Origin of the sequence: Microvirga alba (assembly GCF_015694465.1) — a bacterium.
GTDB lineage: Bacteria > Pseudomonadota > Alphaproteobacteria > Rhizobiales > Beijerinckiaceae > Microvirga > Microvirga alba.
The window spans coordinates 519,045-576,715 of sequence record NZ_JADQDO010000001.1 but is presented as its reverse complement, the minus strand read 5'-3'; the positions used below and the strand labels follow the sequence as shown (position 1 = coordinate 576,715).

At 62.5% G+C, this 57,671-nt stretch carries 49 protein-coding genes and 1 riboswitch (2 of these 50 cut by a window edge); of the genes, 29 read left to right on the top strand and 20 right to left on the bottom strand.

All coding sequences use genetic code 11. From position 1 onward, the window contains the following. Together I2H38_RS02625 and I2H38_RS02620 are read right to left on the bottom strand one after the other, a co-directional pair. On the bottom strand, positions 1 to 321 hold the 5' portion of the coding sequence (locus tag I2H38_RS02625; protein ID WP_196270230.1) for a DNA polymerase III subunit chi. The gene continues 132 nt to the left of window position 1, outside the view; only the first 321 of its 453 coding nucleotides appear in the window; its start codon is at positions 319 to 321; its stop codon lies beyond the left edge, outside the window. 59 nt (positions 322 to 380) lie between these two features. Further along, positions 381 to 1,874, bottom strand: a complete 1,494-nt coding sequence (locus I2H38_RS02620) for a leucyl aminopeptidase (protein WP_196270229.1) — start codon at positions 1,872 to 1,874, stop codon at positions 381 to 383. A 203-nt stretch (positions 1,875 to 2,077) separates the two neighbouring features. On the opposite strand from I2H38_RS02620, the gene lptF reads away from it, so the two are divergent. From lptF to rsmA, 5 genes are read left to right on the top strand one after another with little or no spacing between them, the layout of a single operon-like run. Beyond that, on the top strand, positions 2,078 to 3,238 hold the full coding sequence (gene lptF / locus I2H38_RS02615) for an LPS export ABC transporter permease LptF (RefSeq protein WP_196270228.1): 1,161 nt from the start codon (positions 2,078 to 2,080) through the stop codon (positions 3,236 to 3,238). Positions 3,239 to 3,240: 2 nt separating this feature from the next. Beyond that, positions 3,241 to 4,323: an LPS export ABC transporter permease LptG gene (lptG, locus tag I2H38_RS02610; RefSeq protein ID WP_196270227.1), complete on the top strand. Its 1,083-nt coding sequence runs from the start codon at positions 3,241 to 3,243 to the stop codon at positions 4,321 to 4,323. A gap of 36 nt (positions 4,324 to 4,359) precedes the next feature. Beyond that, positions 4,360 to 6,906, top strand: a complete 2,547-nt coding sequence (locus I2H38_RS02605; RefSeq protein ID WP_196270226.1) for an LPS-assembly protein LptD — start codon at positions 4,360 to 4,362, stop codon at positions 6,904 to 6,906. After that, positions 6,903 to 7,922 (top strand): 4-hydroxythreonine-4-phosphate dehydrogenase PdxA, encoded by a 1,020-nt coding sequence (gene pdxA / locus I2H38_RS02600; RefSeq protein WP_196270225.1) that lies wholly within the window; start codon positions 6,903 to 6,905, stop codon positions 7,920 to 7,922. The genes I2H38_RS02605 and pdxA overlap by 4 nt, the downstream gene beginning before the upstream one ends. After that, entirely contained in the window at positions 7,919 to 8,779 is an 861-nt protein-coding gene (rsmA, locus tag I2H38_RS02595) for a 16S rRNA (adenine(1518)-N(6)/adenine(1519)-N(6))-dimethyltransferase RsmA (RefSeq protein WP_196270224.1), read from the top strand. The genes pdxA and rsmA overlap by 4 nt, the downstream gene beginning before the upstream one ends. A gap of 6 nt (positions 8,780 to 8,785) precedes the next feature. Here rsmA and gmk read toward each other — a convergent pair whose 3' ends face one another. The 7 genes from gmk to fabD all read right to left on the bottom strand — a co-directional run bounded on the left by gmk (position 8,786) and on the right by fabD (position 15,387). Next, positions 8,786 to 9,427, bottom strand: coding sequence for a guanylate kinase (gene gmk / locus I2H38_RS02590; protein ID WP_196270223.1), 642 nt, complete (start codon positions 9,425 to 9,427; stop codon positions 8,786 to 8,788). A gap of 10 nt (positions 9,428 to 9,437) precedes the next feature. Continuing rightward, a complete protein-coding gene (locus I2H38_RS02585; protein WP_196270222.1) occupies positions 9,438 to 10,325 on the bottom strand; it encodes a YicC/YloC family endoribonuclease in 888 nt (295 codons plus the stop codon). A gap of 92 nt (positions 10,326 to 10,417) precedes the next feature. Continuing rightward, entirely contained in the window at positions 10,418 to 11,794 is a 1,377-nt protein-coding gene (gene mltG / locus I2H38_RS02580; RefSeq protein ID WP_196270221.1) for an endolytic transglycosylase MltG, read from the bottom strand. Positions 11,795 to 11,889: 95 nt separating this feature from the next. Beyond that, the gene (fabF, locus tag I2H38_RS02575) at positions 11,890 to 13,152 is read right to left on the bottom strand and encodes a beta-ketoacyl-ACP synthase II (protein WP_196270220.1); all 1,263 of its coding nucleotides are present in this window, start codon (positions 13,150 to 13,152) and stop codon (positions 11,890 to 11,892) included. A gap of 65 nt (positions 13,153 to 13,217) precedes the next feature. After that, the gene (locus tag I2H38_RS02570) at positions 13,218 to 13,454 is read right to left on the bottom strand and encodes an acyl carrier protein (RefSeq protein WP_196270219.1); all 237 of its coding nucleotides are present in this window, start codon (positions 13,452 to 13,454) and stop codon (positions 13,218 to 13,220) included. A 235-nt stretch (positions 13,455 to 13,689) separates the two neighbouring features. Further along, positions 13,690 to 14,427 carry a 3-oxoacyl-[acyl-carrier-protein] reductase gene (gene fabG / locus I2H38_RS02565; RefSeq protein WP_196270218.1) on the bottom strand — a complete coding sequence of 246 codons (738 nt, stop codon included), beginning with the start codon at positions 14,425 to 14,427 and terminating at the stop codon, positions 13,690 to 13,692. Positions 14,428 to 14,439: 12 nt separating this feature from the next. Then, on the bottom strand, positions 14,440 to 15,387 hold the full coding sequence (gene fabD / locus I2H38_RS02560; RefSeq protein WP_196270217.1) for an ACP S-malonyltransferase: 948 nt from the start codon (positions 15,385 to 15,387) through the stop codon (positions 14,440 to 14,442). A gap of 182 nt (positions 15,388 to 15,569) precedes the next feature. On the opposite strand from fabD, the gene rpoZ reads away from it, so the two are divergent. The 9 genes from rpoZ (at position 15,570) to I2H38_RS02515 (ending at position 24,412) form a co-directional block, all read left to right on the top strand. Continuing rightward, positions 15,570 to 15,977: a DNA-directed RNA polymerase subunit omega gene (gene rpoZ, locus I2H38_RS02555; protein WP_196270216.1), complete on the top strand. Its 408-nt coding sequence runs from the start codon at positions 15,570 to 15,572 to the stop codon at positions 15,975 to 15,977. 162 nt (positions 15,978 to 16,139) lie between these two features. After that, on the top strand, positions 16,140 to 18,299 hold the full coding sequence (locus I2H38_RS02550) for a RelA/SpoT family protein (RefSeq protein WP_196270215.1): 2,160 nt from the start codon (positions 16,140 to 16,142) through the stop codon (positions 18,297 to 18,299). 8 nt (positions 18,300 to 18,307) lie between these two features. Further along, the gene (locus I2H38_RS02545) at positions 18,308 to 19,006 is read left to right on the top strand and encodes a gamma-glutamyl-gamma-aminobutyrate hydrolase family protein (RefSeq protein WP_196270214.1); all 699 of its coding nucleotides are present in this window, start codon (positions 18,308 to 18,310) and stop codon (positions 19,004 to 19,006) included. Positions 19,007 to 19,081: 75 nt separating this feature from the next. Further along, positions 19,082 to 19,193, top strand: a riboswitch (TPP riboswitch). Next, positions 19,184 to 19,792 (top strand): YkoF family thiamine/hydroxymethylpyrimidine-binding protein, encoded by a 609-nt coding sequence (locus I2H38_RS02540; protein WP_196270213.1) that lies wholly within the window; start codon positions 19,184 to 19,186, stop codon positions 19,790 to 19,792. It overlaps the preceding riboswitch by 10 nt. A 40-nt stretch (positions 19,793 to 19,832) precedes the next feature. Then, positions 19,833 to 20,417, top strand: coding sequence for an ECF transporter S component (locus tag I2H38_RS02535; protein WP_196270212.1), 585 nt, complete (start codon positions 19,833 to 19,835; stop codon positions 20,415 to 20,417). Then, positions 20,392 to 22,080, top strand: coding sequence for an ABC transporter ATP-binding protein (locus tag I2H38_RS02530; protein WP_196270211.1), 1,689 nt, complete (start codon positions 20,392 to 20,394; stop codon positions 22,078 to 22,080). Before I2H38_RS02535 ends, I2H38_RS02530 begins: the two co-directional genes overlap by 26 nt. After that, on the top strand, positions 22,074 to 22,817 hold the full coding sequence (locus tag I2H38_RS02525) for an energy-coupling factor transporter transmembrane component T family protein (protein ID WP_196270210.1): 744 nt from the start codon (positions 22,074 to 22,076) through the stop codon (positions 22,815 to 22,817). The genes I2H38_RS02530 and I2H38_RS02525 overlap by 7 nt, the downstream gene beginning before the upstream one ends. A gap of 104 nt (positions 22,818 to 22,921) precedes the next feature. Continuing rightward, positions 22,922 to 23,506 (top strand): orotate phosphoribosyltransferase, encoded by a 585-nt coding sequence (gene pyrE, locus I2H38_RS02520; protein WP_196270209.1) that lies wholly within the window; start codon positions 22,922 to 22,924, stop codon positions 23,504 to 23,506. Positions 23,507 to 23,749: 243 nt separating this feature from the next. Then, a complete protein-coding gene (locus I2H38_RS02515; protein WP_196270208.1) occupies positions 23,750 to 24,412 on the top strand; it encodes a LabA-like NYN domain-containing protein in 663 nt (220 codons plus the stop codon). Between the two features lie 145 nt (positions 24,413 to 24,557). Here I2H38_RS02515 and smpB read toward each other — a convergent pair whose 3' ends face one another. Next, entirely contained in the window at positions 24,558 to 25,031 is a 474-nt protein-coding gene (gene smpB, locus I2H38_RS02510) for an SsrA-binding protein SmpB (RefSeq protein WP_196270207.1), read from the bottom strand. Between the two features lie 5 nt (positions 25,032 to 25,036). Beyond that, positions 25,037 to 25,921: a 4-hydroxy-tetrahydrodipicolinate synthase gene (gene dapA / locus I2H38_RS02505; RefSeq protein ID WP_196270206.1), complete on the bottom strand. Its 885-nt coding sequence runs from the start codon at positions 25,919 to 25,921 to the stop codon at positions 25,037 to 25,039. Between the two features lie 164 nt (positions 25,922 to 26,085). Between dapA and I2H38_RS02500 the strand changes: the two genes are divergently transcribed. Both I2H38_RS02500 and I2H38_RS02495 read left to right on the top strand, forming a co-directional pair. Next, positions 26,086 to 28,161 carry a lytic transglycosylase domain-containing protein gene (locus tag I2H38_RS02500; protein ID WP_196270205.1) on the top strand — a complete coding sequence of 692 codons (2,076 nt, stop codon included), beginning with the start codon at positions 26,086 to 26,088 and terminating at the stop codon, positions 28,159 to 28,161. A gap of 216 nt (positions 28,162 to 28,377) precedes the next feature. After that, positions 28,378 to 29,259, top strand: coding sequence for an alpha/beta fold hydrolase (locus I2H38_RS02495; RefSeq protein WP_196270204.1), 882 nt, complete (start codon positions 28,378 to 28,380; stop codon positions 29,257 to 29,259). Positions 29,260 to 29,546: 287 nt separating this feature from the next. Here the strand turns inward: I2H38_RS02495 and I2H38_RS02490 are convergent, their stop codons facing one another. From I2H38_RS02490 to I2H38_RS02475, 4 genes are all read right to left on the bottom strand, one after another. Continuing rightward, the gene (locus I2H38_RS02490) at positions 29,547 to 30,851 is read right to left on the bottom strand and encodes a porin (RefSeq protein WP_196270203.1); all 1,305 of its coding nucleotides are present in this window, start codon (positions 30,849 to 30,851) and stop codon (positions 29,547 to 29,549) included. A 491-nt stretch (positions 30,852 to 31,342) separates the two neighbouring features. Then, a complete protein-coding gene (gene hppD, locus I2H38_RS02485; protein ID WP_196270202.1) occupies positions 31,343 to 32,458 on the bottom strand; it encodes a 4-hydroxyphenylpyruvate dioxygenase in 1,116 nt (371 codons plus the stop codon). Between the two features lie 83 nt (positions 32,459 to 32,541). Beyond that, a complete protein-coding gene (gene maiA, locus I2H38_RS02480; RefSeq protein ID WP_196270201.1) occupies positions 32,542 to 33,168 on the bottom strand; it encodes a maleylacetoacetate isomerase in 627 nt (208 codons plus the stop codon). Continuing rightward, positions 33,165 to 33,662, bottom strand: a complete 498-nt coding sequence (locus I2H38_RS02475; protein WP_196270200.1) for a MarR family winged helix-turn-helix transcriptional regulator — start codon at positions 33,660 to 33,662, stop codon at positions 33,165 to 33,167. Before I2H38_RS02475 ends, maiA begins: the two co-directional genes overlap by 4 nt. Positions 33,663 to 33,780: 118 nt before the next feature. Between I2H38_RS02475 and hmgA the strand changes: the two genes are divergently transcribed. Beyond that, entirely contained in the window at positions 33,781 to 35,154 is a 1,374-nt protein-coding gene (gene hmgA / locus I2H38_RS02470) for a homogentisate 1,2-dioxygenase (RefSeq protein WP_407663999.1), read from the top strand. Between the two features lie 65 nt (positions 35,155 to 35,219). On the opposite strand, the gene I2H38_RS02465 is transcribed toward hmgA, so the two are convergent. Further along, complete coding sequence (locus tag I2H38_RS02465; protein ID WP_196270596.1) at positions 35,220 to 36,308, bottom strand: TRAP transporter substrate-binding protein; 1,089 nt, start codon at positions 36,306 to 36,308, stop codon at positions 35,220 to 35,222. Between the two features lie 80 nt (positions 36,309 to 36,388). On the opposite strand from I2H38_RS02465, the gene I2H38_RS02460 reads away from it, so the two are divergent. The 4 genes from I2H38_RS02460 (at position 36,389) to I2H38_RS02445 (ending at position 40,111) form a co-directional block, all read left to right on the top strand. Then, entirely contained in the window at positions 36,389 to 37,408 is a 1,020-nt protein-coding gene (locus I2H38_RS02460; protein WP_196270199.1) for a fumarylacetoacetate hydrolase family protein, read from the top strand. Beyond that, entirely contained in the window at positions 37,408 to 37,818 is a 411-nt protein-coding gene (locus I2H38_RS02455) for a VOC family protein (protein WP_210324646.1), read from the top strand. Before I2H38_RS02460 ends, I2H38_RS02455 begins: the two co-directional genes overlap by 1 nt. A 15-nt stretch (positions 37,819 to 37,833) precedes the next feature. Further along, on the top strand, positions 37,834 to 39,180 hold the full coding sequence (locus I2H38_RS02450) for an esterase-like activity of phytase family protein (RefSeq protein WP_196270198.1): 1,347 nt from the start codon (positions 37,834 to 37,836) through the stop codon (positions 39,178 to 39,180). 175 nt (positions 39,181 to 39,355) lie between these two features. Beyond that, on the top strand, positions 39,356 to 40,111 hold the full coding sequence (locus I2H38_RS02445; RefSeq protein WP_196270197.1) for a tellurite resistance TerB family protein: 756 nt from the start codon (positions 39,356 to 39,358) through the stop codon (positions 40,109 to 40,111). 51 nt (positions 40,112 to 40,162) lie between these two features. Here I2H38_RS02445 and I2H38_RS02440 read toward each other — a convergent pair whose 3' ends face one another. Further along, complete coding sequence (locus I2H38_RS02440; protein ID WP_196270196.1) at positions 40,163 to 41,977, bottom strand: ABC-F family ATP-binding cassette domain-containing protein; 1,815 nt, start codon at positions 41,975 to 41,977, stop codon at positions 40,163 to 40,165. Positions 41,978 to 42,109: 132 nt separating this feature from the next. Here I2H38_RS02440 and I2H38_RS02435 point away from each other — a divergent pair, with 132 nt between their 5' ends. The 7 genes from I2H38_RS02435 (at position 42,110) to I2H38_RS02405 (ending at position 51,792) form a co-directional block, all read left to right on the top strand. Beyond that, positions 42,110 to 44,152 (top strand): sensor histidine kinase, encoded by a 2,043-nt coding sequence (locus I2H38_RS02435; RefSeq protein ID WP_196270195.1) that lies wholly within the window; start codon positions 42,110 to 42,112, stop codon positions 44,150 to 44,152. A gap of 143 nt (positions 44,153 to 44,295) precedes the next feature. Then, positions 44,296 to 45,906: an ABC transporter ATP-binding protein gene (locus I2H38_RS02430; RefSeq protein ID WP_196270194.1), complete on the top strand. Its 1,611-nt coding sequence runs from the start codon at positions 44,296 to 44,298 to the stop codon at positions 45,904 to 45,906. A gap of 14 nt (positions 45,907 to 45,920) precedes the next feature. Further along, positions 45,921 to 47,384, top strand: coding sequence for an aldehyde dehydrogenase family protein (locus I2H38_RS02425; RefSeq protein WP_324617332.1), 1,464 nt, complete (start codon positions 45,921 to 45,923; stop codon positions 47,382 to 47,384). A 32-nt stretch (positions 47,385 to 47,416) separates the two neighbouring features. Then, entirely contained in the window at positions 47,417 to 48,166 is a 750-nt protein-coding gene (locus I2H38_RS02420; RefSeq protein WP_196270193.1) for an SDR family oxidoreductase, read from the top strand. 176 nt (positions 48,167 to 48,342) lie between these two features. Next, a complete protein-coding gene (locus I2H38_RS02415) occupies positions 48,343 to 49,821 on the top strand; it encodes an ABC transporter substrate-binding protein (RefSeq protein ID WP_196270192.1) in 1,479 nt (492 codons plus the stop codon). 184 nt (positions 49,822 to 50,005) lie between these two features. Further along, on the top strand, positions 50,006 to 50,953 hold the full coding sequence (locus tag I2H38_RS02410) for an ABC transporter permease (protein ID WP_196270593.1): 948 nt from the start codon (positions 50,006 to 50,008) through the stop codon (positions 50,951 to 50,953). Then, a complete protein-coding gene (locus I2H38_RS02405; RefSeq protein WP_196270191.1) occupies positions 50,950 to 51,792 on the top strand; it encodes an ABC transporter permease in 843 nt (280 codons plus the stop codon). Before I2H38_RS02410 ends, I2H38_RS02405 begins: the two co-directional genes overlap by 4 nt. 70 nt (positions 51,793 to 51,862) lie before the next feature. On the opposite strand, the gene I2H38_RS02400 is transcribed toward I2H38_RS02405, so the two are convergent. Then, positions 51,863 to 53,107 carry a carboxylate-amine ligase gene (locus I2H38_RS02400; RefSeq protein WP_196270190.1) on the bottom strand — a complete coding sequence of 415 codons (1,245 nt, stop codon included), beginning with the start codon at positions 53,105 to 53,107 and terminating at the stop codon, positions 51,863 to 51,865. 294 nt (positions 53,108 to 53,401) lie between these two features. Here I2H38_RS02400 and I2H38_RS02395 point away from each other — a divergent pair, with 294 nt between their 5' ends. Further along, entirely contained in the window at positions 53,402 to 54,151 is a 750-nt protein-coding gene (locus I2H38_RS02395) for a hypothetical protein (protein WP_196270189.1), read from the top strand. Positions 54,152 to 54,236: 85 nt separating this feature from the next. Here the strand turns inward: I2H38_RS02395 and I2H38_RS02390 are convergent, their stop codons facing one another. Together I2H38_RS02390 and I2H38_RS02385 are read right to left on the bottom strand one after the other, a co-directional pair. Beyond that, positions 54,237 to 55,622, bottom strand: a complete 1,386-nt coding sequence (locus tag I2H38_RS02390) for an amidase (protein WP_324617343.1) — start codon at positions 55,620 to 55,622, stop codon at positions 54,237 to 54,239. 189 nt (positions 55,623 to 55,811) lie between these two features. Continuing rightward, positions 55,812 to 57,671 carry the 3' portion of an autotransporter outer membrane beta-barrel domain-containing protein gene (locus I2H38_RS02385; protein WP_210324645.1) on the bottom strand. Its footprint extends 981 nt past the window's final position, so only the last 1,860 of its 2,841 coding nucleotides appear in the window; its start codon lies off the right edge, out of view; it ends in the stop codon at positions 55,812 to 55,814.

Below are 57,671 nucleotides of genomic sequence, written 5' to 3'. Positions count from 1 at the left end.
CGCGATCCGCTGATAGGCCGGAATATCCCCCGGCAAATCGGCCCCCTCGGCCAGAAAGCGGATCGAGGCTCCGTTGGGGTTGCTATCGGCCAGCGTGATCAGGATCGGCTGGCTCGCCGCCTGGGCCTCGCGGTCGGTGCCGTGCGGCAGAAAGCTTTCATCGGCATAGGTCCATAAGTGATCGTCGAGGGCGGCCATGCGCTCCTCGGTCGTCACCTGAACCACCGCGCGCCAACCACGCTCCAGCGTTTTCTGCAGGAGCGTGGGCAACACGGCCTCGAGAGGCTGTCGTTGAAGATGATAGAAAAGGACCTCGGCCATCGGCGCTCACAAACCGTCGGCGCAGGCGACGATGGCAAGCCCTTTTTTGGATGTCATCCTCAACCCTCGTAGTGATCGCGCACGAGGCGATCGAGCAGACGCACGCCCCAGCCGGAACTCCAGCCCTTGTTGATCTCGTTCTGCGGCGACCCCATGGCGGTGCCTGCGATGTCGAGATGGGCCCAGGGCACGTCGTTGACGAAGCGCTGAAGCAGCGCCGCGGCCGTGCTCGATCCGCCGTGACGGCCCGAGGAGTTCTTCATGTCGGCGAACTTCGAATCGATCATCTTGTCGAATTCCGGCCCGAGCGGCATGCGCCACACGCGCTCGCCGGTCTCCTGACCGGCCGCCGTGATGCGCTGAGCCAATTCGTCGTTGTTCGAGAACAGGCCCGCATATTCCTGCGCCAACGCCACGAGGATCGCGCCAGTCAGGGTGGCGAGGTCGATCATGAATTTCGGCTTGAACCGATCCTGCACGTACCAGAGCACATCGGCCAGAACGAGGCGGCCTTCGGCGTCGGTGTTGATGATCTCGATGGTCTGGCCCGACATGGTGGTGACGATATCACCGGGGCGCTGGGCGCTGCCGTCCGGCATGTTCTCGACGAGGCCGATCGCGCCGACCACATTCGCCTTCGCCTTGCGGCTGGCGAGCGCATGCATGAGACCGACGACGCAGGCCGCGCCCGCCATGTCGCCCTTCATGTCCTCCATGCCCTGGCCGGGCTTGAGCGAAATGCCGCCCGAATCGAAAACGACGCCCTTGCCGATGAAGGCGATGGGCTTCTGCGTCGCCTTTCCGCCGTTCCAGCGCATGATGGCGACGCGGCTGCCGCGCGTGGAGCCCTGGCCAACGCCCAACAGCGCACGCATGCCGAGCTTCTGCATGGCCTTCTCGTCGAGAATCTCGACCTCGACGCCGAGCTTGCTCAGGGCTTCCGCCTTGGCCGCGAACTCACGGGGACCGAGAACGTTCGGCGGTTCGTTGACGAGATCGCGGGCGATGGTGATTCCGCCGGCAACGCCTTCGCGCGCCTTGTAAGCCTTCTTCACCGCGGTCGGATCGGCGACGCTCAACGACAGTTTTCCGCCGGCGCCGTTTGTTTTGGCCTCGTCCTTCTTGGTCTTGTAGCGGTCGAAGCTGTAGCGGCGCAGCTGAGCGCCAAGCGCTACATCGGCGGCGTCATCCGGCGTGATCTCAACGCCCGGCAGGTCCAGCACGGCGACAGCGCTCTTGCCGTTCACCTTGCTCGCGACGAGGCCGCCCAGTTGGGCCCAGTCGACATTCGCCCGGTCTTTTTCTCCCCCGGCGCCGATCACGACGAGCCGGTCGACAGCGACCGCTGACGGCGCGACGATGACCATGGCCGACTTGGCCTTACCCTTGAAATTCTCGGCCGCAGCGGCTCTCGCAATCAACTCGACGGCCTTGGGGCCGATCAGCTTCGCAACCGCAGGTGTCGGCTTGAGGTTCTCTCCGACGAAAACGATGAGATCGCCGGTCCCTATCGAACCGTGAGCTTGAAAATCAATCTTGAAGCTGTCGGCCATGAAATCCTCGCATCCAGTTGTGAAGGGCCGGCCAGAGAGAGAGGCCAGCTGCGGCTTTTGGTGACATACATCAATTCGCGACTCGGATCACGCGGGCTTTGCCGCGAAAGCGACGCAATCTCAAGCTGTTGAAAACGCGCGGCCTTGCCTAGGGGCATGTGACAAGGTACCCAAGGCCTGGACGCCGACCGGCGAAGGGCTTCATGACACTACTTGAACGTTATATCCTGAAAATCGCGTTTACGGCCTTCGCCGCATGCCTCATCGCCCTCACCGGGGTCATTTGGATCACCCAGGCCTTGCGCGAGCTCGACCTCCTGACCGGCAAGGGTCAGACGCTCTTCATCTTCTTGACTGTTACGGGCCTGTCCCTGCCCGCCCTCATCAGCGTCATTTCGCCGGTCGCTCTGTTTCTGGCAACGATCTACGCGCTCAATAAGCTCAATGGCGACTCCGAGCTGATCGTCATGAGCGCAGCCGGCATGCGCCCCCTGAAGCTGCTGCGGCCCTTCCTCGTCCTGGCCGCTTTCGTCTGCTTCATCGTGGGGATGATCACGATCTACATCATGCCTGCGAGCTTCCAGGAGCTGCGCAACCTTTTCACGAAAATTCGCGCGGATTTCGTGGCTACCATGGCGAAAGAGGGCCAGTTCATCACCCTCGAGAACGGCATCACCTTCCATTACCGCGAACGCTCCGGCGAGGCGCTGCTCGGCATTTTCATGGAAGACCAGCGGGTGAAGGACAAGGTCGTCGTCTATCTCGCGGAGCGCGGCCAAACGGTCGAAGCCAATGGGCAGGCCTATCTCGTCCTCGAAAAAGGCAGCGTTCAGCGGAAGGAACCGAACAGCCGCGACTCGTCCATCGTCGCTTTCGAGCGTTACGCGGTCGATCTTGCCGCCTTCAACCAGGACGGCGGCGACATCATCTACAAACCGCGCGAGCGCGGCACGATCCAGTTGCTGTTCCCGGACAAGACCGAGCTTCTGTATCAATACCAGGAAGGGCGCTTCCGCGCCGAGCTGCACGACAGGCTCTCTTCCTGGCTCTACCCGTTGGCCATGATGGTCATTGCATTCGCCGCGCTGGGCGATGCGCGCACCACCCGTCAGGGGCGCGGACTCGCCATCGCATCTGCCGTTCTGGGCGTTGTCGTGCTGCGGATCGCGGGCTTTGCCGCATCAAGCGCTGTTGTTCGGACACCCGTGGCCGTGATCGGCGTCTATGGGGTTCCGATTTTGGCGGTTACGATCTCCCTGATGCTGATCTTGCAGGGTTCGTCGATTCGAACGATTCGCGCCAAGGCCAGAGTGTTGGGACGGGCGCTGATCCCCTCTCGAAACTCCCAAACTCAAAAGGCTTGAGCATGCTGATCGGTGCAACGCTCGGGCGTTATTTCTCGTGGCAATTCCTGAAGACCATCTTCTTGGTCTTCGCCACCGTCTTTACCCTCGTCTACACGCTCGATCTCGTGGAGCTGATGCGCCGCGCCGGCGATGCCGAGGGCGCAACGGCGGGAATGATGGCGCGGCTCGCCCTCTTCCGGACCCCCGCCATCGCCGAGCAGGTGATGCCCTTCGCCGTCTTGTTCGGCAGCATGGCGGCCCTGCTGCAACTCAGCCGCAAGCTCGAGCTCGTCATCGCCCGCGCTGCCGGCATCTCCGCCTGGCAGTTCCTTCAGCCCGGCCTGTTCGTCGCGCTGACGATCGGCATCGTTTCGGTCACGATCTACAACCCGATCTCGGCCTCCCTGAAGCAGCATGCCTCGGCCCTTGAGACCAAAATTTTCTCGCGCTACGTGCTGAACGGCAAGGCGATCTGGCTGCGTCAGAAGAGCATCGATGGGCAGGCCATTTTTCGGGCCAGCGGGTCTCTGGCCGATGAGGCGACCCTGACAGGCGTCACGGTCTACACTTTCGACAACTCCGGGGCTTTCAGCCAGCGAATCGAAGCCAAGGAGGCGACCCTCCACGAAGGTTTCTGGGAGTTGAGCGAAACACGAGTTCTAACTGCGGTAGAAGAACCGCAATCATACGACCGTTACGTTATCGCCTCCAGCCTGCAGCCGTCCCAGGTTCGCCAGAGCTTCATCGCCCCCGACTCCGTGCCTTTCTGGAAGCTCAAAGAGACCATCGAACGCCTTGAAAAAGCAGAGCTGAACACGACCACCTACCGCCTCCATTACGACATCCTTTTGGCCCGCCCGCTTCTGTTCATCGCCATGGTTTTCGTAGCGGCATCTGTGTCGTTAAGATTCTTTCGATTTGGTGGTGTAGCGATGATGGTTCTGGGTGGCGTCGCGGCTGGCTTCATGCTTTATGTCGCGACGGAACTCATGGCGGAACTCGGCGCCGCCGGCATCATCAGCTCGGTCGTCGCCGCTTGGTTTCCCGCTGTCGTCGGCAGTCTCTTAGGGACTCTCGCCTTGTTGTACCAAGAGGACGGTTAGCCGTTCTCGGAAGTAGAGGCTCGGTAAGGAGTGGGAATGGAACGGTTCAAGGCAACGATCGCAACGTCTGCGGTCGCGATGGTGCTTCTTTGTGCCGTCGGGTCTGTTCCTGCGCTCGCCCAGAAATCCCTTAACGACACCCTCGGGTCCAAGCTTCAATCCGGCTCGGGTACGGACCGGCTGTTCGTTGACGCTAAGGAAATCGTCTACAACAACGACAAGAACACGATCGCCGCCGCAGGCGACGTGCAGATGAACTACCAGGGAAAGACGCTTCAAGCCGATCGCGTCACCTATGATCGGAATACGGGCCGGGTTTACGCCGAAGGCAACGCGAAACTCACGGATGCGAGCGGCGCCGTTGTGACCGGCGACCGGTTCGAACTGACCGACGATTTCAAGAACGGCTTCATCAATTCGCTGCGGGTCGTGCAGAGCACCACCGAAAACGGCAGGCCCCTCACGACGCGATTCTCGGCGCCCCGCGCCGAGCGCGCTGAAGGCGAGACGACCGTTTTCGAGCGCGGCACCTACACCGCTTGCGAGCCTTGTAAGGATAATCCGGAAAAGCCGCCGCTGTGGCAGGTCAGGGCGGCCAAGATCATCCACAACAACAGCGAACAGACGATCTACTATGAGGACGCGACCCTCGAGATCCTCGGCCTTCCCGTCGCGTATATGCCCTATTTCTGGACGCCGGATCCGACGGTCAAACGCAAGACCGGCTTCCTGTCACCGCGCTATGTCTATTCCAGCTCGCTCGGTGTCGGCCTGTCGGTTCCGTTTTTCTGGGCTATCGCGCCGAACTACGATTTGACAGTCACGCCGACCTACCTGAGCCGGCAGGGCCTGCTCGGTCAGGCCGAGTGGCGTCATCGTCTCGATACGGGCTCCTACACCATCCGCGCAGCCGGCATCAGCCAACAAGATCCGACCGCGTTTCTCGTCAGCCCCTTTGGGCCGGGCGACCGCGACAACCGCGGATCGCTCGAATCGACCGGCCAGTTCTACCTCAACGATCGCTGGAAGTGGGGCTGGGACGTCGCCCTGTTGTCGGACAAATGGTTCCTGCAGAACTACCGGATCCGCAGCGAGAGCCTGAGCGCGCTCTATCTGAAGGAATCGATCTCGACCTTGTACCTGCAAGGCCAGGGTGACCGGTCCTTCTTCGATCTGCGGGGCTATTATTTCCAGGGTCTGTCGAGCACGGACTGGCAGAAGCAGCAGCCTGTCGTCGCGCCGGTCCTCGATTACAACAAGCGCATTACACCCGCCGGCATCGGCGGTGAGTTCTCGCTTGACGTCAACGTGACCAGCCTGTCGCGAGAGGCCGCCCAGTTCGAGCAAGCCGGCAAGCCGGCACTTCTCTTCGGGCTCTATCAGACCTGTGCCGTTTTCCAGCGCGGCGTCTGCCTGGTTCGCGGCATCAGCGGCTCGGATTCGCGCGCCTCGGTCTCAGCGTCCTGGCGGCGCGAGTTCATTGACCCGGTTGGCCAGGTTTGGACCCCGTTCGCCTATGTTCGGGCAGACAATTTCTGGACCGCACCGGACTTCAGCGGCTTCCAGAACTTCGAACTTTCGAACTTCATCAGCGGCAATGACGAATATGCCTTCCGCGGCATGCCGGGAATCGGCCTTGAATACCGCTTCCCGTTCGTTGCCAGCCTCGGAACGTCGGGCACTCAAACGCTCGAACCGATCGCTCAGATCGTCGCTCGCCCCAGTGAAACCAGGATCGGCCGCCTTCCAAACGAAGATGCGCAGAGCCTGATCTTTGACGACACGTCCCTCTTCAATTGGGACAAGTTCACCGGCTATGACCGGGCGGAAGGCGGCGTGCGCGCCAATGTCGGCCTGCAATATTCCGTCACCGGCGCGGATGGCTTCTACGCAAACGTGTTGTTTGGTCAATCCTATCAACTCGCCGGGCGCAATTCGTTTAAAACCCTCGATCTGGTGAATACAGGTCTTGAATCCGGACTGGATTCCGCCGCGTCGGACTATGTTGGCCGTTTCCAGCTCTCCCCGAACAAGAACATCTCGTTCGTGACGCGCGGCCGATTCGACCAAAACGATTTCGGGCTTAATCGGCTCGAAGCCGGCGTGACGGCAAGCTTCAGCCCCTATCTGCCATTCTCGACTTCACTGACCTATGCCCGCTATGCAGCGCAACCGGCGATCGGCTTCGACCAGCGCCGCGAGGGTCTTCTCGCCTCGGCCACGTGGAACGTGACGCCGAAATGGTATGTCACGGGGTCGCTGTTGCTCGATCTCGATCGCTATCTGTTGGCGCGTGACACGTTTGCCGCCAACTTCATCGCCAACCCGTCGACAGCCGTCTACAATCGCCTGAATGCCGCCTATGTGGGCTCCATGTCGCTTGGCGTCGGTTATATGGACGAGTGCACGACCTTCACTCTGAATTACTCCATGGCTCCGCGAAATCTCGCCGTCACTTCCGGTGAGAAAGATCGCAGCCACACGGTGATGTTCCGGCTTGAGCTGCGCACCCTCGGCGAAGTCTCGTTCAGCCAGAACATCAATGGGGCGGCCTCATCCCAAGACGGTGTCGCGGCTAAGTGACGGGCCATCGACGCCCCCTTCTTCTGACGCAAGGTGACCCAGCCGGAATCGGGCCTGAACTGACGCTCAAGGCCTGGCTCCAGCGGACGGAGGCCTCCCTTCCGCCCTTCGCCGTGATCGCTGATCCGGCTCACCTTGAACAAGCTGCCCGTTCATTCGGCTGGGATGTCCCCATCGCTCCTGCCGAGCCTGCGGACATCGAATCTGTTTTCCCGCAGGCCCTGCCGGTAATTCCGCTGACGCGGTCAGTCGTCGCCCATGCGGGCAAGCCCGATGCAGCCAATGCCCCTTCGGTCACCGAATCCATCGAGACGGCCGTGCGGCTGGTTCAAGGTGGCAGCGCCGCTGCTCTCGTTACCAACCCCATCGCAAAGCATGTGCTTTACGACGCCGGTTTCCGGCATCCGGGGCATACGGAGTTCCTGGCGGCGCTCGCATCGGGCAGGGAGGGCAAAGCCTATCACCCGGTGATGATGCTCTGGAGCGAGCAGTTGGCGGTCGTGCCGGTCACCGTGCACATCCCCCTCTCCTCTGTTCCGTCGGCGCTGACGACCGATCTGATCGTGCTGACAGGGCGGATCGTGGCGCGGGAGTTGAGAGAGCGGTTCGGCCTCCCGCACCCGCGCCTCGCGCTCGCCGGTCTCAATCCGCATGCGGGTGAGAACGGCGCGATGGGGGCGGAAGATCAAGACATTATCGCTCCAGCCGTCGCTATCTTGCGGACTGACGGCATCGAGGTCGCGGGACCGCTTCCCGCCGACACCATGTTCCACGCCCGCGCGCGTCAGCGTTACGATGCGGCACTCGCCATGTATCACGATCAGGCGTTGATCCCGATCAAGACCATCGCCTTCGATGAGGCCGTCAACGTGACGCTCGGTCTTCCCTTCGTTCGGACATCGCCGGATCACGGCACCGCGTTTGACATCGCGGGCCAGGGCATCGCCCGGCCCGACAGCCTGATGGCGGCGATCCGGCTCGCCGCCCGCCTCGGCAACAGGTCCGAAGCCCCATGAGCCAGATCGACGATCTGCCGCCGCTTCGCGAGGTGGTGCGGATTCATGGGCTGATGGCCAAGAAGTCGCTCGGCCAGAACTTCCTGTTCGACCTCAATCTGACGAGCCGGATCGCGCGGTCGGCGGGTCCCCTTGAGGACAGCACCGTGGTCGAGGTCGGCCCCGGTCCCGGCGGGCTCACCCGGGCTATTCTCGCTGCTGGCGCGAAGAAGGTGATCGCCATCGAGCGCGACTCCCGGTGTCTGCCCGCTCTCGCCGAAATCGCCGCGCACTATCCGGGTCGTCTGGAGGTGATCGAGGCCGATGCTCTTGCTTTCGATCCTCGTCCGCTGATCGGGGAGGGTCCTGTCCGCATCATCGCCAATCTGCCTTACAACGTGGGCACGGCCCTGTTGACCGGCTGGCTCACCGGTGAGGCATGGCCGCCCTGGTGGTCCTCCCTGACGCTGATGTTCCAGCGCGAGGTGGCCGAGCGCATCGTGGCGAACGAGGACGACCCGAAGGATTACGGCCGGCTTGGCGTGCTCTGCGGCTGGCGCACAGAGGCGCGCATTCTCTTCGACGTGCCGCCTTCCGCCTTCGTGCCACCGCCCAAGATTACGTCGAGCATCGTGCATCTGACGCCGCGCCAGGAGCCCCTGCCCTGCCGCGTCGGAGCGCTGGAGGCGGTGACCCGCGCCGCTTTCGGACAACGCCGCAAGATGCTGCGTCAGAGCCTGAAATCCATGACGCCCGATCCTTCGGCCCTGATCGCGGAAGCGGGGCTTGAGGAAACGGCCCGCGCCGAGAACGTGCCCGTTTCAGGCTACGTTGCCCTGGCCAACGCGTTCGATCGAACGAAACGGCGATCGGACTAAGCCGACCTATTTCACCGACGCGGCCAGCAGGCCGTCGATAAAGCCTCCAAGCTCAACCTGACGCTCGCGGCGCAGACGCTCGGCAGCGAGGATGGCTTTCAGGTCGCCATAGGTACGATCAAGATCGTCATTGATGAGCACGTAGTCGTAAGACGCCCATTGGGCGATCTCCTCGCGGGCATTGCGCAGGCGACGGGCGATGACTTCCGGCGTGTCCTCGGCGCGGCGTTCGAGCCGTGCCTTCAGCTCTTCCATCGAAGGCGGCAGGATGAAAACGCTCACCACATCGGAACGCATCTTCTCGACGATCTGCTTCGTGCCCTGCCAGTCGATGTCGAACATCATGTCCTCGCCGCGAGTGAGGGCATGCTCCACGGGCTTGCGCGGCGTTCCGTAATAGTTCTCGTGGACATGCGCCCATTCGAGCAACTCGCCGCGATCCCGCATCTCCTCGAAATCGGCGACGTTTTCCATGAAGTTGTAATGCACGCCGTTGATCTCAGACGGGCGCTTGTGGCGGGTGGTGACCGAGATCGACAGGCGAATCCCGCGATCCTCGCGCACGAGGTTACGCGTCAGGGTCGATTTGCCAGCACCCGAGGGCGAGGACAGGATCAGGAGAAGGCCACGCCGCTTCAATTCAATCACTTCCCGCCCCTTACTCGACGTTTTGAACCTGCTCGCGGAATTGCTCGATAACGGCCTTCAATTCAAGCCCGATCCGCGAAAGGGATACATCATTTGCCTTCGCGCACAGGGTATTGGCCTCGCGGCCGAATTCCTGCGCCAGAAAATCGAGCCGTCGTCCGACGGACCCACCTTCGTCGAGCAGGCCACGCGCGGCATCCACATGGGCGCGCAAGCGGTCGAGTTCCTCGCGGATATCGGCCCGGGCGGCGATCAGCACGGCTTCCTGGTGTAACCGCGCCGGATCGAGCGCGGCCTTGCCTTCGAGCAACTGGTCGATCAGCGCCTCCAGCCGAACCCGGACGGCCTCCGGGCGGCGGGCGGGCGAGGAATCCGCCTCGTCGACAAGACCGGAGATGAGATCGAGATGCTGCCGCAGAACGGAAGCCAGTGCCTTGCCCTCCCGCAAACGCGCGGCCTTGAGAGCGTCGATCAGCACTACGATAGCCGCCTTGAGTGCTTGTGCGAGGGCTTCATCCTGCCCGGGCTCGGTCGCATCTTCGTCCAGTTCGACAACGCCGCGTACGGAAAGCAAGCCGTCGAGGGATGCGGGCTTGACCGTTTCGGGAAGTTTCAGATCACCGATCACCGACAGGAGCGATTGCAGCACGTCCTGGTTCACCCGCAGCTTCGGCGTGGAAGAAGCCTTGGTGATCGAGAGGTTCAACTGCCCCTGCCCGCGGGTGAAGGCTTTGAGGATCTGGCTACGCGCCTCCTCGCCGACCGCGTCGAGGCCTGAGGGCGCCCGCACGCGGACTTCGAGCCCGCGTCCATTCACGGTTTTGATCTCCCAGGCCCATTGATAGGGGCCTGTGCTGCCGGCTTCGCGGGCAAAGCCGGTCATGCTCGCAATGGACATGCGTTGAACCTCGGGCGTGAGTGAAAAGTCGGCGCGACCATAATGCGCGCCGCCTCGCGTCACAAGCAGTCAGGCTGCAAGGGCCGCCGGCCTTAGGGCTGTTTCAGAACGGGGACGTTCTTGGGACTGTTCAGATCGTAGGTCTTGTTCTTGAGGGGATCTTTGTCGGTCCCCTCGCTGGCATCGAACCCACGCGCCTTCATCCCCGGCTTCAGAGGGGTCTTCGCCCCCGCCGGGGCGGTGGGATCGGCAAGCCCACGCGGGTCCTGGGTCAGGTCGCCAGTCGCTCCCCCATCCGGGTCGGCCCTGTCGACGCTGTTGGCAGCATCGGTCGCGGCGCGGGTCTTCTCGACCTGCCGCCAGCGCGTCACATTGCGCTGATGCTGCTCGTAGCTCTCGGAGAAAGCGTGACCGCCCGATCCATCGGCGACGAAGTAGAGATCCTTGGTCCGCGAGGGATTGGCCACAGCCTCCAGCGCCGCCCGGCCGGGATTGGCGATGGGCCCCGGCGGCAAGCCTTCGATCACATAGGTGTTGTAGGGCGTCGCCGCTTCGATCTCGTTCTTCATGATGCCCCGGCCGAGCGTCCCCTTGCCGCCTACGAGGCCGTAGACGATGGTCGGGTCTGACTGGAGCTTCATGCGGCGCATGAGGCGGTTGATGAACACGGCAGCGACGCGCGTGCGCTCGTCGGCGCGGGCCGTCTCCTTCTCCACGATGGAGGCAAGGATAACGAGTTCCTGAGCGGTTTTAACGGGAAGCTCCGGCGAGCGGCGCTGCCAGATCTGGGCCAGGGCCTGCCGCTGCGCCATCTGCATGCTGTTGACGATCTGCTGGCGGGTGGTGCCGCGCTCGAACTTGTAGGTATCGGGGAGCAGCATTCCCTCACGCGGGGTCTCGACAATATCGCCAGACAGAATTTCGTTCTCGTAAAGCCGGGCCACGATCTGATCGCTGGTCAGCCCTTCGGGGATCGTGATCGAATGCAGGATGGCCTTGCCCTGCGCGAGCGTTTCAATGGCGTCCTGGATGCTAGCCCCGGCCTTGAACTGGAATTCGCCGGCCTTGAGTTGACCCCGTTGCCGGTTGACGAGGGCATAGGCCTCGAACAGCAAAGGCTGATTGATCACGCCTTCCTGCTTCAGGATTTCGGCGATCTCGCTCGTGCCGGTATTGCGCGGAATGAGAACGACCTTGTCGCTCTGGAGGGGCCCCTTGGCCGTAACCTCCCGCTCGAGGACACTAAACCCGAAGACGAGGCCGATCGCGAGCGCGATCAGGAGAGTGAGGAGCCCGCTGACAACGGACAAAAGCCCGCCTCGTTCACGGCGCATGCGCGGCGGAGGCGGGGGAGCCGCCATCGGCTTGATGGCCTCGCTTGGCGATTTGGGCGCGAGGCGCGGCTGTTGCTCGTCCTGATGCGGCATCTCGTTGGAAGACATCAGGGTTTGTTTTTTTCTGCCGAACATCACGATGCTTTTCTGGGGCCGATCGGCGGCCTTGCCGTTCGTTCGACACCCTACTGGGGATTATGGCGAAAAGCCGTAACGTAGTGGGTTTATCCTCAGGAGACGCGACGGAAAACGAGGGAAGCGTTGGTGCCGCCGAACCCGAAGGAGTTCGAAAGCGCCACATTGACTTCCTTGCGCTTCGCCTTGTGGGGCACGAGGTCGATCGCGGTCTCGACGGACGGATTGTCGAGATTGAGGGTCGGCGGAACGATTCCGTCGCGCATGGCCAAAATCGAGAAGATCGCTTCGACAGCGCCGGCAGCACCCAGCAAGTGGCCGATGGCCGACTTGGTCGAGGACATGGAAAGCTTGCCCGCCGCGTTGCCGACGATGCGCTCGACGGCTTTCAACTCAAGCTCGTCTCCGAGCGGTGTCGAGGTGCCGTGGGCGTTAATGTAGTCGATCTCGGAGGCAGAGATGCCCGCGCGCTTGATGGCGGCGGCCATGCAGCGATAGGCCCCGTCGCCGTCCTCGGAGGGCGAGGTAATGTGGTAGGCGTCGCCCGACAGGCCGTAGCCGATGACCTCGGCATAAATCTTGGCGCCGCGCGCCTTGGCGTGTTCGTATTCTTCGAGAACCACCACGCCCGCGCCCTCGCCCATGACGAAACCGTCACGGTCCTTGTCGTAAGGGCGAGATCCCCTGGTCGGATCGTCGTTAAAATTCGTGGACAGAGCGCGGCAGGCCGCAAAGCCAGCAAGGGAAAGCCGGTTGATCGGCGATTCCGTGCCGCCCGCCACCATCACGTCCGCATCGCCGAGCGCGATCAGACGGGCCGCGTCGCCGATGGCGTGCGAGCCGGTGGAGCAAGCGGTCACGACCGAGTGATTGGGCCCCTTGAGGCCGTGCTCGATCGAAACATAGCCACTCGCCAGATTGATGAGGCGGCCAGGAATGAAGAACGGGGAAATGCGGCGCGGGCCACGCTCGATCAGGGTCAACGAGGCATCGTAGATGCCGCCGATGCCGCCGATGCCGGAGCCGATCAGCACGCCGGAGGCGCATTGGTCCTCGTAAGTCGTCGGCTTCCATCCTGCGTCGTTGAGGGCTTGGGTCGCCGCCGACATGGCATAGACGATGAAGGGATCGACCTTGCGCTGCTCTTTCGGCTCCATCCATTGATCGGCATTGAAGGTGCCGTTGGAACCGTCGCCGAGCGGGATCTGCGCAGCAATCCGACAGGCCAGATCGTCGGTCTCGAAACCTTCGACCTTGTTGGCGCCGCTCTTGCTATCGAGGATTTGCGACCATGTCTCCTCCACCCCGCAAGCGAGGGGGGTGACCATGCCTAGACCCGTGACGACAACACGACGCATGTTATATCCTGTCTTATTAATAAAAATTGGGCGTCGGATGACTTGATCCGACGCCCCATGGCTTTTTAGGCCGCGTTCTTCTCGAGGAACTTGACCGCGTCGCCGACCGTGACGATCGTCTCGGCCGCGTCGTCCGGGATCTCGACGTTGAACTCTTCCTCGAACGCCATGACGAGCTCGACGGTATCAAGGCTGTCGGCGCCCAGGTCGTCGATGAAGTTGGCATTGTCGACCACCTTCTCGGCGTCGACGCCCAGGTGCTCGACAACGATCTTCTTCACGCGATCAGCGACGTCACTCATCGTATTTTCCTCAGTGGCTGCCGCCTCAGGAATTGGGCGGATCAAGAATTGAAATTAGATCAGCTGCTCGGCAGACAACGCTGGAACCGCTACCTTGCGCCGTGCAAAGCCGCATTTTTCCGCGCCGGTCAACCCCTCCGACCTGAATCGAGCAAATGCTTAACACAAGCTTATCGCCTCTGGCGAGAGGTGTCCGGCATTCGCGAACAGATTCCATCAGAGGCGCTAAGCCCTTCTAGAACATGGCCATTCCGCCGTTTACGTGCAGGGTGTGACCTGTCACGTATGCAGCTTCTGTGGACGCAAGATAAACCACGGACGATGCAATTTCACCACCCTGACCGAGCCGCCCCATGGGGATCGTACCCAGAATTCCCTCGCGCTGCTTCTCGTTGAGCACGTCCGTCATGGGCGACTCGATGAAGCCAGGAGCCACGCAGTTGACTGTGATATTGCGGCTCGCGACCTCCGCGGCAAGGGCCTTGGTCATACCGATCAGGCCGGCTTTCGAGGCGGCGTAATTGCCCTGCCCCGGATTGCCTGTGGAACCGACGATCGAGCCGATATTGATGATGCGGCCATAGCGGCGGCGCATCATGCCTTTCACGGCGGCGCGGGACAGGCGGAAGGCGGCGGTGAGGTTGACGGCGATGACCGTGTCCCACTCCTCGTCCTTCATGCGCATGAACAGGTTGTCCCGCGTCACGCCCGCGTTGTTGACCAGAATATCGAGCCCTTCCATCGCGGTTTCCGCTGCCGGAACAAGAGCTTCGACGGAATCCTTGTCGGACAGATTGGCCTCGACGATATGAACCCGCTCGCCCAGCGACGCCGCAAGCTCCTCGAGAGCGCTGCGACGGGTTCCGGACAGGGTGACGATAGCCCCCTGCTCGTGGAGAGCGCGGGCGATGGCCCCGCCGATGCCGCCGGTCGCGCCGGTGACGAGAGCCTTGCGGCCGTTGAGATCGAACATGAGAGGCTCTCCTTACCCTTGCAGGGATGCTTTGAAGGCGGCGACATCCTCGGGTGTGCCGATAGCGGCGGACGACGCCCCCGCTGCGATGCGTTTCACGAGTCCGGTCAGGACCTTGCCGGACCCGACCTCATAAAATGAATCAACGCCTTGAGACGCCATGTAAGCGACACACTCGCGCCAGCGCACGGTGCCGGTAACCTGGCGCACGAGCGCATCGCGGATCGCTGCCGGATCGGTGATGGCGGCGGCTTCCACATTCGCGACAACTGGCACGACAGGCGCGTTCACGGTCACCTTGGCCAGAGCCTCGCGCATTGCATCGGCCGCCGGGGCCATGAGGGCGCAATGGAAGGGGGCGGACACGGAGAGCATCACGGCGCGCTTCGCGCCCTTCTCCTGAGCGATGACAACAGCCCGCTCGACCGCCGACTTATGACCCGACACCACGACTTGCGCGCCGCCATTGTCGTTGGCCGCATCGCAGACCTCGCCCTGAGCCGCCTCCCGGGCGACCTCGAGGGCCGCGTCGAATTCGAGCCCGAGCAGGGCCGCCATCGCGCCCTGCCCCACCGGCACGGCGCTCTGCATGGCATTGCCGCGAATACGCAGCAGGCGGGCTGTGTCGCCGATCGAAAGGCTGCCAGCGGCGGCGAGGGCCGAATATTCACCGAGCGAATGACCGGCGACGTAAGCCGCGTGCTTTTTCAGGTCGAGACCGGCCTCGGCCTCCAGAACCCGGATCGCGGCCAGGCTCACAGCCATCAGCGCCGGCTGGGTGTTGGCGGTCAGCGTCAGGTCCTCCGCCGGGCCTTCCCACATGATGGTGGAAAGCTTCTGCGAGAGGGCGTCATCTACCTCGTCGAACACGGCCTTGGCCTGTGGAAAGGCATCGGCGAGGGCCTTACCCATTCCGACCGACTGGCTTCCCTGACCCGGGAAAATGAATGCGCGCGTCATGTTGAGCCGCCCTTTTGCGTTGAAAAGTCGCGCGGGACTCGCATCGTCGCGGAGTTTAGTCAAGCTCGGCACCTGGATAACGTGCGGGGGAAGAGCGTCGTCGCTTCCCCTTGTTTTCTTGCGCCGCCGGGTGTACTTAGCCCGTCTTCCGATATTTTCGTACAGCTAGAAGGAGCCTCTTCATGGCTCGTGTGACCGTCGAAGATTGCATCGACAAGGTCGACAACCGGTTTGAGCTCGTGCTGCTGGCCAGCCATCGCGCTCGCCTGATTTCCTCGGGCTCGCCGCTGACCATCGATCGCGACCGCGACAAAAACCCCGTCGTGGCTCTGCGCGAAATCGCGGACGAGACCATTGCTCCCGACGATCTGAAGGAGCAGCTCATCCACTCGATGCAGAAATATGTCGAGGTGGACGAGCCGGAGGCGGAAACTGTTCCTCTGCTCGGCAACACCGCAGCGGCTGCATCTGCCGGCAGCGACAATGATGCCGATGTTCAGTTCGACCGTATGAGCGAAGATGACCTGCTCCGCGGCCTCGAGGGCCTCGTGCCCCCGAGCAGCAGCGCGGACGACGACGAGCGCGAATAAGCCTCGCGGAAGAACCTTTTCTTAAAAGCCCGGCCCTGCGCCGGGCTTTTTTTGTTGTCCGGCGACCATGAGGCAATCAGAAATCTTGCGGATCTGCCCCGTCCCACAATATCCTTTTAACTTCAGTCGACTACACGGAACTGAAAAGGAGATGGCCGCCGGATGATGCGCCAGTACGAACTTGTCGAGCGGGTGAAGCGCTACAACCCCTCGACCGACGAGGCGCTTCTCAACCGGGCCTACGTGTACGCCATGATGGCGCATGGCAACCAGAAGCGGGCCTCGGGCGACCTGTTTTTCGGCCATCCGCTTGAAGTCGCTGCCATTCTGACGGACCTCAAGCTCGACGATGCCACCATCGCGGCGGCCGTTCTCCACGATACGGTCGAGGACACCCAGGCGACGCTGGAAGAGATCACCAAGTCCTTCGGCCCCCAGATCGGGGCACTGGTCGACGGCCTGACGAAGATCAAGCGACTCGACCTCGTGTCCAAACGGGCCGCGCAAGGCGAGAACTTCCGGAAACTGCTTCTGGCCGTCGCTGACGATGTGCGGGTGCTTCTGGTCAAGCTCGCCGACCGTCTGCACAACATGCGCACGCTCGGATTCATGCCGCCGGAGAAACGCAAGCGCATCGCCGAGGAGACCCTCGACATCTACGCGCCGCTCGCCGGGCGCATGGGTATACAAGAGATGCGCGAGGAACTGGAGGATCTTGCCTTCCAGAATCTCGACCCGGAGGCTTATGAGGCGATCAGCCGTCACCTTCGCGAGGTCACCGCCAAAGCCGAGAAGCTGGTAGAGGAAATCGAGCACGACCTGACGGCCAAGCTGAAGGCGCAAGGGATCGAGGCCGAGGTGACGGGCCGCCAGAAGCGGCCCTATTCGATCTGGCGCAAGATGGAGCGCAAATCGGTCTCCTTCGAGCAGCTCTCCGACATTTTCGGCTTCCGCGTGATCGTCGGCACCATCGACGAATGTTATCGCGCGCTCGGCGTGGTCCACACCACCTGGCCCATGGTGCCGGGGCGCTACAAGGACTACATCTCGACCCCGAAGCAGAACGATTACCGCTCGATCCACACCACCGTGATAGGCCCCGGCCGTCAGCGCGTGGAGCTGCAAATCCGCACCCGCGACATGGATGAGATCGCGGAATACGGCATCGCCGCGCACGCGCTGTATAAAGAAGGCGTCAACGACAATTCCCGCCTCGCCAAGGAGAGCCGCGCCTATCAATGGCTGCGGCGCACCATCGACCTCCTGGCCGAGGGCGACAATCCGGAAGAATTTCTGGAGCATACGAAGCTCGAACTCTTCCACGATCAGGTTTTCTGCTTCACACCGAAGGGGCGCCTCATCGCGCTGCCGCGCGGCGCAACCCCCATCGATTTCGCCTACGCGGTCCACACGGACGTCGGCAACACCGCCGTCGGCTGCAAGATCAATGGGCGGATGTCACCCCTTCTGACGGAATTGCAGAACGGCGACGAGGTCGAAATCGTCCGCTCCGAGGGCCAGACGCCTCCGGCCGCGTGGGAATCCCTGGTCGTCACCGGCAAGGCACGCGCTTCGATCCGGCGCGCCACCCGCGCCGCGGTGCGACGACAATATACCGGCCTCGGCCATCAGATCCTCGAACGCGCCTTCGAGCGCGCGGGCCGCCTCTTCTCCGACGAGAAGCTGAAAGGGTCCCTCCCCCGTTTGGCCCGGGCCTCCATCGAGGACGTGCTCGCGGCGGTGGGTCGGGGTGAGATGTTCTCCGGCGACGTGGTTCGCGCCGTCTATCCCGATTACAAGGACGAGCGGCGCGCAATCTCAGCCGAGGCCGCCGGTCAGGCCGACGGCAAGAGCCCCGAGCAGATGCAACGCGGCATTCCGATTCGCGGGCTCAATTCCGACATGCCGATCCGCTTCGCACCGGAGGGCGGCGCGGTGCCGGGCGACCGCATCGTGGGGATTTTGACGCCGGGCGAAGGCGTGACGATCTACCCGATCCAGTCCGCGTCGCTTGCCGCCTTCGACAACGAGCCGGATCGCTGGATCGACGTGCGTTGGGACTTCGAGGTCCATGACCGCCAGCGCTTCCCGGCGCGCATCAAGCTGCAATCGATCAACGAACCGGGCTCGCTCGCGCAGATCACCCAGGTCATTGCCGACCATGACGGCAATATCGACAATGTGTCGATGAAACGCCGCACGCAGGACTTCACGGACCTGACCATCGATCTGGCCGTCTGGGACCTGAAACACCTCAACGCCATCATCGCGGAACTGCGCGCCAAGCGCGTGGTCAGCCGCGTCGACCGGGTCAACGGATAAGAAAAGCTATGAGCGCGAAGCCTCGCATTGCCGTCATCATGGACGAGAACACCAGCGTCGGCGGCACCGGATATGAGATGCCCAAGACCTATTTCACCGCGGTTCATCGCGCGGGCGGCATGCCCTTCGGCATTCCCTATCTCGCCGAGATGGTCGAAACGGTCGTCGCGGAGTTTGACGGGTTCATCAGCGTGGGCGGGCGCATCCAGTTCCCGCGCGAATGGTATGTGGGGGACGAGTCGCGCTATCCGGCGTCAGAACGCCTCGCCGTCGAGCAGGCGCTCATGCGCGGGTTCCTTGATCGCGACAAGCCGGTCCTCGGGATCTGCAACGGCATGCAGATGCTGGCGTGTCTCCACGGCGGCCGGATGGTGCATAAGGTGCGTGAAACCGGTGCGCATATTCTCGACCACGACAACCGCACTGCCTCCCATGCCGTCTCCATCATGCCCGGCACGATGCTCTCGCGCATCGTCGGCGCCGCGCGCATGGAGGTGAACAGCCGCCATCAAGAAGCGGTCGTCGAGGTCTCCGACCGGGCGGTTGTGGCCGCCCAAGCGGATGACGGCGTGATCGAAGCCATCGAAATTCCGTCCCACCGCTTCGCCATCGGCCTCCAATGGCACCAGGAAGCTTTCACGCTCACCGAGCATCCGGGCAACAAGCTGTTTGACGCTTTCGTGCAGGCGGCGGGTGAGCGCCGCTAAAGATCAGGGGCTTTCAAGGAACAAAGGCGCGTCGATCGCGATTGCGCTTCCGTAGCGAAAGATGATAAGCGTTCCTCAATTCGACAGGGGTGCTCCGTATCGCCGGGGCTGAGATGGTGGCGCGAAGCCGTCGGACCCTCAAGCTGATCTGGGTAATACCAGCGGAGCGAGGCGACCATGTTTTCCGGCGCACAGATTTCCCTTTATCCGATGACGGACGATTTCGTCCGCGTCATCCTCGACGCCATCGGCGCGTTGGAACCATATCGGCCCGCATTCCGGATCGAGACCGACGATATTTCCACCCTGCTCGTCGGGCCGCCGGACCAGCTCTTTCCCGCCATGCGCGATCTCTTCGTCGCGGCGGCGGGCAGCGGCACGCATTGCGTCCTCGCCGCCACCGTCTCGCGTGGCTGTCCAGGTGAGCCCGACGATCCGATCTGCACGCCTATCGGGCGGAGCGAGCACGACCTTCCTCTCGAGGACCGGATCGCTTCGGCTATCGCGCATGCCGCGGCGGCCCCCATGACCGGCCAGATCGTGGCTGCTCAATTCTCGCTCTATCCGCTCGGCAGCGGCCACCACATGGACGAGATCTATGGCTGCATCGATTTCCTGAAGCAGTCCGGGGTCTTCGATCGGTCGAAGAACTTCTGCACCAAGCTGCGTGGGGATGCGGGCCAGGTCTTTGCGACTCTGAGCGAAGCCTTTCTGCGCTTTGGCGCGCCGGAAGGCCATGTTGCGCTCGACATCAAGGTCTCGGCCAACAGCCCGACCGCCGCGTAAGCGTACTCGTCATCCGCCTTTTAAAATTTGGAGGAACCGCATGTCTGCTCGTCGAGGCTGGACTCTGAAGGAAACCCTTATCGTCACCGTGCTCGGAGCGGTGTTCGCCGTGCTGTATCTGGCTTGGGTGCAGGTTTGGCTGATCGCGCAAGCCATCTTCGGCTCGTTGACCATGGACGTGGTGATGGGCTTCTGGTTCGTCGCCTCCATCGTTGCCGCCGCCATCATCCGCAAGCCGGGTGTCGCCCTCACCGCGGAGCTTCTGGCAGCAGCCGTGCAGATCCTGCTCGGCAGCCCTGCCGGACTGTTGCTCCTGGTGACAGGCGCGGTCCAGGGGGCAGGCGCGGAACTTGTCTTCGCGGCCACCCGGTGGCGGAACTATTCGCTCCCGGTCCTGATGGCAGCAGGCGTCGGCGCGGCGATCTTCTCGTTCGCCTATACCTGGATCCGCTTCGATTACGGCGCGCTGCAACCGACCGTGCTGATCGCCATGTTCGTGCTTCGTTGCTTGAGCGGCGCGCTACTGGGCGGTTGGCTCGGCCATGTGATCGTTGAAGCACTCTACAAAACCGGGGCGCTTGGGGGCTTGGTCATCGACCATGACAAGCGAGCCGCGATTGCCTGAAAACCCGCCCGCGGCGGAATGGCGAGGCGTCCGGGTTCGCTATCCCTTCGCCAAGCGCGATGCGGTGGGGCCGGTCGCTCTTGAGATCCGACGCGGAGAACGGGTTCTGCTTCTCGGGCCCTCGGGCTCCGGCAAGTCGACGCTTCTGCTGACCCTGACCGGGCTGATCCCGCAGAGCATCCCCGCCGAGGTCGATGGTTCCGTCCGCCTCTTCGGGAGCGATGCGCATGCGCGCAAGCCCTGGGCCTGGGCCGCTGATGTCGCGCAATACTTCCAGGATGCCGACCAAACCCTCTGCGGCATGCGCGTCGAGGACGAAATTGCCTTCGCCCTCGAAAACCGCGCGATGCAGCCGGCACTCATCGAGGAAGCCGTGGCGAGCGCGATGGAGCGCGTTGGTCTGCCGGAAGACTGGCGCAAACGGCGTTCATCGACCCTCTCGGGCGGGGAACGTCAGTTGGCGGCCCTTGCGGCGACGCTCGTACAGAATGCGCCCCTGTTCGTGGCCGACGAACCGACGGCGCATCTCGCGCCGGAAGCGGCAGGCCGCCTTCATGCGCTGCTGACAAAGGCCGAGCCCGACCACAGCATCCTGATCGTGGACCACCGGCTCGACGGGCTGATCCAGGCGATCGACCGCATGGTTGTTTTGGGCAAGGACGGCACGCTCATCGCCGAGGGGTATCCGCGCGCGATCTTTCGCGAGAAGCGCGAATTGCTGATGTCGCTCGGCATATGGTGTCCCGCTTCGACCGCGCTCGACGCCGCGCTGGCGCAAGCGGGCATTGCTCCGCCCATCGCGCCTCTCTCCGTTGAGGAGGCGCTGGCGCATCTCGACCCCGCCTCGACATCCTTGGATAGGATCGAAAGGGCTCGCCCCGCCGTAGAGACATTCGTCGCGGAGCGGTCGGCCCGACCTGTCGTGACTACGACCAATCCAAGCTTAATGGCGCGTCTTACGGGCGCCGATTGCGCGCCATTCCTGGGGCCCACAATCCTGCGCAACATCAACCTCGCCATTCACGAGGGGGAAATCCTCGGCATCCTGGGTGCGAACGGCGCGGGCAAGTCGACGCTCGGAGCCTGCCTGTCCGGTGTTCTGGCTCTGAAAGGCGGCACAAGGAGCGGCGCGCCCGGCGGCCTCGCCTTCCAGCGCTCCGAAAACCAGTTCGTCGCAGACACGGTGCGCGAGGAAATGTTGACCGCGCTGCCGAAGCGGATGGCTGAGGACGAAAAGCGTCGCCGCGTGGCGGATGCCTTCGCGAGATGGGGGCTGACAGACTTTGAGGGTCACCACCCGTTCGAACTCTCGCAGGGGCAGAAACGGCGCTTGGCCCTTGCGGCGCTCACCATTGGCGAAAACTGGCCGCTGCTGGTTCTGGACGAACCGATGGCGGGCCTTGACGCTCACGGAGCATCAACCCTGACGGCGGAGATCCTGGCTCTCCGCGAGAAGGGCCGTGCCATCGCCATCATCTCGCACGATATGGACCTCGCACTGAAGCTGTGCACCCGCTGCATCATCGTCGGCGAGGGACGCCTTCTGGCCGACGGGCCAACGGAAACTCTCCTCAGCGATCCGCAACTCCTCAAGCGAGCCGGATTGGCGGAACCATCCTGCGCGCCGGCACGGCGATGGTTGCAGCAGGTGGCGGCATGCTGAAAGCGCTCAATCCGATCACCAAGCTGTTCGTTTGCATCATCTGGCTCACGGCGGCCGTCCTGGTTTTCGATGCGCGTTTCCAGGTCGCGTGCATCGTCATCCCGGCGCTCGCATTGATCGTTTTCAACCGCACCTCACCGCTACTTCTTCTCGCCCTGATGGTGCCGTTCGCGCTGTTCGGGCTAGGCTTCCTCACGACCTCGCTGCTCTTTCGCCAGGAGAGCGACTTCGCCTTGCGCATGGCGGGGGAATCCCTGTTCGCCACGCCCGCCTTTTCAGCCGGCATCACGCTGTTCCTGCGCGCCATCGCCTGCGGCACGATCTCCGTCTTCTTCGCACTCACGACTGATCCGGGCGCGGCGGTTCGGGCCTTCATGGTCTATTGCAGGTTGCCGGCGCGGATCGGTTATTCGCTGTTCGCTGCGATGCAGCTCGTGCCCGATCTCGCCTCGGAAGCGCAGCAGATGCGCCTCGCCCGCGCCATGAAATCCGGCCGTCCGCCTCGACGGTTTCCCGGACCCGTCGAGCTCTTCAGCCTCGTGATCCCGCTCCTTGCCTTTGCGATCCGCCGCGCTGGCCGCACCGCGATTGCCATGGAAGCGCGCGGCCTCTCACCGGACGCGCCTCGTACGGTCCTGAACGCACCGCGCTTTGGGCGCGGCGACCTGATCTTCGCTCTCGTCGCAATCGTTGTCTGCGGTCTCTCCATCGGCGCTGGGTCAAGCATCCTCCGCTGAGCGACGGTCGTCTCCAGATTTTATTCCGCCGAATTGGAGATTCGTTTGCCCTTGCCTCTCGCAAAGGCACCTGCCAAACAGCGCTCGTGCAGGAGAGACAGGCCATGACCCCCACCGAAGTCCTTGATGAATTCCGTTCCGCCGGTGCGTTGCTGGAAGGACATTTCGTTCTCTCGTCGGGCCTGCACAGCCCGGTTTTCCTGCAGAAGATGTTCGTGTTCCAGGACCCCGCCCGCACGGAGCGGGTCTGCCGGGCGCTCGCGGGGAAGATTAGGGAAGCCTACGGCGAGGTCGATTACGTGGTCTCGCCTGCCGTCGGCGGCATCGTACCGGGTTATGAGACTGCGCGGCATCTAGGCTGCAAGGCAATCTTCGTCGAGCGCGAGAACGGTGTCTTCGTGCTCCGCCGCGGCTTTGCGATTCCCGAAGGCGCGAGGGTCGTCATGGTGGAGGACATCGTGACCACGGGTCTTTCCTCCCGCGAATGCCTCGCGGCCCTGCGCGAGCATCCGGGCACGATCCTGGGAGCGGCGTGCCTCATCGACCGCTCCGGCGGCAAGGCGGATCTCGGCGCACCCCTCGTGTCCCTGGTGCAGCTCGACATCCCGGCCTACGCGCCGGATCAGCTTCCCCCGGAACTGGCGGCCCTGCCCGCCGTGAAGCCGGGAAGCCGCAATCTGAAAGCCTAGAAAGATGTTTATCCTTCCGCCAAGTGATTGATATTTCAGGTGTCATGAACTTGACACCTAGAACCTGGACCGCTTTACTACCGGCGTTATCATTTTTACTCGTCTGATGGGTTTATAGCAGCCTGTTAACAGGCACGTCGCAAATCAGTCGCGCAATTATATTTCAGGCGCGAATAATTTTGATGTCGCTTTGTTAAACATGGCTGTTGTCAGCACCTTGGCCGATCCACAAAGAGAACGTTTATGTCAGGTCAGCAACGGATCGCGCTCTTCATCGATGGAGCCAACCTTTACGCTACGACAAAGACTCTTGGTTTCGACATAGACTACAAGCGTTTGCTTAAAGAATTTCAAAGTCGCGGCACTTTGGTCCGCGCTTTTTACTATACCGCTCTGGTGGAAGACCAAGAATACTCCTCCATCCGCCCGCTGATCGACTGGCTCGATTACAACGGCTACCGGGTCGTGACGAAGCCCACGAAGGAGTTCGTGGACTCCGCGGGTCGCCGCAAGGTGAAGGGCAATATGGATATCGAGCTCGCCATCGACGCGCTCGAACTTGCTCCTTACATCGATCACATGGTGCTCTTCTCCGGCGACGGTGATTTCCGGTCGCTGGTGGAAGCCCTGCAGCGCCGGGGCGTCCGGGTTTCCGTCGTCTCGACCGTGACCACGCAGCCGCCCATGGTGGCAGATGAGTTGCGCCGTCAGGCGGATGAGTTCCTCGATCTGTCGCAATTGGCCTCGCGCATCGGACGAGATCCGTCAGAGCGTCCTCAGCGCGCCCCCGGCGAGAATGGCGACCGCCCCGAGCGGCCGCGCCCGCCCCAAGCGCAAGTGCCCAGCGCGGGCCTGGAGCGCCGCTACGGCATCCGCCAAGGCCAGGACGACGAATTCGAGGTCTGAGAGCCCTTCGGCGAAGCGCAGCCGTTTCGCCGAATACGCGCCCCTTACAAAAGCTAAGAGCGCGCCCAGGTTCTGCTGAAACCAAGGCGCGCTCCCCAAAAATGTCGCTCGATCTGAAGGCCGCCGCGCAAGCGCCGGCCTGATGTCAGCCCTTGTCGCGCATCAGGCGCGCTTTTTCCCGGTTCCAGGTGCGTTCCTTCTCCGTCTCACGCTTGTCGTGCAATTTCTTGCCGCGCCCGAGACCGAGCTCCACCTTTGCCCGCCCGCGATCGTTGAAATAGATCTTGAGCGGGATCACCGTAAAACCCTCGCGCTGGGTCGCGCCGATCAGCTTGTCGATCTGACGCTTGTGCAAAAGCAGCCGCCGGGGCCGCTTCGGCTCGTGGTTGAAGCGGTTCGCCTGAAGGTATTCCGGAATATAGGCGTTGAAGAGGAAGAACTCCTCTCCGGAGGGGCCGGCATAAGCTTCGCCGATGGTCGACTTGCCCTGACGGAGGGATTTCACCTCCGTCCCTGTCAGCGCAATGCCGGCCTCATAGGTATCGATGATCTCGTAGTTGAACCTCGCCTTGCGATTGTCGGCGACAACGCGATGACCAGTTTTGGGATCGTTCTTCATAGCCGTCAGGTATTGATCAGGCCCGCATGGACCATTGCCGAGCGCACAGCCTGTTTCGTGCTGTCCGAGACGGTCAGCATGGGCAGGCGCACGGTGTCATCCATGAGGCCGAGGACGGAAGCCGCGTATTTCACGGGCGATGGATTGGTCTCGATAAACAAGGCGTTGTGCAAGGGCATCAAGCGATCCTGGATCTTCAGGGCCGTCGCGTAATCGCCCTTCAGGCTGGCTTCCTGCATGTCGGCGCAAAGCCGCGGCGCGACATTCGCGGTGACCGAGATGCAGCCGTGGCCGCCATGGGCATTAAAGCCCAGAGCCGTCGCGTCCTCGCCGGAGAGCTGGATGAAATCCGGCCCCATGGCCTGCCGCTGCTGGCTGGCGCGCGCCATGTTGGCGGTCGCATCCTTCACGCCGACGATGTTCTTCAGCTCGAAGAGCCGCGCCATGGTCTCGACCGACATGTCGACGATCGAGCGCGCGGGGATGTTGTAGATGAAGATCGGAATACCGATAGCGTCGTTGATGGCCTTGAAATGCTGGTAGAGGCCCTCTTGCGTCGGCTTGTTGTAGTAGGGCGTCACGATCAGCACAGCATCGGCGCCGACCTTTTCCGCGTGCTTGGAGAAGCCGATCGCCTCCGCCGTGCTGTTGGAGCCGGCGCCGGCGATGACGGGCACCCTGCCCTTCGCATGCTCGACGCAGATCTCGATGACCCGGTCATGCTCCTTGTGGCTGAGCGTCGGGCTCTCGCCGGTGGTGCCGACGGGAACCAGCCCGTGCGTGCCGTTCTCGATCTGCCAATCGATGAAGGCCCGGAAGGCCGCCTCATCCACGGCTCCGTCTTTGAAGGGGGTCACCAGAGCCGTGATGGAGCCTTTGAATTGGGTCATGGATCATCCTCAAGAAAGAAGCAGCGGGTCTTAACCCCTGGGGGACTTAACACATAAGAGCTGCGGCGCATCGGCGCAAACCGCCCTTTAGGCTGTTGTCCTAGCCCGGCGCTTGGTGTTTCCTCAAGGGGAACGTCACTTGATCGAGACATTCGCGGGATTCCATGAGCCTCAAAACGCGCCTTGTCCTGCGCCTTATGGTGTCCGCGGCCCTGGTTCAGGTTTCGGCCTTCGTCGCGACGGTCGGCCCCGCCCTCGCCTTTCCGCCTCTCAACCCGGTCGAAACCGTTCCGGATGCGGCGGTCACGGGTTCCCTCGATGGCGATGTGCCTCCGACCCAAGCCTTGAGCGACGCCGATTATCTGCCGCTGATCTTCAAGGCCTATCGCGGTGACGATCTGGCTGAGGCCCACATCCTGAAATCGAAATTGTCCCAACCGGCGGCGATGGCACTGTCCGATTGGTTCGCCATTCGCAGCGGAATCCCTGTCGGCTTCGACCGCATCATGGCGTTCCAGCGGGATTACGGGAGCTGGCCCACGACGCCTCTGATCCGGCGTCGGGCCGAGGAAGCCTTGCTGGCGGAGCGCCGACCGTCATCCCAGGTCCGCGCGTTCTTTGCCCGGCAGCCACCGGCGACGAGTGCGGGTCGCATCGCCCTCGCTTTCGCCCTCAAGACCGACGGCCTTGACGGGAAAGCGGCAGCGGCCGTCAAATATGCCTGGCGGGAGGACACGTTCGGCAACGACATCGAAAGCCGTATCCTCGACCGGTTTCCCGGCGTGCTGACAACGGCTGATCACCGCTTCCGCATGGAGCGCCTTCTCTTGAAGGAAAACTGGGGCGCAGCCTCGCGCGCGGCAGGCTACGCCGGAGGCGATTACGCCACCCTCGTGAAGGCCCGGATCGGACTGTATCAGGGCAAGCGCAAAGCCGAGAAGGCCTTCGCCGCAGTCCCCACGGCCTTGCGGAGCGATGCGTCCTATCTGTTCTCGCGCGCGCTTTTCCTCCGTCGCAGCAATCAGCTGGCGGAGGCGGCGAAGGTCGTCATGCAGGCCCCGCGCGATCCTGACCTTCGCGTCGATGGGGATGAATGGTGGACGCAACAGCGCCTGATCGCTCGCGCGCTTCTGGACAAGGGCGACCCGCAGACAGCCTACAACGTGGCAAGCCACCACGCCGCCGAGAGTCCGTCACAGCAGATCGAGGCTGAATTCCACGCAGGGTGGATCGCCTTGCGGTTCCTAAAGGACCCGGCGACCGCCGCGCGGCATTTCGCGACAGCGGCGAAATCCGCATCGACTCCGATTTCCGTCTCTCGCGTCGCCTATTGGCAGGCCCGCGCGGCGGAGGCGGCCGGGGCAGAGGCGGACGCCAACCTGTTCTTCGCCCGCGCGGCCGACATGCCGACGACCTATTACGGCCAACTCGCCAAGAAAAAACTCGGCCAGACGGTTTCCTTGAGGACGGTCGACCCGCTGAACGTGGACGAGCGCAAGGCTTTCGACGCTCTCATTCCCGTTCAAGCCTTCAGGCTGTTGCAGCAGATCGGAGAAAACGAGCTCGCCCTTCTTCTCTCCATCGATCTGGCGCAAACGCTCGACACTCCGGGCTCACTCGACGCCTTGGCCGCGCTCGCCGCATCCCAGCAGAACCCGCGCGCGGTGCTCGCCGTCGGCAAAATTGCAGTGCAACGGGGCTTTCCTCTCGACCTTCACGCTTACCCCCTCGCTGGCATCCCGGATTTCGAACCGGTCGGCGAGGCGGTGGAACCTGCGATGGTCTATGCCATTGCCCGGCAAGAGAGCGCCTTCAATCCGCGGGCCATCTCCACCGCCGGTGCGCGCGGGCTGATGCAGCTCATGCCGGCGACAGCGAAACAAACAGCCCAGCGCTATGGCCTCGGTTTCGACGTCACTCAGCTCATTGAGGACCCCTCCTACAATGCAAGGCTCGGATCGGCGCATCTTGGAGAGCTGATGGGAGCCTGGAATGGTTCCCAGGTGCTTGCCTTCGCCGCGTACAACGCAGGCGGCGGTAACGTAAAAAAGTGGATCGAGACCTATGGCGACCCACGCCAACCTCAGGTCGACCTGATCGATTGGGTAGAGCGCATTCCCTTCTCCGAAACCCGTAATTACGTTCAAAGGGTCATGGAAAACCTTCAGGTTTATCGACAGCGGCTGCGAGGGGTCGAGGCGCCGCAACGGGCCACGCTAGGAGCCGTCCGATCCAATTGAATCGCAAAGGGCTCTAAAAACGTTGCCTCGCGCAGAACCGGCTCCCGCGTCTGTGGAAGATACCCTGACTCACAATGGCTTTGGCTCGAATTGCTCCAAAGCCGTTAGCCGATCGTTTCCAATAAGTTAGGGCGCCGGAGACCCCGACGGTGACGGAAGCGACACGGCCTGCGGATTGAGGCAGGATGGCCCCTTGAAACAATGTCAGGATTCGAGATGAATGCCCGCTTTCGCGATCTCTTCGTATCGGCAGCCGATGGCTTGCAGCTCTATGCGCGCGATTACGGGCCGGAACTCGGCGGAGCATTGCCGGTCGTGTGCTTGCCCGGCCTCGCACGGACATCCGAGGACTTTCATGACCTCGCCGAGGCGCTGAGCAACGACTCGGCTCGCCCGCGTCGCGTCCTCGCCCTGGATTACCGTGGCCGGGGGCGTTCGGAATGGGACAAGGACTGGCGCAACTATGACGTCCGCATCGAGCTCGACGATACGCTGCAGGTCCTGACCGTCGCCGGAATCGAGAAGGCGGTGTTCGTCGGCACCTCACGCGGCGGGTTGATCACCATGGCGCTCAGCGCGGTGCGCCCGACGCTGCTAGGCGGAGCAGTCCTCAACGATGTCGGGCCGGTTCTTGAAGGCCAAGGCTTGATCCGCATCAGGAGCTATGTGGGTAAGCTTCCCGTGCCAGGGACCATGAGCGAAGCCGGACAGGTTCTCAAGCAGATGTCAGACGCGCAGTTTCCGAACTTCACGGATGCGCAATGGGAAAAGATGGCACGCGGAACCTGGCGCGAAGAGAGCGGTCGTCTGGTGCTGATGTATGACCCGAAACTTATGAAGACGCTCGAGACACTCGATCTCGAAGTGCCGCTTCCCGTTCTGTGGCCTCTTTTCGGGGGCCTGTCGCCATATCCAGTGCTTGCCATCCGAGGCGGCAACTCGGACTTGCTGACCTCTGAAACCCTGCGCGGCATGCAAGAAAGCCATCCGCGCCTGACGGCCGTCACGGTGCCGGACCAGGGTCACGCCCCCATCATCGAGGGCGCCTTGCTCGGCACGATCAAGCATTGGATCGACCAAGCGGAAATCCAGCCTTAGGGCATTTTCCACGGACGTGAGAACCGGCTCTGCGCGAGACAAATGTGACAAAATGAGGTTCTGAAACCCTCTGCGAGCTGTCGGATCGAGCAAGCTCCGGAGAACACTCGGCGCCACAAGCAATTCTGTTCAGCGCGGATCGAACCCCGGTTCGGTCTATCGGCTCCCGATTTTGATGGCAACGAGGTCCGTTCGAGCGTCACCCAGTCGTTGCAGCATGCCCGCAGGACAAAAGAAAAACCCCGGTGTTGCCACCGGGGTTTCCCTAACCAATCGGGTTGAACCGATTAGAAGTCGCGCTGAACGCGGAGACGGCCTTCCCAGGCGCTGTCCGAACCAGCGGAGACGTTGCCCGGAAGAGCGACGCGGCCGCGGGGGTCGATGCGAGCGTAGAGAACTTCGACGCCGATATCGAGACCGGAAACCGGCTGCCAGAACACGTTCGTGCCGACGCGCCATTCGTTGAAGTCGTTCAGACCGGTGACGAAGCCAGCAGGCGTGATCGCCGAAGCGCCAGCGCCGTACTCGACGCGAGCGTACGAACCGAACACGTTCTGACGGATTTGCGGGGTCCAGTAGTGACGCAGACCACCAGCAACCGACCAGCCACGGCCACGGACGATGTTACCCGTGATCGGGTTGACATAACCGTCGACGAAGTTGCCGCTGAGGCTACCATCGGTGATCGAGTTGGTCGAACCACCGGTGATGTAGCCGAGAGCGCCGTTCGCGTAGACCGCGTTCAGCCACAGGGCGTCACCCGGAGCAAGCATCGGCAGGTTGATGCCGACGTTACCCTGAACGGCAAAGCCGTACTCGGTGTCCGGGGTGTCAGTGAAGCCAGCAATCGTGACCAGGTTGGCAGCGCGGAGCTGGTGACCAGCGCCGGAGAGCTGAGCCGTACCCCAGGTGCCGGTGTACTTCACGTTAGCGACGACGTCCGGAACGCGCTGACCAGCGTACACGAGAGCGGTAGCAGCCGGGCCACCGGCGACGAAGCCGTTGTCACGACGCTCGAGGCCGTCTTCCAGCGAGATGCTGGCCGAGAAGCCGTTGCCGAACGTGAAGGTGTAGGCCAACAGGTCAACGTCGGGCGAGTCCGAGAAGCGGAGCGTGCCCATGTGGCCGGTCGGGAGATCGCCGTTGTCGAAGAAGGTCGTCACGCGACCGGCGGTCAGGCCACCGAACTGGACGAAAGCTTCAGCAACCTGCGGGCTGGTGCCGATGCCGCCGGTGTTGCCGAACGGCGTGCCGGACGAACGGGTGATCTCGAAGCGAACGAACGTGCGGAGAAGGCCATAAGCCGTCGCCGTACGAGCGTCTGCCTGGATACGGCCGCGAGCACGGAAGCCGATGGCATCGTTGGCGCGGTCGAGCGGCTCACCGTACAGGTAGTCAGCGCGAACGCGGCCACCGACGCGGAGGCAGGTTTCCGTGCCCGGGATGTAGAAGAAGCCTGCGCCGTAGGTGGAGCAGACGCGAACGTACTCAACAGGAGCAGCCTTCTTCGCGGGAAGATCGGCAGCTTGAGCTCCGGCAACGGCGGCGAGACCCGCGACCGTTCCGAGAAGAAGGCTCTTAACGAGCTTCATGGTTGACCTCCAAAGTTTTGAGACCCTGGGGGGCCGGGTTTTGTGCCTCGACAGCTTCTACGAAGCGTAAAACACGTCCCATTTCCCCTAGTGACCTGGCGGCCCAGTCCGAATAACTGAACCCACCAAATGACGACTGGGGTGCCCCCGTCGCTGGAGCCACATTAGCCAGCACGATCCCGCAAGCAACCGAATGAAGGCGCAAAAGGGGCGACATGGGGGGCTTTTCGAGAGAATGTTGCACAAAGGTCACGTTTCGACGTCCGAAATTTACCTTTCGGCAAGGCTTGGGACAATGGCCTAACAAGCCGTTAATAATAAAGGGCTTTTTCGTTCCGTCCTTCGTGTTTCATCCGCGAAAATTGGCCCTGACGAACCATGCCGCACTGTGAATAACCAGAGGCGTCCTGCGGTTAAGATCTCGCCCCAGCCCTCCAAAATGATGAGGCCGGGACAAGCCCGGCCTCATCGAATCGTGATTTGGAATCGCTTCAGGCGACCTTCGGCTTCAGCACACCCCGGCGAATTTGATCCTCCTCGATCGACTCGAAGAGTGCCTTGAAGTTGCCTTCGCCGAATCCCTCGTCGCCCTTGCGCTGGATGAACTCGAAGAAGATCGGCCCGATCGCGGTCTTGCCGAAGCGCTGGAGCAGGACCTTGGTGAAACCGCCCTCGACCACGCCCTCACCGTCGATGAGGATGCCGTTCTTGCGAAGCCGCTCGATGGGCTCGCCGTGGCTCGGCAGGCGCTTGTCGACCCTGGAATAGTAGATCTCGTTCGGCGCCGGCATGAATTCGAGACCGACGCCAATGAGCTTTTCGATCGAGTCATAGAGATCGAGTGCGCCGAGAGCGATGTGTTGGATACCCTCGCCCTTATACTCCTGCAGATATTCCTCGATCTGCCCTGTCTCGCCGGCATCTTCGTTGATCGGGATGCGGATTTTGCCGTCAGGGCTCGTCATGGCGCGGGAATGAAGGCCCGTGAGTTTTCCTTCGATGTCGAAGTACCGAATCTGGCGGAAATTGAAGAGCCGCTCATAGAAGCCCGCCCATTCGGTCAACCGCCCGCGATAGACGTTGTGGGTCAGGTGGTCGATGTAGTGAAGGCCGACGCCCTGCGGCTTGGGGTCGGGCTCGCCGATCCATTCGAAATCGACGTCATAAATGGAGCCTTTCGCGCCATAGCGGTCGACCAGGTAGATCTGCAGGCCGCCGATGCCCTCGATGGCAGGGATTTCGAGCTCATTGGGGCCAGCATGTGTCTGGACCGGTTTCGCTCCCAGGGACAAAGCTCTGTCATAGGCATGTTTCGCATCGACGACCCGGAACGCCATGGCCGGCGCGGACGGTCCATGCTGGCTGGCGAATTTCTCGGCAAACGAACCCGGCTGCGCGTTCACGATGAAATTGATGTCGCCCTGCCGGTAGAGCAGGACGTTCTTCGAGCGGTGCTTCGCCACGAGGCTGAAGCCCATCGTCTTGAACAGGCGATCAAGCTGCTGCGGATCGGGGTGGCAGAATTCGACGAACTCGAAACCGTCCGTCCCCATCGGGTTCTCTTCGGAAATGGCGGGCGGCGGCGCATCGTGCGGGAACGGTCCCATGGCTTTCCTCCTGGTATGCCTGCGGCTCAACGAGCCAGCTTGTCGAAACAACGCACCGCCGGGCCGGCGGATGCGCGATTTTGTCAGGCGGCGTCGGGCTGGAGAGCCGGGGCCGCGTCTTGAAAGGCTTTTTGTGCGGCGCAGGCCGCTTCCACCGCGACGATCTTCGGGTAGGCATCGAGCGGGATGTTGAAGCGCCGGGCATTGAAGACCTGCGGCACCAGATAGATATCGGCGAGCGTCACGCGGGAGCCGAAGGCGAACGGGCCCGGCTCAATCAGGGTCTCGATGGCGTCGAAGCCCTGGCGCACCCAATGGGCATACCATTCGTCGATGGCTGCTTGGTCGTGCCCGAGCTTGTGCTTGAGATAGGAGAGCGTGCCGGAATTGTTGAGCGGATGAATGTCGCAGCCGATGATGCTCGCCACCGCCCGAACCTTGGCGCGGTTCGCCGCGCCAACCGGAAGGAGAGGCGGCTCGGGATGGGTCTCGTCGAGATATTCGAGAATAGCGGGCGACTGGATCAGCACCTCGCCGCCGACCTCGAGCGAAGGGATCCGCCGTTGCGGATTGACCGCACCATAAGCCTCGTCCTGCTGCTCGCCCTTGAGGAGGTTCACCGGCACGGAATCGTAAGCGAGGCCCTTGAGATTGAGAGCGATCCTGACCCGGAAGGCCGCGGAAGAACGAAAATAGGTATAGAGCTTCACGCCTCGCCCTCCCCTTCGCGCGTCAACGACCGGGCGTGGCGGCTGAGTTTGTCGATGAGGGACACCAGCAACTCCTGCTCCTGCGGCTTGAGAACGGAAACGAGATGTTCCTCAAAGGCCAAGGCCTGTGGGGCCAGGGATTCGTAGATGGCGCTTCCCTCGGGCGTGAGGGCCAGCAACTCTTCGCGCCGGTCATCCTCATTCGGGCGACGAACGATCAGGCCCCGCTGTTCGAGGGACGACACAGCGCGCGAGACCGTCGATTTGTGCATGACCCCGTGGGTCGCGATGTCCCTTGCGGTGCGGACATCATATTGGCCGAGCGTGGCGATGACCCGCCAGGCCGGGATCGAGAGACCGAAGCGCTCCGCATAGATTTGCGCCAGCGCGTTCGAGGTCAAACTCGCCAGGACATTGAGCCGATAAGGCAGGAAACGCTCAAGAACCAAAAGGGTTTTGAGGGCTTCCTTCTTCGCTGTGGAACGTGATGCCATCGTTGACAGAAACCGTTGCTCATGCAACCAATAAGTCAATTCCGTTGCGCAAGCAACCACATTTGTGAGCCGAGATGGCAGGTCCTTTCGGGCCCAAGCAATCGGTTTTTCGAGGGAGATGATGATGAACGTGCAGAACGTCTCGGGTCTTCGATCCTCTGAGCAACGCAAAAGCGCCATCGCGCCCGGCTATATGTCGGGCTTCGGCAACTCGTTCGAGACGGAAGCCCTGGAGGGCGCGCTGCCCCTCGGGCGCAACTCGCCCCAGAAGCTGAACTACGGCCTCTATGCCGAGCAGCTTTCCGGTTCCCCCTTTACGGCTCCACAGGCCACCAATCAGCGCTCCTGGCTCTATCGCATCCGCCCGACGGTCAAGCATTCGGGCCGTTATGTGAAAATAGACAAGGGGTTGATGCGCACCGCCCCGGCCGCGCGCGAGGAAAGCGACCTGCCGCTGGGCCAATTGCGCTGGGACCCGACGCCGTTTCCTGGCCATGACGTGACCTTCGTCACGGGCCTGCACACGATCACGACGGCTGGCGATTCCGACACCCAGGTCGGCATGGCGGCCCACGTCCTCCTCGTTACCAGCTCCATGGAGAACGAGTATTTCTTCAACGCCGATGGGGAATATCTCATTGTCGCGCAAGAGAACTCCTTACGCTTTCGTACCGAGTTCGGCATCATTGAGATCGAGCCCGGCGAGATCTGCATTATTCCGCGTGGGGTGATCTTCAAGGTCGAGTTGATCGACGGACCGGCACGGGCCTACATATGCGAGAATTATGGCGGGGCGTTCACCCTGCCGGATCGTGGTCCGATCGGGGCGAACTGCCTCGCCAACCCGCGCGACTTCCTCACCCCCGTTGCGGCCTTTGAGGATAAGGAGGAGCCCTCGCTCCTGTATGTGAAATGGGGCGGCGAACTCTATCGCACCGAGATCGACCAATCGCCGCTCGATGTGGTGGCGTGGCACGGCAATTACGCGCCCTACAAATACGACCTGCGCCATTTCTCCCCGGTCGGGGCGATCCTGTTCGACCATCCTGATCCATCGATCTTCACGGTGCTGACCGCGCCCTCCGAGACGCCCGGTACAGCGAACGTGGATTTCGTGATCTTTCCGGAACGATGGTCGGTGGCTGAAAACACATTCCGCCCGCCCTGGTATCACCGCAACCTGATGTCGGAATTCATGGGGCTGGTTTACGGCGTCTACGACGCAAAGCCCGAAGGCTTCGTGCCGGGCGGCATGTCCCTGCACAATCAGATGCTGCCGCATGGGCCGGATGCCTCGGCCTTCGATCATGCAAGCAATGTCGAATTGAAGCCCGTGAAGCTCACCGGCACCATGGCGTTCATGTTCGAAACGCGTTTTCCGCAGCGCGTGACCAAATACGCCGCCGAACTGCCGACTCTGCAGAAGGACTACATCGATTGCTGGCGGGATCTGAAGAAGCACTTCAATCCCGACCAACGCGAGCCGTCGTGAAGGTTGCGGCCTGTCCGCGATAAAAAAGGCCGGCGCGCCAGGGCACCGGCCTGTCTTGGCATGCTTCAGCTGCGCCCGCGCGTGCGGATCATGAAGGTGTCGAACGCGTATTCGTTGAGCTGCCACCAGGGCAGCACGTCGGCCCGGTAGGCCACCATCGAATCGTAGGCCTTCTTGAAGTCCGGGCTCTTGGCGGAGAGTTCCGCGTAAAGCTCGTTCGCCGCCTTGAGCGAGGCCTCCATGATCGCGGGTGAGAAAGTGCGGAGTTCCGCCCCGCCGCCGATCATGCGCCGCAGGGCCTGTCCGTTCACGGCGTCGTATTTCGCTAACATCCAGTTATTCGCGGCCTCGGACGCCTGGGACATGATGGCCTGGTATTGCTTGGGCAGTTCGTCCCATTTCTGCTGGTTGATGATGAGATGCAGCATCGCGCCGCCCTCCCACCAGCCGGGCGCGTAATAGTATTTGGCGACCTTCAGGAATCCGAGCTTCTCGTCATCATAAGGACCGACGAACTCGGCCGCATCGAGAGTACCGCGCTCAAGCGCCGGATAGACGTCGCCGGGCGCTAGCTGCTGCGGCACCACGCCGAGTTTCGCGAGCACCATGCCGCCCAGGCCGCCGATGCGGAATTTGAGCCCCTTCAGGTCGTCGACGGAGTTGATCTCCTTGCGGAAGAATCCACCCATTTGAGCGCCGGAGTTGCCGCAGACCAGAGAAGTGACGTTGAACTTCGCAAGCGATTCGTTGATGAGCTCCTTGCCACCCGCGAAATGCCACCAGGCATGTTGCTGGCGCGCATTGAGGCCGAACGGAAGCCCCGTCCCGATCGCCAGCGCCGGCTCCTTGCCGAGGTAGTAATAGGTCGGGGTATGAGCGCATTCCACCGTGCCGTTCTGCACGGCATCGAGCGCTTGCAGACCGCCGACGATCTCGCCGGGGGCGAAAACCTGGATCTGAAACTTGTTGTCGGTGGCCTCCGCCATGTACTTCGCGAAAATCTGGGCCGTGCCGAAGATCGTATCGAGCGATTTCGGGAAGCTCGAGGTCAGACGCCAACGAATTTCCGGCGCAGACTGCGCAATCGCAGGCGCAGCAACGGTTCCGGCAGCAGCCGCAAGGCCCGCCCCTTTAAGGAAGCTTCTTCTTTTCAACATCGATGTCGTCATAGGCATTTCCCCGCTAAGCTTTCCGTTGCAAGCTGAGTGCATCATAACAACCCAGGACGGTGGCCATGAAGCTTTCTTCCCTCAAGCAAGGTCGTGACGGCCGTCTCGTCGTCGTCTCAAGGGATCTGACTCGCGCAACGGATGCTTTTTTCATCGTTCCGACCTTGCAGCAAGCCTTGGACAATTGGGAATTAGTCGCGCCCCGGCTCCGGGATCTGGCCGAACAGCTCGAACATGGCTCGGTTCCTTCGTTCCGCTTCCATGAGCATGACTGCGCGTCACCCCTGCCCCGCGCCTATCAATGGGCTGACGGCTCGGCTTATGTGAACCATGTGGAACTGGTGCGTAAGGCCCGCGGGGCTGAGATGCCGGCCTCTTTCTGGACGGACCCGCTGATGTACCAGGGCGGCTCGGATTCCTTCCTCAGCCCGCGCGACCCGATCCTGGCCATCGATGAGGCCCACGGTATCGACTTCGAAGCCGAGATCGCGGTGATCACAGGCGATGTGCCAATGGCCGCCTCGCGGGAGGAAGCTGCCGAGGCGATCCGGCTTGTCCTTCTTGTGAACGATGTTTCGTTGAGAAATCTGATCCCCGCCGAACTCGCGAAGGGGTTCGGCTTTTTCCAGTCGAAGCCGTCCTCGGCGTTTTCACCGGTCGCGGTCACGCCGGAGGAATTGGGTGATGCCTGGGAGGGCGGCAAGCTGCATCTGCCGCTGCTCTCGAACCTCAACGGCCATCCCTTCGGCAAACCGAATGCCGGGGTGGACATGACCTTCGATTTCCCGACGCTGATCGCCCACGCGGCCAAGACCCGGCCTCTCTGCGCGGGCACCATCATCGGCTCGGGCACGGTGTCCAACAAGGATCGCGACGGGGCCCCGGGTAAGCCCATCGCGGGGGGCGGCCTCGGCTATTCCTGCATCGCGGAGCAACGCACTATCGAGACGATCGCGCATGGAGAGGCCAAAACGCCCTTCATGCGGTTCGGCGACACGATCCGTATAGAGATGCGAGACGCGGCAGGTCATTCGATTTTCGGGGCCATCGAGCAGGAGGTCGTGGCCAATCGGAAGGATGCCTGATGCTCGGTATCGATCATGTCCAGCTCGCTATCCCACCCGGTTCCGAAGACGAGGGCCGCCGCTTCTATATCGGGGTCTTAGGGATGGAGGAGGTGCCGAAACCTCCCGCCCTCGCCGCGCGTGGCGGCGTCTGGTTCAAGAGCGGACAGGTCCAACTTCACCTAGGGGTCGAGGCGGATTTCCGTCCGGCCTCCAAGGCGCATCCGGCTATCCTCGTGGCGGATCTCGATGGCTTGGCGAGCAAGCTGCACCTCTCCGGCTACGAACCGATCTGGGACGAGGCCATTCCGGGCGTCCGGCGATTCTATGCAGCAGACCCCTTCGGCAACCGGCTCGAATTCATCGGCGCGTCACGCGACAGTCGCCTGAGTGACATTGATCCCGTCCAGAAAATCTCCGCTCAATCTTGAGCAGGAGATCAGGACATGACGACCCGACTGACTTTGGCACTTCCGTTGGTGGTGGCGCTCGCTTCACCCGCACTCGCTCAGCAATACCCTGCAAATCTTGCCGGCCATGCGGTTCTGCCTGCTCAGAGTTTCATCGAAGCTCCGGCCGATGCGCCAGCCGATCTCAAGATCTCTGGTAAATTCACCACCGGCAAGCGCGTCGACGCAGTCGGCACCATCGAGGGAGCGTCCGCTGACCGTCCGACCGGCGTGAAACTGCCGTTCAAAGGACAGCCTCTCCAAGGCCATTCCGGAATCAAGAAGATGCCCGACGGCACGTTCTGGGTTCTGACCGACAATGGGTTCGGCTCCAAGGCGAATTCGCCGGATTCGATGCTCTACATGAACCGCTACCGTCTGGATTGGGACAAGGGCGGCGTCGAGCGCCTGGAAACCGTTTTCCTCAGCGATCAGGACAAGAAGGTCCCGTTCCGCATCGCCAATGAAGGCACGGAAAAGCGTTACCTCACCGGCTCAGACTTCGACCTCGAAAGCTTCCAGATCATCGGCGACAAGATTTGGTTCGGCGAGGAGTTCGGCCCCTATCTCATCCGCACCGACAAGTCCGGCAAGGTAGAAGCCGTGATCGAGACCATGGTCGACGGCAAAGTCGTCCGTTCCCCTGACCACTACGCGGTGACGACGCCCGCGATCCCGACCGGATCGTCCACATTCAACATCCGTCGTTCGAAGGGCTTCGAAGGCATGGCCTCTTCGCCGAACGGCCAATTCCTTTATGCCCTTCTCGAAGGCCCCGTTTGGGACGCCGAAAAGAAGGATTGGGAGAAGACCGCCGACGGCAAGGAATATCTGCGGATCCTCGAATTCGATGTGAAGGCTGAAAAGTGGACCGGCCGTCATTGGAAATATGCTCTTGAGCAGAACGGGCTCGCCATCGGCGATTTCAATATGATCGACGCCACGACTGGCCTCATCATCGAGCGCGACAACGGCGAAGGCACCGCCGATAAGGCCTGCCCGCAGGGTCAGAAGCGTCCGGATTGCTTCAGTGACATCGCCAAGTTCAAGCGCGTCTACAAGGTCGAGCTCTCGGAGCAGAACGTGAATGGCCCGGTCCGCAAGATCGGCTACATCGACCTGATGCAGATCGCCGATCCGAACAAAAAGGCGCGCAAGCCTCTGAACGAGGGTGTGCTGACCTTCCCGTTCTTCACGATTGAAAACGTCGATGTCGTCGACGAGCGCCATATCATCGTCGGCAACGACAACAACCTGCCCTTCTCCACGAGCCGCGAGCCGAACAAGCAGGACGACAACGAATTCGTTCTCCTCGAGGTCGGTGAGTTCCTGAAGGCGCGTTAAGCGAAACGACCATTTAACACGAGGCTGCCCGGCTATTCGGGCGGCCCTTTTGTGCCTTCGCACGGGTTAGGCGGAGGGACCGGCGCAGCCCGTAAAAGGAGGCTTTCAGAGCGGAACTCTTTCGTACGCCCTGTCTTTAGAAGGTGCCGTTCCGAGCACGACAGGGAGAAACGACATGAGCCTCGGCACCATTCTGGAGAATATTCTCGCGAGTCAGGGCCAACAGGGTGATCAAAAGCAGACGGGCGGCGCGCAGCCACCTCAGGGGGACACCAGTGATTTGCAGGCGCAGCTCGGAGACCTCGCATCCAAAATTCCGGGAGGAATGGGAGCCTTGGCGGGCGGCGGCCTCTTGTCCCTCATTCTGGGATCGAAGGCCGGTCGATCGGCCGGCGGCTCCTTGCTCAAGGCCGGTGGGCTCGCGGTTCTGACGAGTGTTGCTTTCAAGGCCTATCAGGACTGGCAAGCAAAGCAGATGCCGGATGCCGGCAGGCAGGCCAGCCTCCCTGCCCCGCCCCCGGCAGGGAGCGGGTTCCATCTCGACGAGGAGAAGGTCGGCACGGGCAGCGACATGCGTGTCGCGCTTGTCCAGGCGATGATATCCGCCGCGAAGTCGGACGGACATATCGACGATGCCGAGATCGGCCGCATTCAAAATCAGATTCAGCAGCTTGGCCTTGGAAACGAGGCGAAGGGCTTTTTGCTCGACATGATGTCGAAGCCCTCCGATCCGGGTGCGATCGCCGCCTTGCCGCAGACGAAAGAGCAGGCCGCGGGTCTTTATGTCGCCTCGCGCATGGCGATTGGCGACGTCAATACGCCGGAGGAAAAGGACTATCTGGAAAGCCTGATCGCGCTCATGGGCCTGCCGGCCGATCTCGTGGCTCACCTCGACACGCAGGTGAACGCGGCGCGGAAAATGGCCGCCTGAACCCTTGCCTCAGAGCCCGCGGTTCGCTGCAGAAGCGCGGGCTTTCAAGATTTAGACGCCCAACTCTTCCTTGAGCATTTCCAGTTCGAGCCAACGATCTTCCGCCGCCGCAAGTTCATCCTGCTGGGCGGACAAAGCCGCCGAGGCCTTCTCGAACAGGCCCGGGTCGCGGGAATACAGATTCGGGTCGGCGAGAACATCCTGGAGCTTGGCGATTTTTGCCTCGATCTCGCTCATTCGCTTGGGCAACGTCTTGAGATCGTGCTGCTCATTGAAATTGAGCTTGCGCTTCGCGGCTGGGGTCGCTTGCGCCGGGGTAGTCTTTTCCCCGCTCTTCGGCTTTGCTTCCTTCTCGACGGTTCGCGCCTGAACGCCCTGCCCGCGCTGGGCCACCATGTCGGTGTAGCCGCCCGCATATTCGAGCCAGCGCCCCTCGCCCTCAGAGACCAGGACGGAACTCACAGTGCGGTCCAGAAAGTCACGATCGTGGCTGACGAGGATGACGGTGCCTGCGTAGTCCGTGATCATCTCTTGCAAGAGGTCGAGGGTCTCGAGATCGAGATCGTTGGTCGGCTCGTCGAGGACGAGCAGGTTCGAGGGCTGCGCCAGGGCGCGGGCCAGCATCAGCCGGTTGCGCTCGCCGCCCGAAAGCACGCCGACCGGCGTACGGGCTTGCTCCGGCGAGAACAGGAAGTCCTTCATATAACCGATGACGTGTTTTGCCTGCCCGCCGATGATCACGGTGTCGCCGCGCCCCCCGGTGAGGGTTTCGGCGACGGTGGCGTTGGGATCGAGGCTCATGCGGCGCTGGTCCAAAGTGACCATCTGCAGATTGGAGCCGAGTCGGACCCGGCCCTGATCCGGCTGAATGACGCCCGTCAGAAGATTGATCAGCGTTGTCTTGCCTGCTCCGTTCGGGCCGATGATGCCGAGCCGGTCGCCGCGCAGGATGCGCAGAGACAGATCCGCCACGATAGGGCGGCCATCGTAGGTTTTCGAAATCTTCTCCGCCTCGACGACCAGGGTGCCGGATTGCTCGGCCTCGGTGAGGCTCATCGAGACGGTCCCGATGGAGCGCTTATGGTCCCGCGCCTCCTGGCGCATCGCATGGAGATTGGCCAGGCGCCGCACATTGCGCTTTCGCCGTGCTGTGACGCCATAACGCAGCCAATCCGCCTCGGCGACGAGCTTGCGGTCGAGCTTGTGCCGCTCCAGTTCTTCCTGCTCCAGGACCTCGTCCCGCCATGCCTCGAAATGAGCAAAGCCCCGCTCCATGCGGCGGGTGATGCCCCGGTCCAACCATATCGTGGCCTGGGACAGGCTCTCTAGGAAACGACGGTCGTGGCTGATGAGCACCATGGCCGAGCGCAGGCTCTTCAATTCGCTCTCAAGCCATTCGATGGCAGGCAGGTCGAGATGGTTCGTCGGCTCGTCCAGAAGCAGAATGTCGGGCGCGGGAGCCAGAGCCTGCGCCAGCGCGGCCCGGCGGGCTTCGCCGCCCGAAAGCTGGCTTGGGTTCTCTTCGCCCGTGAGGCCCAATTGCTCGAGAAGGTATCGCGCCCGGTAGGGATCGTCGCCCGGGCCCAATCCGGCCTCCACAAAGGCCATCGTGGTCGCAAAGGCGCTCAGGTCGGGCTCTTGAGCAAGGTAACGAACCGTCGCTCCCGGCTGCACGAAGCGTTTGCCCCGGTCCGCCTCGATGAGACCCGCAGCGATTTTCAGCAGGGTCGATTTGCCCGAACCATTGCGCCCGACAAGGCACGCCCGCTCGCCGGGGGAAACCGACAATTCGGCGTTCTCGATCAAAGGCGTGCCGCCAAATGTGAGCGCGATGCCTTGAAGGTGGAGAAGAGGAGGAAGAGCCATTCCCGCTCCGTGACACCTCCGCGCGTCGGACGCAAGACCGCATTGCCGCCGCAGGGGGAAGGTCAGGGTGGATGTGGGAGTGGACGCTCGGCGATCTTTGTGTTCACCTAACAGCAACGGACAGGTCCTTGCATGACACTGACGAAGCGTTTGCTCCTCCTGGCGCTGATCTCGGTCCTTCCGGCGATTGTCATTTGGACCTATACGGAGGTTTCGCTGCGCCATGCGCGCGAAGCGGAAGTAAACGACCTCGTCATTCGTCAGGTGAAGCTTGCCGGCTCCGAGCTTGAGCGTATCTTTGAAGGAATTCACAGCCTCCTGATCGCTATGGGCGAGACGCGCTCCGTGCGCGCTTTCGATGCCCCGGCCTGCGGCGCTTATCTGAAAGCGATCCAGGAACGGGTGCCTTACCTGATCGCTTTCGTCGCCTTGGACATCGAGGGGCGTGTGCGCTGCAGCCAATCCGAGCCGACCGAAGTAGGCGGAAACTACCGTGATCGTCCGTATTTTCAGGATATCCTTCTGACAAAAGATCTCGTCGTCGGCGAATACACGCCGCATTTTTCCGAAGGCAATCTCGGCTTTCATCCCGTCATGCCGCTCGCCCTGCCGCTATGGGACAATGATGGCCATGTCGTTGGCGCCATCGTCGCGGCACTCGATCTGAAATGGTTGGACCAGAATGTGAAGGAGCGCGCTTTGCCGGCGGATGGATCGGTGACCATCGCCGACCGCGACGGCGTGATCGTCGCGCGGGAGCCTTTTCCGGAAAAATTCGTAGGAACGAAGCTTCCCGAAAATTCGATGAAGTATCTGAAAAAAGAGACGTTCGGGACCTTCGAGACCGATAGCATCGATGGGATCAGGCGCATTTTGGGATATTCGCCTCTGAAGGTGCCTCCAAAGGACATCTACCTGACAGCTGGGCTATCAACGGAGGCAGCGTTCAGTGGAATCAATCGGGCGGCGAGACAGGGATTCCTGCTGATCGCGGCGGCGCTCCTCGCGGCGCTCTCCTTATCCTGGCTTGCGGGTCGTATCTTCATCACCCAACCCTTCGACACCATGACCAATGCGGTGCGCGCCTGGCGAAGCGGCAACTATCATGCGCGCATCAATCTTCCCGGCAGCCCCGGAGAGCTGGGCCTCCTCGCTCAGGCCTTCAACGACCTGATGGATGATGTCGCCGAGCGGCAGCGCGCCCTTCAGGCAAGCGAGGAGCGTGGCCGGCTCGCCCTGGAAGCCGGCCATATGGGAACATGGTGGTTCGACTATTTGAAAGGGACGAGTGGCTGGTCGAGCCAGGCCGCCGTGCTCCTCGGCCGTCCGGCCACCCAGACGGCGGTGAGCGTCCCGGAATGGAGCGCGATGGTGCATCCCGACGATCTCGATCAGGCACTCGGGAAACTCCGCCAAGCCGTGTCGGGCGACGGCGATTACGAGGATGAGTATCGCGTTCAACATCCGAGTGGAGAGGTCCGCTGGATCAATTCCAAGGGACGGGTCTTCTTCAACTCCGTTAGAAGGCCGATCTATTTCGTTGGGGTTTTTCAGGACGTCACGGCGCGCAGGAAGGCTGATGAGCAACAGCGCTTTCTGCTCGACGAATTGAACCACCGGGTCAAGAATACGCTGGCCACCGTGCAATCCATCGCCAGCCAAACCCTACGCTCAAGCCCTGAGCCTCAGACCTTTAAGGAGGCCTTCGAGGGCCGCCTGATGGCCCTGTCGAAAACGCATGATCTCCTGACACGGAACTCCTGGCGCGACGCCGATCTGCGCGATATCGCGAAGCAGGAGCTTGCCCCCTATCGCAAGACGCATGACGAGCGTGTGGTCATCCAAGGCCCGGCGGTCGATCTTCCCGCGCCTTACGCGATCAATTTCGGTCTCGTCCTGCACGAATTGGTGACGAACGCCGCGAAATACGGCGCGCTCTCGACGCCGGCCGGACATGTCGAATTGCGATGGAGCGTGGCGCGGGGCCCGGACTGGAAACCACAGCTTCAGTTTCATTGGCGCGAAACACGTGGCCCTGTTGTCACGTCTCCCAAGCACCAGGGTTTTGGGTCACGACTCATTCGCCGCAGCATAGAAGGCGAACTCTCAGGCCAGGTCTCCATCCAATTCGATGCCACCGGCGTCTCGTATGACTTCGCCGTTCCCCTGCCTTGACACCGAAAGGCCCAAGGTTGAGCACCCCGCCGAACGTGCCCCCATTCGAGCCCTCGACCTCGAAGGCGCATTGACGGAGCGGCACAGATGACGAGGATGCTTGCGCCCTGCTTTTCTAATACGCAGGCGCTAGGAGAATGAGGATGGCCGATTCCTCCCCCGTGCTGTCGATCGAGCATCTGTCCCTGGGGCTCCCGAAGCTCGCGGACAGGCAGCACGCCATCGAGGATTTGTCGCTCTCCGTAAACCCTGGCGAAACGCTTTGCGTTGTCGGCGAATCCGGCTCGGGCAAGTCCATGACGGCGATGGCGACCATTGGGCTTCTGCCGCGCGGCGTGGATGTGCTCTCTGGCTCGATCAAGCTCGGGGGCGTCGATCTTCTGTCGCTGACCGAGGAGCAATGGTGTGAGGTGAGAGGTCGCGATGTCGGCACCGTCTTCCAGGAGCCGATGACCTCGCTCAACCCGGTGATGCGGGTCGCGGATCAGATCGCGGAAGCCTTCCGCGCGCACGGCCTTCTCTCGCAAGCCGAGCGGCAGCAGCGGACCATCGAGCTACTGACGGAAGTCAACCTGCCGAACCCGGAACTGATCGCGCGCGCCTATCCGCATGAATTGTCCGGCGGACAGCGCCAGCGCGTGATGATCGCCATGGCGCTGGCGCTGGAACCCAAGCTCCTCATCGCCGACGAACCGACCACCGCGCTCGACGTGACGACGCAGGCTCAGGTTCTCAAGCTCATCGACAACCTGCGGCGCAAGAAGGGCACCGCCGTTCTCTTCATCACGCACGATTTCGGCGTCGTGGCGGAGATCGCCGACTGGGTCGCCGTGTTGCAGCACGGGATTTTGGTGGAACAGGGGCCAGCGGACGAGGTGCTGAACCGGCCGCAGCATCCTTATACAAAACGGCTGCTCGCGGCGGTGCCCTCGCTCACTCCTCCACCGCCGAAGCCGCTTCAAGGTGAACCGATCCGCCTGAAGGTCGGGGCGCTTTCCAAATCCTATGGCGGGCAAGGTTTCTTCAGGAAAAGCCGCCAGGTCCAGGCGGCCGATGCGGTCAGCTTCGAGATCCGGCGTGGGGAGACGCTCGGTCTCGTCGGCGAGTCGGGCTCTGGCAAATCGACCGTCGGGCGCTGCGTGCTGCGTCTCATCGAGCCCGACGGCGGCAAGATCGATATCGGCGACCTCCCCTTCGGGGACTTGTCGCAGCGCGAATTGCGGGCGCATCGACGCAAGATCCAAATGGTGTTTCAGGACCCGTTCGCCTCCCTCAACCCAAGGCGAACCGTCGGGCACATCATTTCTGAGGGTCCGATCACGCAAGGCGAGGCCCCGGCGAAGGCGCTCGCCGAAGCGCGGAGCTTGCTGGAACGGGTCGGCCTTCCGGCCCGCGCTATCGACCGCTATCCGCATGAATTTTCCGGCGGCCAGCGCCAACGCATCGGCATCGCCCGTGCGCTTGCCATGAAACCGGATGTGCTCGTCGCGGACGAGGCCGTCTCGGCGCTCGACGTCTCCGTTCAGGCGGAAATCCTGAAGCTGATCCGGGACTTGCAAGCCGAGTTCGGCCTCGCAATTCTGTTCATCACCCATGACCTGCGGGTGGCCGCGCAGATCTGCGATCGCGTCGCTGTCATGCAAAACGGGCGGATTGTGGAACTGGCTGAAACCGCGCAGCTTTTCGCCACTCCGCAGGACGCCTATACGCGCCAGCTCCTGGCCGCCGTGCCGGGCACAAATAGAATGATGTAAAGGAGGACGATCCCGTGAACGATCAGGCTAGCTCGGCTGTGGCATTACATAGGAACCTCATCGACGGGCGTGATACGGCGGCGTCCGACGGTGCCCTGCTGGATGTTCTTTCCCCCATTGACGGCTTGCTTTTCGCCCGCATCGCCTCCGGCACCGCCGAGGATGTCGATGCCGCCGTCAAGGCCGCGCGCGCCGCCTATGAGGGCGCATGGTCGAGGCTGACCGCGACCGAGCGCGGACGCCTGCTCATCAAGCTCGCCGCCGCTGTCGAAGGCGATGCCGAGACCCTCGCCGCGCTGGAGAGCCGGGACAACGGCAAGCCCTTACGCCAGTCGCGCGCCGATGTGACGGCGCTCGCGCGCTATTTCGAATATTACGGCAGCGCAGCCGACAAGCTCCACGGCGAGGTCATTCCCTATCTCAACACGCATTTCATCGGCGTCGAGCGGGTGCCGCACGGAGTAACGGGGCATATTATTCCCTGGAATTACCCGATGCAGATTTTCGGCCGCTCGGTCGGTGCGGCGCTTGCCGCGGGTAACGCCACGGTTGTGAAGCCCGCGGAAGATGCCTCCCTCACCATTCTACGTGTGGCAGCGCTCGCCCGCGAAGTCGGCTTCCCTGAGGGTGCGCTCAATATCGTCACCGGCCTCGGCCGCATTGCGGGCGCGGCGCTTGCCGCCCATCCCGGCATCGACTTCCTTTCGTTCACCGGAAGCCCTGAAACCGGCACCATGGTGCAGACGGCGGCGGCAAAGAACCATGTCGGCGTGACCCTCGAACTCGGCGGAAAATCCGCGCAAGTGGTCTTCGACGACGCGGATCTCGAACGAGCCCTGCCCGCTCTCGTCAACGCCATCATCCAGAACGGCGGCCAGACCTGCTCGGCGGGCAGCCGCCTCCTGATCCAGCGCGGCATCTTCAAGGATGTGGTCGATGCGGTCGCCGAGCGCTTCCGCGCCTTGCGCGCCGGACGCCCCGACCGCGAGCCGGATCTCGGGCCGATGATCAATCAGGCGCAGCAGCGCCGCGTTCAGGCTTATCTGGAACGCGCGAAAAACGAGGGCCTGACCGTCGCCGCAGCGGGCGGGATCGCATCCGATGCACCGGCGGGCGGATACTACGTTGCGCCGACCTTCTTCGCGCCGGTCGCGCACGAGAGCGTCCTGTCGCAGGAGGAGGTCTTCGGCCCGGTCCTCGTCGCCACGCCTTTCGAGGATGAGGCGGAGGCGGTCCGGCTGGCCAACGGCACCGCTTACGGCCTCGCGGCGGGCGTCTGGACGCGGGACGCCATGCGCTCGACGCGCGTTGCACGCGCCATGCGTGTGGGTCAGGTCTTCGTCAATTGCTACGGCGCGGGCGGCGGCGTCGAACTGCCGTTCGGCGGCTTCGGACGCTCGGGCCATGGCCGCGAAAAGGGGTTTGAGGGACTGGTCGAGTTCACCACGACCCGAACCCTCGTCATCGCGCACGGGTAACAAACCCAGCATTCATTAGGGGGACTTCAATCATGAAACGCCTTGAAGGCAAGGTTGCGCTCGTCACGGGCGCGGGCTCCGGATTCGGCTTGGGAATCGCGGAAAAGTTCGCACGCGAAGGCGCGAAGGTCGCCATTATCGACATCAACGAAGGCGCGGCCCAGGCGGTTGCGAAGGCCATCGGATCGTCCGCGATCGGCCTCGCCACCGACGTGTCCAAAGCCGCCGACGTGAACGCGGCGGTGAAGAAGACCATCGAGACTTTCGGCCGGCTCGACATCGTCGTGAACAACGCCGGGATCAGCCATCGCAACAAGCCGATGCTCGAAGTCGACGAGGCCGAGTTCGACCGTGTCTTCGCGGTCAACGTGAAGTCGATCTATCTCTTGGCCCAGGCTGCCGTGCCCGCCATGCGCGATCAGGGCGGTGGCATCTTCATCAATGTGGGCTCGACGGCGGGCCTGCGACCCCGTCCGGGCCTGACCTGGTACAATGGTACGAAGGGCGCGGTGCACACCATTACAAAGTCAATGGCCGTGGAGCTGGCGCCCCATCAAATCCGCGTCTGCGCCCTTGCGCCGGTGGCAGGGGATACCCCGCTGCTTGCCACCTTCATGGGCGAGGACACGCCCCAGAAGCGTGAGCAATTCATCGGTTCCATCCCGCTCGGACGCCTGTCCAAGCCCGAGGACATCGCGAATGCCGCGCTGTTTCTTGCCTCCGACGAAGCCAGCATGATCACCGGCGTCGTGCTGGAGGTTGATGGCGGGCGTTGCATCTGAGCCAGCGCCAATCAAAACGGTCATCCCGGGGCCGCGCTGGCGGAACCCGGGATGACGCCCTATGCACCTCTAAATCGCTGATCCACCAGACAAAGCCCCTTCCATCCGACATTCGACTGCGTCTAAGCTGGCTCCATCGAGCCTGCCCGCACCGAAACCGGATGGAACACCGTTTTATGTCGAAGCGTTTCCTGGCCGCCCTTCTTTTCTCCGTCAGCCTTGTCCCGGCCTATGCCGCCAAGACGTCCCTCGTCGTCGGCATGGCGATCGAGCCGCCGGGTCTCGACCCGACCGTCGCCGCGCCGGTGGCGATCCGCGAAGTCACCTGGGTCAATCTGTATGAGGGCCTCGTGCGGATCGACCGCGACGGCCGCGTGCAGCCACTTCTCGCCAAGAGCTGGGACATAGCCCCCGACGGCCTGACCTACACCTTCCGCCTGCAGCCCGGCGTAAAGTTCCATGACGGCTCGGCTTTCGACTCGGCGGACGTGAAATTCGCCTTCGACCGCGCCCGCGCGCCAACCTCCACCAATGCGCAGAAGCAGATCTTCGCGCCCATCGACACCATCGAGACGCCCGATCCGCTGACGGTCATCATCAAGCTCAAGGAACCGTCCGGCAATTTCCTCACCTATCTCGGCTGGGGCGACGCGGTGATCGTCGCGCCGGAAACGGCGGACAACAACAAGGCGACCCCGGTCGGCACCGGGCCATTCAAGTTCAAGTCCTGGACCCGCGGCGACCGGGTCGAGCTGACCCGCAACGCGGATTACTGGCAGAAGGACAAGACCAAGCTCGAGAGCGTCACCTTCCGCTTCATCAGCGATCCGCAGGCGCAGGTCGCGGCGCTGAAGGCGGGTGATGTGGACGCCTTCCCGAATCTCGGCGCGCCTGAGCTTTTCAGCGAGTTCAAGAAGGATGCCCGCTTTACCGCCGTGGCCGGCAACACCGAGGGCGAGATCGTCGCCGGCATGAACAACGCCAAGAAGCCCTTCGACGACATCCGCGTGCGCCGCGCGCTGATGCACGCGATCGACCGCAAGGCACTGGTCGAGGGAGCCTATTCCGGCTACGGCCAGCCCATCGGCAGCTTCTTCTCGCCGAACCATCCGGCCTTCGTGGATATGACGGGCGTCATCCCTTACGACCCGGCGAAAGCCAAGGCGCTTCTCGCGGAAGCGGGCTATGGCAAGGGGTTGTCGATCACCATCAAGGCCCCGCAAATGGCCTATGCGAGCCGCTCGGCGGAGCTTCTCTCCGCCATGCTCGCGGAGGTCGGCGTGGAGATGAAGATCATCCCCACCGAATTCCCCGCGAAGTGGATCGAAGAGGTCTTCAAGGCCAAGGATTACGACGTCACCATCGTCGCCCATGCGGAGCCGCTCGACATCGACATCTTCGCCCGCGACAACTACTACTTCAATTACAAGAACGATAAGTTCAAAGCCCTGATCGCCGACATCTCCAAGACCACGGACGAGAAGGCGCGCTTCGCTAAATACGGGGAAGCGCAAAAGATCCTCGCCGAGGACGTGCCCGCCCTCTTCCTGTTCCAGTTGCCAAAGCTCGGTGTGTGGAACGCGAAGCTCAAGGGCCTGTGGGATAACTCCCCGATCCCTTCGAACGACGTGACGGACGCGTCCTGGGCGGATTGAGACGGCCTCTTGTCCCCTCCCCTTTGTGGGGAGGGTTAGGGTGGAGGTGCAAGCTCTGGCCTGGAACCAGCGAAGCGCCGACACCCCCGCCTCCAACTCCTCCCCACAAGGGGGAAGAGAGCACGGTGGCGCAACACGAATGGCCAGCATAACGATCAGCGCACACCAGAAACCATCTAAACTCATGCTGCGCCTTGTCCTCACCCGCCTCGCCTCGCTCATCGCGACGCTGATCGTCGTGTCGCTGGCGATCTTCCTGATCCTGGAGGTTCTGCCCGGCGATCCGGCGGCGATCATGCTCGGCACCGCCGCGCGGGAGGATACGCTCGCGGCGCTGAGACAGGAACTCGGCCTCAATCAACCGGCGCTCGTGCGCTACCTGCAATGGATCGGCGGGATTCTGCACGGCGATCTCGGCACGTCGATCACCTACAAGATGCCGGTCTCGACGCTTGTCGGCGAACGCATGAGCGTCACGCTGCCGCTGAGCCTGCTCGCTATTCTGATTTCGACGCTCCTCGCCTTGCCGCTGGGCGTGGCAGCCGCGGCGCGGCGCGACGGCCCGGTCGACCGCGCGGTGCTGGTGTTCAGCCAACTCGGTGTCGCTGTCCCGAATTTCTGGATCGGCCTTCTGTTCATCTTGCTCTTCTCGACCCGGCTCGGCTGGTTTCCGGCGGGCGGGTTCCCTGGCTGGTCGGCGGGGTTGTGGCCCGCGTTCCAAGCGCTGCTGCTGCCAGCCGTGGCGCTCGCTTTGCCGCAGGCCGCCGTTCTCACCCGCGTGACCCGCTCGGCGACCTTGGAGGTGATCGGCGCGGATTTCGTGCGGACCGCGCGGGCGAAGGGCGTGAACAAGGGCGCGACGTTGCGGCGGCACGTGGTGCCGAATGCGCTCATTCCCGTCACCACGATCCTCGGATTGCAGCTTTCGTTCTTCTTCGGCGGCGCGATCCTGGTGGAAAACGTGTTCAACCTTCCCGGTCTCGGCCGCCTGGCCTATCAGGCGCTCAATCAGCGCGACCTCGTCGTGATCAAGGACATCGTGCTGATCTTTTCCGGAATCGTGATCGTCGTGAACTTTCTGGTCGATATCGGTTACACGGTCCTCGATCCGCGCCTCAGGAGCCGGGCATGAAGCGCATCCTCCGGCTGCGCTGGAACACCGCCCTTATCGTCGGCGGCATTCTGACATCCCTGCTCATCGTCACGGCCCTCACCTCGCTCGTCTGGACGCCGGAAGTCCCGACCCGCGTGCGCATCGCCATGCGGCTGAAGGCTCCCCTTGAAGCGGGTCTTCTCGGCACGGATCATTTCGGGCGCGATGTCACCTCGCTGCTGATGGTCGGTGCGTGGAACTCGCTTTCCATCGCATGGCCCGCCGTGCTGTTGGGTGCGGCCATCGGCATCGCCATCGGTTGCGCCGCCGCCGCGTGGAAAGGCATCGCCGACGAGATCGCCATGCGCGCCTCCGACGTGATCTTCGCCTTTCCCGCCGTGCTCTCCGCCATCATGATCGGCGCGCTCGTCGGCTCCGGCCCGCTCGCGGCGGTGCTCGCCATCGCGGTCTTCAACATCCCGGTCTTCGCCCGCGTCACGCGCGGCGTCGCGCTGCAAGTCTGGACGCTTGACTACATCGCCGCCGCCCGCGCCATCGGCAAGCACCCGCTCAAGATCACGCTCGAAGATGTGCTGCCGAACATCGCCGGCGCGCTCATCGTACAGGTGACGATCCAGCTGGCGCTGGCCATCCTCACGGAAGCGGGCCTCAGCTATCTCGGCCTCGGCGTGCGCCCCCCCAATCCGAGCTGGGGCCGCATGCTGAGCGACGCCCAAACCTACCTCACCCAAGCCCCCCACCTCGCCATCGCGCCGGGCGTGGCGATTGCGTTGTCGGTGCTGGGGCTGAACCTGTTGGGGGATGGGCTGCGGGATGCGCTCGATCCAACGTTGCGGGGGCGGGGTGCCGAGGCCTAGGACCTTGCCATGAGGTCGACGGGCTCTCATCTCCTTAAAGCCGTAAGAGAGGTACAGCGCGGTTGGCACTCTATACCGGAACGAACTGCACTCCTTGTTCCAGGCAATCGCACAGTTCGCGATAGACTGCCTCCAATCGAATTCGCGAATAGTCGCTATCGAGCGCGCGCTCGATGCGCCGCGCGAGCGGGCCATGTTCGAGCATCACGGTCAGTTGCGGCATCCAGCGATCCGCGCGAACCACTTCGCAGGCTTCCATCTTTGCTACGAGATGCCGCCACAAGTCCCGAGCCTGGCATCGCTTCCCCGGAAACCCGAGCAGATTGAGATACTCCGCATCCGTGATGATCGCATTGTCGGCGTCACGGATGCACGAGACGAGCAGGTGCGCCAGTCTGTCGGTCTCCATTGTCCGCTGCGCCGCAATTGATGTCGGATCCGCATGATAAAGTGCGTGAACCGTCGCGATGATAGCTGCAGCAACCGCCAGATCCGCCTGCGGGCATTCCTGTGTGTCAATGACGCGGATCTCGATCGAATTGCGGTCGAAGCGTGCGATGGCACCGCGCGCGTTCAGCCATTCGTGCTGCAGCACGCCGTCCCGATCCGCCTGCGCGATGGCGCGGTACATCGGCGCGAGAATGATCTCTTGATATTCCGCGCGACTCGACACGGGTTCGGGAATGACCTTGCCGACAATTGCCGAGTAAGGTTCCGAGTTTCTCCTATACGCTTCCATACGGAAATCCGCGAAGCCGGTTCTGCGGCCCTCCGTAATCGACGAACTGGCGGCGAGCGCCGGGATGATCGGCAGAACGAGGCGGATCGCCGCGTGCAGGCGAGCGAATTCATCGTCATTGGCGAAGGGCAGATTCACATGCATGCTCTGGAGATTGGCCCAGCCATGCGTTTTCGTGTCGAAAATCCGCTGAAAGGTTTGATAGATGCGCTCAGGATCATGCGGCCAGAGGCGCATCTCCTGCTTCGGGTCCATCCATGGATGCATCGCGCTTGGCATCAGGCGAGCATCATGAGCGTGTAATATCGCATTCACGGCCCGCACTTCCTTCAGGAAGGCATCGGGGAGATCATCAAGCATCGCCGCTGGGCGCAGGTTCTTGATTTCCAGAACGTGCATGGCGAACTCGTTCGACCAGCCGAGCCGACGACGCTTGATCTCATTCCCGGCCCTGCCCGCCTCTGCGATCAGGATCTTGTCGGCGATGGGAAGACACGACAGATCGTCCTTGCCGACAATGCAATACTCGATCTCGACGCCATACCCCACGAACGCGTTCAGAACCTGTGACGCCACCTTGACGATCCGATTTGGTGCTTCGATGCCCGATGGAGCATGAATTGCTCTCCCGGGTACAGATCTCTTACCGCGAACATAAGCCGGATCGCAGTGTCAGCAATGCATTCACTGATCACCATAGAAATATTTTTTTTAAAGCATTGTCAGATAATTAAGCGAGCATACACAATTATTCCTCTATAGAACATCGTTATATTTAGACTACAATAATCACATTGCACGATTAAGTTGCGTCATACGCTGGCCATAATCAGTCATTGAACTTTACGCATCAAAAATGCGAAAGCGACGATGAACAAGATACTCATTTTATGTGGAGCAACAGCGATTGCGCTGGGTGTAGCAAGCGAAAGCGCCGAAGCCAAAAAGGTATTCTACGATATCAACGGCGAGCGCTTTTCTTACGAGTCAAATGACCCGCAACAGGCCGAGTCAGCCCGCAAGCGGATCGACGCCGCCAATGCAGCCTATGCCACCAGAACGAAGGCCGATACGGAGCGGGCAGCCACTCCGCTTGTCGGCATTTTCGGATCCCACGCGCAAAGTGAGGCGGCGCAAGCTCAAGAGCAACTGGAACAGGTTATGGCAGAGCAAGGCGAAGCTGATGCCGCACGAAAACAGGAATGGTCGTCGGCTAAAGGCGGGCAGCGCAGGAAGCAGGCTGGGAAACAGGCACGCCAACCGGACGCTCCCGACGCGAAGAGCCAGGCCGCTGCGCCGGAGCAACAGCCTGCCAACTCGACAAGTTTGGAGACGGCTGACGAAGCCGCCACGTCGAATAAGCAGAAGCCCATTGTGAAATCGGTTTCTTTCGACGTCACATCCGGGATCAAGACGACCATCATGACGGACGGCGCGGTTCAGGAGGAGCCGTTCGATAGCAATATGCTAGCGAAGCTCGCCTTCGAGCAGGGTAGCTCGGGCAGTTTAACCGAATTCGTCAATCAGCTTCGTGAGGCCTCCCCTCAGGACGCAACAGGATCGACAACGGCGGGGGCAAACAGCGCCTCAAACAATTCTTCGCCTGCTAAGCAGAACTGATATCGCCGTTTCATATTACAGGATCGGGAGCAGGCCTCCGCGCGCCCTCGATCGTGAGGACGCTACCTTCCGCCAGAAGGGAGGCTCAAAATTTCGGCCAAGCCTTCTGCTCACCGCGCATCGCCTCCCACGCGGCGCTCATCCGCATCACGCCCACATCATCGTAGCGCCGTCCGATGATCTGCAAGCCGATCGGCAAGCCCGCCTTCGTGAAGCCTGCGTTCACCGACGCTGCAGGCTGGTCCGACATGTTGAAGGCGACAGTGTAGCCGATGTGCTCGAAGGGCTCATCGGGGTCGTGGATGGGGGATGCGAGTTCGGCCTCGTAGGCGACGACGGGCGAGACTGGCGAGAGCACGAAATCGAAGTCCTTCGTCGCGGCGATTGCGGCATTGCGCATCACCATCATCTGGTTCATGCCCGCATAGACCTCCGCGCCGGTCAGCGACATGCCGCCTTCGGCCCATTCGCGGATGTAAGGCAGGACGAGGGCACGATTTTCCTCGTTCAGCGCGCCGATATCCATCCATGCCCGCTGCCGCCAGAAATCGTCGAGGCCGTCGAGCATCTCGCGGGTGACGAAAGCGGGCACTTCTTCGATGATGGCTCCTGCCTCGGCAAATGCCTTCACCGTCGCCTCGATGCAGGCGCGCACTTCCGGATCGAGGGCGATACCGATTCCGGCCTCCATCATCACGCCGACCTTCAGCCTCTTGATGTCGATGTCGAGATCGAGCCAGGGCAGGTCCTGAAAAGGCAGGCTCATGGCGTCACGCATATCGGGCCGTGTTAGGCTGCGCATCATCAGCGCCGCATCGCGCACCGTGCGCGTCATCGGCCCTGCCACGCGTCCGTAATAAGCCGGATCGATGGGAATGCGCCCGAAGCTCGGCTTCAAGCCGAACACGCCGCACCAACCCGCCGGCAGGCGGATCGAGCCGCCGATATCCGTGCCGATATGGAACGGGCCGTAGCCCGCCGCCGCAGCAGCCCCGGCCCCGGCCGAGCTGCCGCCAGGGTTCTTCGATACGTCCCACGGATTGCGCGAGAGCGGATGGAAGCTCGAAAGGCCGGACGAGAGCATGCCGTAATCGGGCATCGTGGTTTTGGCGAGAATGACGACGCCGTCTTCGCGCAGGCGCGCGGCGGGCGGCGCATCTTCCGTCGCCGGGATGAGAGGCCGCGCCGCCGTGCCCAGCGGCACGGGGGTTCCCTTCGTCGCGATGTTCTCCTTGATCGTCGCGGGGATACCGTCAAGCGGGAGCATCTCGCCCCGCATCCAACGCTGTTCGGAGGCTTTCGCGGCTTTCAGCGCGGCCTCCGGATCGAAGGCATAAAGCGCCTGGAGTTGCGACTCACAGGCCTCGATCCGCGCGATCACGGCCTTCGTGACTTCCACCGGCGAGGTCTTCTTGCGGGCGTAGCCCTCGAGCAAGTCAGACCCGCTCCAATCGGCGAGATCGGAAGCCACGCCCTGGTTGCTGCGGTACGAAGAAGATTGCGCGCTCACCTTGAGCTCTCCCTGCCTGCGAAGATTCTCTCGACAGCCATGCTGCGCCATCGCCTCGGCGGCGTAAACGGCTTTCAGCGAACTAGGAGAGTTGCATCATGGGCACACACCCGCGTGGCACCTTTCGCCACGCGGCCGTACATGTCTCAATCAAAAGCGCCAGACGAAATTGCCTTTCAGGCCATGATCCTGAGCGCGATTGCCGAGCTGTCCCTGGTAGCCGACGCTAAAAGTGATGGCATCGCTCGCCTGCCAGTCGAGAGTCGCTTCCGCCACCAACGCATTGCGGTCGATGGGCGCTCCCTCCACGAGGAAGGGCGCGGAGCCGCTGAACGCCAGAAGCGCTTCGGGCGAAACCGCGCCGTAAGCGTGACGCCAACCGAGCATGCCGCGCGCGATCAGCGGGAGATCCTCGCTGATGCGGCCTTCGGCCCGTAGACCAAGGGTCGTGGTCGCGATGTCCTGGCTGCGCGCGAAGCTGGTCAACGCCGCAGCGCCACCCACTTCGGCAAAGCTGTTCGTGTGAACGCGGATCGCCGCCGCCCCGACAAAGGGTTCGAGCGCGAGCCGGTTGAAAGCAACACGGTAACCCATCTCGCCGAAAGCCTGCAGCGTCGATCCGTCGTAGTCCGCTCGCGCATGATCGCTGAAGCCGGGGATGCTGATAACGCGCTGCGTGTCGATGGAGTTGTGGGCGTAAGACGCTCCCAATCTGGTCCGAACGGCCCCGAAATTCGCGCTGCCGTAGATCGCGCCGAAAATGCTCTCGTTCGAACCCGAGGAATTGAGAGCATCCACATCGAACGAACTGCGCGACAAACCGCCGGCGAAGCCAAGGCGGAAGCGTTCGTCGAAAGTGGCGTCCGCGCCGATGACGAAGCCGCCGACCGAACGCTTCATCGCGTATGCGCCGTCGCCGCCGGTTCGTCCCCACCCTCCGAAGCCTTCGCCCCAGAGGCCGAAGGCACGCGGATCGAGCGGCCGATACGGAATCGCCACCGCAGCCGCCGCTCCGGGCTTGTCGGCAGCAAAGGCAGCGGACACGGTTTGCAGGGTCGCTTGACCGACCGGCGTACGCAGGCGGTTCATCACCGCATCCTGCACCAGGGTCGCGCTTTGATAGGCTGCGGAAACCGCGCTCGCATGCGCCTCGCCGGACAGGGTGTCCAGGGACGCCCCGAGGCTCGCGCCTGACGTTTTCGTCTCCGTGACGACGGCCTGGTAGAGCGGGCTCTGCCAAGGGAGACTATCAAGGCTTTGCGCCACGTCAGAGCCGTTTTCGGTGGTCGCCACGCTTGTGAAGGACTTCTCATTCCGCGTGAGCGAAACATCGACCGCGTTGGACTGATAGGCGAGCGTCGTTTCGAGGAACAGGAGCGAGGTCGATGTCAGAACCGTGTCGAAGCGGCCCGACACGCCGGCGCCTGCTGTCAGCACCCGGTAGTGGCGATTGGGATCGTATGAATTGGTCGGCACGCCGACGGCGAGCGTGCCTCCGAGCTGCGCCCTGCCCGTCACGGCCAACTTATCCGACTCGCTGCCGATGATCCGCACCGCCAGCGCGGCGTTGGCCGCCTGCCTGTAATCGCCGTCGATGGTGAGAGTGCCAAGGGAAGTCGTGGAGCCAGGCGCCACGAGGCCGCCCCTGTTCACAACGCCCTGCGTCGCGGACACGACGCCCGTGCCGGAAAGCGTGCCGCCAACCACATCGACCGAGAACGCGCTCAGGCGTCCATCGACATTCAGCGTTCCCGCGCCGATTTGTGTGTCGACGAGCGTTGTCAGCGTGCGCGGCGTCGGGATGTCCAGACGCGCGGCGGCGTGATTGATGACGAGGTTGTCCACCGTCGGATTCATGTCGAGAGACACGGCGGACGGCGCGGCAAAGGCGACGTTGTAGTAGCGCCCGAGCGTGCCGAAACCGTTGAAATTGCCGTCGACATTATGGGGAATCTCGCTCCGCCCGAGCGTATCCCGCCAGGCGCTGGCCTGGCTCCACTTGAAGGTGCC

Coding starts and splice junctions, on each gene's coding strand:
- hppD (WP_196270202.1), bottom strand. CDS start 32,458: ATGGGACCGTTCCCGCACGATGCGCCGCCGCCCGCCATTTCCGAAGAG.
- mltG (WP_196270221.1), bottom strand. CDS start 11,794: ATGTTCGGCAGAAAAAAACAAACCCTGATGTCTTCCAACGAGATGCCG.
- fabG (WP_196270218.1), bottom strand. CDS start 14,427: ATGTTCGATCTCAACGGCCGCAAGGCTCTCGTCACCGGCGCGACCGGC.
- I2H38_RS02605 (WP_196270226.1), top strand. CDS start 4,360: ATGGAACGGTTCAAGGCAACGATCGCAACGTCTGCGGTCGCGATGGTG.
- rpoZ (WP_196270216.1), top strand. CDS start 15,570: ATGGCTCGTGTGACCGTCGAAGATTGCATCGACAAGGTCGACAACCGG.
- I2H38_RS02440 (WP_196270196.1), bottom strand. CDS start 41,977: ATGGCTCTTCCTCCTCTTCTCCACCTTCAAGGCATCGCGCTCACATTT.
- I2H38_RS02530 (WP_196270211.1), top strand. CDS start 20,392: ATGACAAGCGAGCCGCGATTGCCTGAAAACCCGCCCGCGGCGGAATGG.
- I2H38_RS02430 (WP_196270194.1), top strand. CDS start 44,296: ATGGCCGATTCCTCCCCCGTGCTGTCGATCGAGCATCTGTCCCTGGGG.
- I2H38_RS02545 (WP_196270214.1), top strand. CDS start 18,308: ATGAGCGCGAAGCCTCGCATTGCCGTCATCATGGACGAGAACACCAGC.
- I2H38_RS02620 (WP_196270229.1), bottom strand. CDS start 1,874: ATGGCCGACAGCTTCAAGATTGATTTTCAAGCTCACGGTTCGATAGGG.
- I2H38_RS02445 (WP_196270197.1), top strand. CDS start 39,356: ATGAGCCTCGGCACCATTCTGGAGAATATTCTCGCGAGTCAGGGCCAA.
- I2H38_RS02405 (WP_196270191.1), top strand. CDS start 50,950: ATGAAGCGCATCCTCCGGCTGCGCTGGAACACCGCCCTTATCGTCGGC.
- I2H38_RS02495 (WP_196270204.1), top strand. CDS start 28,378: ATGAATGCCCGCTTTCGCGATCTCTTCGTATCGGCAGCCGATGGCTTG.
- I2H38_RS02570 (WP_196270219.1), bottom strand. CDS start 13,454: ATGAGTGACGTCGCTGATCGCGTGAAGAAGATCGTTGTCGAGCACCTG.
- hmgA (WP_407663999.1), top strand. CDS start 33,781: ATGATGATGAACGTGCAGAACGTCTCGGGTCTTCGATCCTCTGAGCAA.
- I2H38_RS02455 (WP_210324646.1), top strand. CDS start 37,408: ATGCTCGGTATCGATCATGTCCAGCTCGCTATCCCACCCGGTTCCGAA.
- smpB (WP_196270207.1), bottom strand. CDS start 25,031: ATGAAGAACGATCCCAAAACTGGTCATCGCGTTGTCGCCGACAATCGC.
- I2H38_RS02460 (WP_196270199.1), top strand. CDS start 36,389: ATGAAGCTTTCTTCCCTCAAGCAAGGTCGTGACGGCCGTCTCGTCGTC.
- I2H38_RS02585 (WP_196270222.1), bottom strand. CDS start 10,325: ATGTCCATTGCGAGCATGACCGGCTTTGCCCGCGAAGCCGGCAGCACA.
- I2H38_RS02450 (WP_196270198.1), top strand. CDS start 37,834: ATGACGACCCGACTGACTTTGGCACTTCCGTTGGTGGTGGCGCTCGCT.
- I2H38_RS02410 (WP_196270593.1), top strand. CDS start 50,006: ATGCTGCGCCTTGTCCTCACCCGCCTCGCCTCGCTCATCGCGACGCTG.
- I2H38_RS02540 (WP_196270213.1), top strand. CDS start 19,184: ATGTTTTCCGGCGCACAGATTTCCCTTTATCCGATGACGGACGATTTC.
- fabD (WP_196270217.1), bottom strand. CDS start 15,387: ATGACGCGCGCATTCATTTTCCCGGGTCAGGGAAGCCAGTCGGTCGGA.
- lptF (WP_196270228.1), top strand. CDS start 2,078: ATGACACTACTTGAACGTTATATCCTGAAAATCGCGTTTACGGCCTTC.
- I2H38_RS02535 (WP_196270212.1), top strand. CDS start 19,833: ATGTCTGCTCGTCGAGGCTGGACTCTGAAGGAAACCCTTATCGTCACC.
- rsmA (WP_196270224.1), top strand. CDS start 7,919: ATGAGCCAGATCGACGATCTGCCGCCGCTTCGCGAGGTGGTGCGGATT.
- I2H38_RS02490 (WP_196270203.1), bottom strand. CDS start 30,851: ATGAAGCTCGTTAAGAGCCTTCTTCTCGGAACGGTCGCGGGTCTCGCC.
- I2H38_RS02435 (WP_196270195.1), top strand. CDS start 42,110: ATGACACTGACGAAGCGTTTGCTCCTCCTGGCGCTGATCTCGGTCCTT.
- lptG (WP_196270227.1), top strand. CDS start 3,241: ATGCTGATCGGTGCAACGCTCGGGCGTTATTTCTCGTGGCAATTCCTG.
- I2H38_RS02415 (WP_196270192.1), top strand. CDS start 48,343: ATGTCGAAGCGTTTCCTGGCCGCCCTTCTTTTCTCCGTCAGCCTTGTC.
- I2H38_RS02475 (WP_196270200.1), bottom strand. CDS start 33,662: ATGGCATCACGTTCCACAGCGAAGAAGGAAGCCCTCAAAACCCTTTTG.
- I2H38_RS02515 (WP_196270208.1), top strand. CDS start 23,750: ATGTCAGGTCAGCAACGGATCGCGCTCTTCATCGATGGAGCCAACCTT.
- I2H38_RS02525 (WP_196270210.1), top strand. CDS start 22,074: ATGCTGAAAGCGCTCAATCCGATCACCAAGCTGTTCGTTTGCATCATC.
- pyrE (WP_196270209.1), top strand. CDS start 22,922: ATGACCCCCACCGAAGTCCTTGATGAATTCCGTTCCGCCGGTGCGTTG.
- I2H38_RS02420 (WP_196270193.1), top strand. CDS start 47,417: ATGAAACGCCTTGAAGGCAAGGTTGCGCTCGTCACGGGCGCGGGCTCC.
- I2H38_RS02395 (WP_196270189.1), top strand. CDS start 53,402: ATGAACAAGATACTCATTTTATGTGGAGCAACAGCGATTGCGCTGGGT.
- fabF (WP_196270220.1), bottom strand. CDS start 13,152: ATGCGTCGTGTTGTCGTCACGGGTCTAGGCATGGTCACCCCCCTCGCT.
- I2H38_RS02500 (WP_196270205.1), top strand. CDS start 26,086: ATGAGCCTCAAAACGCGCCTTGTCCTGCGCCTTATGGTGTCCGCGGCC.
- I2H38_RS02550 (WP_196270215.1), top strand. CDS start 16,140: ATGATGCGCCAGTACGAACTTGTCGAGCGGGTGAAGCGCTACAACCCC.
- dapA (WP_196270206.1), bottom strand. CDS start 25,921: ATGACCCAATTCAAAGGCTCCATCACGGCTCTGGTGACCCCCTTCAAA.